The sequence below is a fragment of the Nocardia sp. NPDC052316 genome (genome assembly GCF_044547795.1).
Classification (GTDB): domain Bacteria; phylum Actinomycetota; class Actinomycetes; order Mycobacteriales; family Mycobacteriaceae; genus Nocardia.
Window position 1 is genome coordinate 1 of record NZ_JBIUBB010000011.1, and the last position, 56,923, is coordinate 56,923.

Genomic DNA, 56,923 nt, shown 5'->3' on the forward strand with positions numbered 1-56,923 from the left:
TTGGCACTGACATTCATCGACACACTATTGAGTTCTCAAAGAACACACGCACACACTTCATCCCCGGCGCTAACCGGTTCGTCCGTGAGGCAACTGTTCCAGCCTAAACCGCTTCTCCCGCAGAGTCAAGTCCGCGTGATCGCCTTAGGCGTCTTGCTGATGGCCAGGCGCACCCCGTACTACCTCGTTTCCCGGTCCATCCGCTCAGCGTTTCCGCTGTGCTTCTCGGCTCCGGGTCGGTGTCCGTGTCGCTCTGACTTGGATAAAGTTACGCGGCGGATAACGCAGAGTCAAATCCGCTGTTCACGCCGGCGTTTCCCCAGGTCAGAGCCGCAGACTCGGGCCGAACGACGGCTTGAATCACACGGATGTGACTCAAGCCACCGCGATCTTCATGCACCTGCCCGCAGTACCCCGGCGAGGTTCTTCTTTCCGCGCCGCAGCACCAGCCACCGTCCGTGCAGGTAGTCGCTGTCGGAGGGGGTCCACTCGAGGTCGGAGACGCGCTCGTTGTTCACCGACGCCCCGCCTTCGTTCACCGCACGCCGGGCGGCACCGCGACTCTCACTCAGCCCGGTGGCGACGAGCAGATCGACGATCGTGCTCGGCTCCCCCGCCGACAGCTCGGCCACTGCGGCTTCCCGCAGCGCGGCACCCAAGGTCGGCTCGTCCAATTCGCGCAGCTCGCCGCGGCCGAACAAGGCCTGACTGGCCAGCTGCACCGCGCGGGTGTTCGCCTCACCGTGCACCAGCGTGGTCATCTCCGCCGCCAGCCTGCGCTGCGCTTCCCGCGCATGCGGGCGCTCGGCCGTGGCCACTTCGAGCTCGGCCAGTTCTTCGCGGGAGAGGAAGGTGAACCAGCGCAGGTACCGCACCACGTCGGCGTCGGCGGTGTTCACGAAGTACTGGTACCAGGCGTACGGGCTGGTCATCTCGGGATCGAGCCACAGGCTGCCGCCGCCGGTCGACTTGCCGAACTTCTTGCCGTCGGCCGAGGTCACCAGTGGAACGGTGAGCGCGTGCACCGCCGCGCCGTCGACCCGACGGTTCAGTTCCACGCCGGCGATGATGTTGCCCCACTGATCGGAACCGCCGACCTGCAACGTGCAGTCGTAGTTGCGGCGCAGCTGCAAGTAGTCGTTGGCCTGCAACAGCATGTAGCTGAACTCGGTGTAGGAGATGCCTTCGCCGTCCAGGCGGCGCTTGATGGTGTCGCGCGCCAGCATGACGTTTACCGAGAAGTGCTTACCGATATCGCGCAGGAAGTCGATGGTGGACAGCTGCCCGGTCCACTCCATGTTGTTCGCGAGCACCGCGCCCGTCGGCGAATCGTCCAGGTCGACGAACCGTTCCAGCTGCGAACGGATCCGGGTGGCCCATTCCTGCACGATGTCGGTGGAGTTCATGGTGCGCTCGCCGACGTCGCGCGGGTCGCCGATGAGTCCGGTGGCGCCGCCGGCCAGCACGATCGGCCGGTTGCCCGCGCGCTGGAACCGCTTCAGCGCGAGCAGCGGCACCAGATGTCCGGCGTGCAGGCTGGGCGCGGTGGGATCGAAACCGGCATAGACGGTCAACCGTCCCGCGTCCAGGGCCGCGCGCAGCGCGTCCAGGTCGGTGGATTGCGCGATCAGTCCGCGCCAGGTCAATTCGTCGATGATGTCGCCGCTCACGGTGTCCCATCTTTCCGCACGGGTGGTTGGTGGCTCGAGTGCGCCTCAGTGTGTCGGCGATACCGCCGCTGGTCGAGCGAATTACGAGCCTTCGACCTCGGCCGTCGATCGGAGACGTCAGGACGCCTCGGCCCGCGGCGCGCGCGGACTGCGCCGATAGGTGGAGACCGCGGGCGAGGACGGTAGCCAGAACCGCCACGGCAGGTCCGCGGCGGTACTCACGCCGACCCGGGGACCGCTGGCGATCTCCTCGTCGAGGGCATCGGCGAGTTCCAGTCGAATCGGCGAGGACGGTTCGAACAGCGGGGTTCCGTAGTCGTTCAGGGTGATGCCCAGCGCGCTGCCGAGATTGCCCGGCCCCTTCGCCAGATCGGCATCGGTGCGCGCGGGCAGCCGTCGGGCGCGCGCCTCCTCGAGCCCGGCGACCACCTCACCCGACCTGATCAGCACCGCGCTCGCCGTCCCGTCCGGCCCGCTGGTCACGTTGATGCACATGTGCATGCCGTAGCTCAGGTACACGTACAGCATCCCCGCCGGACCGAACATCACCGTGTTGCGCTTGGTTCGCCCGCGCCCGGAATGCGACGCCGGGTCCGGCCACGGTCCGGCCGGATCACCCCCGTAGGCCTCGACTTCGACGATCCGGACCCCGACCGGACCGGACCAGAGGGTGGCGCCCAGGACACGGCGGGCGGCGGCGGGCGGATCGACGTTCAGCTCATCGGCACACACGCCCACCATTGTCCAAGACGGCTACGACAGGTTTCGGTCAACCACCGCGCCGCCCCGATGATCTACAGGTAGGAGCTGTGCTGCCCGCTCCGCAGGGTGATCAGGTCGTCGGCGATCACCGCGAGATAGCCGACCGCGACCAGCGTCGCCAACTGCGCCCACGACACCCACACGACGCCGATGGGGGTGGTCGCCGCGACGGCAGCGGCCGCGATCAACCGGAGCCACGGCCGCGGCAGCTGCAGGGCCAGTCGGAAGAAGAACTGCCCGAGGAAATACAGGGCGACACCACCGGACAGCGCAGCCGCGGCGGCCAGGCTGACGGATTCGTTGCCGTGCCCGATGCTCATCTGCAGACCTGCCGAGGTCATGGTGACGCCGATGAGCAGCGGATACAACGCGTAACCGTAGGCAAGGACCGCAGGCCGGGAGCGTTGCCGTTCGGGTAGCGCGGCCAGCGCGTGCTCGCCGCGTTCGTCGTCGAAGCCGAAGTACGCCCACCACAGCACGTAGGCCAGGCACAGCGCGAGCGACACCGTGACGATCAGCTGCGGCGTGATCTGCACCCCGGCCAGTCCGGCACCGATCGCGATGATGGACTCGCCGATCGCGATGATCACGACCAGGCCGTGCCGCTCGCAGAAATGGCTCGCGCGGATGACGAAATCGCCGGTATCGGTGAGGTAGGGGCTGCCGACCTGAACCGCGAGCGCCAGTCCCCAGCACACATATTGCGCCCAACCGTGCAGGAATCCACCGGCCAGCACCAGCCCCGCGGCCAGCAGATTGAACGGCCCGATGTGCTTGATGGCCCGCGCGGCGGACGCACCGCCGCTGGAGGCGAACAGCGCGGTGTGCACGGCGGTCACCAGGACGTAGCCGAAGCCGAAGGCGAGCCCGGTGCCGTGGAACGCATCCGGAATGGCCAGTGCGAGGACGAAGAAGGAGAACATCCCGATCAGCAACCAGGTTCGGCGAGCCGAGCTGTTCGGCGCGACCTCGTTGGTGAGCCACACATACCCGCTGTACATCCACCAGATGAGGCCGAACAGCAGCGCCACCTGGCCAAGGGCCTGCCAGCCGGGATGGTGGGTGAAGACGTGCGTCAGCTGGGTGATGGTGAAGACGAAGACGAGATCGAAGAAGAGCTCCAGCGTCGAAGCCCGCAGCTGGCCGCCCTCCGCGGACAGCTCTGCGCTCTGGTTGGTCACCGCAGCAGCCTATGACGAGCACGGGCGACAACAGCCGGCCAAGGCTCCAGGCGCGTCATCCGACGAGATCCGGCCCCAGCGCAAGGCCTTTGAGCTTGCCCGGATTCACCTGCAGTCGCAGGTTCTGGATGCGGCCGTCGACGATGTCGTAGGTGAACGCGGCGACCGGGTGGCCACCGATCCGGGCCATTGCGCCGAGTTCACCGTTGAGGTAGGTGGGCTCGAGCTCGTAACCCGCGACGATCGGCTTGGCGAACACGCCGAGGGTCCAGCGCGCCACATGATCAGGACCGTGCAGCGGTCGCCGAGCCGCGGTCACCACGCCGCCGCCGTCGGACCAGCAGGTGACGTCAGGAGCGAGCAGATCCATCAACGCGTTGAGGTCACCGCCGGAACAGGCCGCCATGAACCGCGCGGTGATGTGATCGCGCTGATCCTTATCGGTGTCGAAGCGCGGGCGGCGGGCCTGCACGTGAGCGCGGGCCCGGTGCGCGATCTGGCGGATGGTCGGTTCGGGACGATCGAGGGTGTCGGCGATCTCGGCGTGGGTGTAGCCGAACACCTCACGCAGCACCAGCACCGCGCGTTCGATCGGGCTCAGGGTTTCGAGCACCACCAGCATCGCGGTGGACACGGTGTCGGCCAATTCGGTCTCCTCGGCGATGTTCGGTGTGGTGAGCAGTGGTTCGGGAAGCCAAGGGCCGACGTAGTTCTCGCGAGTGGCGCGGGCGGAGGTGAGGCGGTTCAACGCCAGATTGGTGACGGTGCGGACCAGGTAGGACTTCGGGTGCCGCACCGTCGTCTGGTCGGTGTCGTGCCATTTGAGCCACGTGTCCTGGAGGATGTCCTCCGCGTCGGTGACGGTGCCCAGCATCCGATACGCGGTGGCGAACAGGAGTCGCCGGTGTTCGAGAAACGGATCTTGCGCGGGCGTCGGGTTCACCATCGGGTCATGCTCCTCAATGATGTTCGGGTTTGCCAACCACCACCCGGCCCTGGGTGAGGGCCTGGCGGCCCGCCCGCAGCTTGACCGGAGGATTCATTCGCCTGCTGAGCCGGAACATCGGAACTGGGCTGGCGCTGACCGACTCCTTGTAGGCGGCGGCGAGTCGTCCGGTCAGATAGAAGCGTCCTGGGGTGTCGTCCGAGCGGGTGAACTGGATGACGCCGTCGCGACGGCCGAGGCTGACGGGCTGGTGAAAGTAGCCGAAGCGGAACGGTTTCGGCTGCTTGCCGCGCAGCTGCCGGGCGATGGCCGCGGCGGTATAGGCGGCCGTCGGCATGCCGCTCTGGCAGGTGCCGTGAATCTGGCCCCAGGGCACACGGATCGCCGCTGCGTCACCGACGGCGTGGATGTTCGGATGCGAGACCGAGCGCAAGGTCTCGTCGACCACGACGAGTCCGCGCGCGTCGGTGTCGATGCCGGCCTGCGCGGCCAGCGGCGAGACGCGGACGCCGGTGGTCCACAGCGTCAGGTCGGCGGGAATCAGTGTGCCGTCGGCCAATTCGACGGCCTCGGGCAGCACCTTGGTGACGGCCTGGCCGATTTCGCGGGTGACGCCGAGTCGGTCCAGTGCGCGGTGCAGGTAGGCGCGGGCCTTGTCGCCCATCATGGTGCCGGGTTCGCCGTTGCTGATCAGGGTGACGCGCAATCCCGGGTGGTCGGCGGCGATTTCGGCTGCGGCCTCGATGCCGGTCAAGCCTGCGCCACACACCGCGACGGCGCCGCCCTGGGCCGCAACACTATTCAGCCGCTCGGCGAAGCGGTGCGCGGCCTTCGGGTCGTTGAGGGTCCAGGCGTGGTCGGCGGCGCCGGGGACGATACTGGTGTCGGTGCTGCTGCCGAGCGCGTAGACCAGTTCGTCGTAGGGCAGTGTCGTGGTGCCGTCGACCATGACCCGTCGGCGAGCGGGATCGATGGAAGTGGCCCAGCCCTGGACGAATTCGACGTCGGTGCCGGTGAGGATGTCGGTGATGCGATGGTCGGGCAGTTCCTGACCGGCGGCGATCTGGTGCATGCGCAGGCGTTCGGTGAAGCGCGCCGACGGGTTGACCAGGGTGATTCGCACCTTCATGGCACGGGTGCGGCGGGCCAGCGTCACGGCGGTCAACAGGCCGGTGTAGCCCGCGCCGAGGATGACGATCCGGTGTTCGGTGTTCATGGGTTGCTCCGATGGTCAGGTCACCCGGGTTGGTGACGACCATGGGACAAACAACCCCGTGCCGACGTGACAGATCACCGTTGTGATCTGAGTCACATGATCAGCTCTTTCCCAGCGCCTCCGTGCGGAGCAACTGGAACAGGCTTGGGTTGTCCGTTGTCGTCGCCACGCTGACGATCTTGCGCACGAACTCGTCGTCGTCGATCAGCCGGAGCATGGCGGCCGCCAAGTCGGCGCGGGCGGTGTAGCGCTTGTCGGCGCGGCCCTCGACCAGCAGATAGTCCGTGACGGCGGGCAGGTGGTACAAGCCGCCCGAGCGCACGATGGTCCAGTCGAGATCGGTTGCGGCGAGCAAGGATTCCATCCGCCGCATGTCGTCGTAGAGCGTTTTGCCCATCACCCGCGCGATGTAGGGCTGTAGCACGCGGTTGAACAGGAAACCGGCGTCGGCGAACGGCTGCGGATCCACGGCGCTCGACGACACCACCGCGATGCGCCGAATGTCGTTGCGGCGCATAGCGGCGACCATATTGGCGACGCCGACCGAGTACGTGTCGATCGGCTCCTTGCCGTACGGAACCCCCAATGTCGAGAGCACCGCGTCGGCACCCGCGGTGGCCAGGTGTACCGAATCCGCTTCCCGCACATCGCCGCCTAGGACCGTCAGCCGGTCGCGGTCGATCGGGAACTCCTCGGGTCGGCGTGTGACCGCGACGACGTCATGGCCCGCGGTGAGCGCTTGATCGACCAGCAGGCGGCCGGTAGGTCCGTTGGCTCCGAAAACAGTGATGCGCATGGTGATCCTTCTCGGGATATCGGGAGCGACGCCTGTTCGTTCGAGCGTCGTATCATATGAGGACCATATCAATTAATATGAGTTTCATACAATACGGAAGAGGTAGCAATGCCGGACGCTCGCCGTCATCGGCGCTCGGCCAACGCGGTCAAGGAGTCACTGCGCGCCCTGAACACTCAGCTGGCGCTGCTCAACCGGCAGTTCGGCGGCAAGGTCGAGCTCAAGGACGTCGATTGGACCTGCCTCGACCTGGTCGATCGGCACGGGCCGCTCAGCGCGAGCGCGCTGGCCAAGCTCGCCGGGCTGCATCCCGCGACGATGACCGGCGTGCTCGACCGTCTGCAGCGCGGCGGCTGGATCACCCGCGAGCGCGATCCGGCGGCGACCGACCGTCGCGCCGTCACCATTCGAGCCACCCGCGAGCGCAACACCGAGCTCTACCGGGTGCTATCGGGAATGAACAGTCGAATGGACGAGCTGTGCACGCACTACACCGAGTCCGAGCTCGAGCTGATCGCGGACTTTCTGCGGCGCACCGCCGCGGCCGGACACGACTCGGCTGCCGAACTGAGCGGCGAGTGACCCTGGTGTGGCGCAGCGGAAGTCAAGGGTCGAAATGGGGACGCTTCCGGATGTGACGGGGTGGGCTCGATTCCTACCGTCAGCAGATGGTTTCGGTTTCCCGGCCGCGCAGGTGGCGGCGGTTGTTCCTGATTCTCGCTGCGCTCGGAGTGTTGCTCGGGCTCGCGATCGGTGGTGGCGTGCGCCAGGTGTACGTGAACGCGGTAGTGAGCACCGTCGGCCGGGTGGAGTTTCGCAACGAGCTCGCGATTCCGCCGTTGGCGCCGTCGACGGTGCGGCCGGACGGCACGCGGGAGTTCGAGCTCGAAATGCGTACGGGATTCACGGAATTCCGGGCCGGGCAGGCGAGCGAGACGTGGGGGTTCAACGGTAGCTACCTCGGGCCGACGCTGCGGGCCCACCGCGGCGAGCAGGTCGCGGTCACCGTTCGCAATCAGCTGCCCGAGGCCTCGACGGTGCACTGGCACGGAATGCATCTGCCCGCGGCGATGGATGGTGGGCCACACCAGATGGTGCAGGCGGGTGCCGCGTGGACGCCCCGATGGACCGTCGATCAACCCGCTGCCACGCTCTGGTATCACCCACATCCACATGGCGCGACCGAGAAGCACGTGCGGCGTGGCCTGGCGGGGATGTTCTTGATCGACGACGAGCTATCCGAAAGCTTGCCGCTGCCAAGCAATTACGGCATCGACGACCTGCCGGTCATCGTGCAGGATGTGAAGTTCCGCCGGGCGGAGCTCGATATGTCGCACGCGATATTCCGTGACGTCGGGTTTCTCGGGGATCAGACGATGGTCAACGGGACGCTGACGCCGTACCGCGAGGTCGGCGACGAACTGATCCGGCTGCGCCTGCTCAACGCGTCCACGGCGCGGACCTACACCTTCGGCTTCGATGACGAGCGCCAGTTCTCGCTCATCGCGACCGATGGCGGACTGCTGGAAAGCCCTGTCGCGCTCGACCGTGTGCAGCTCTCCCCGGGCGAGCGCGCCGAGATCGTGGTGCGGGTGCGGCCCGGGGAGCGAACGATATTGCGCAGCAAGAAACTCGACGCCGGGCTCGGCTTCTGGACCCAGCGGTTCGCCGGCGGTGACGACACTTTCGACATTCTCCAGCTCCGCGCCGCCGAGAGCCTGCGTCCGTCGCCGGAACTGCCTGCGGCCCTTGCCCGCCCGTCGACGCCGGATGGCTCGGACTCGGTTCAGGAACGCCGCTTCGACATCAATATGGCGGGGATCAACGGCAAGCCGATGGCCATGGACCGCATCGACCTGACCGTCACCCGCGGCACCGCCGAGACGTGGATCGTGCACAACAACGATGGCATGCCGCACAACTTCCACGTGCACGATGTGCAGTTCCGCGTGCTCGGGCGAAACGACGGCCCGCCGCCCGCCGAACTCACCGGGCCGAAGGACACCGTCTTCATCCCGCCGAACAGCACCGTCCGGTTGGCAATGCGCTTCGACGGTCCCGCCGATCCGGACACGCCATACATGTATCACTGCCATCTGCTGTGGCACGAGGACCAAGGGATGATGGGCCAATTCGTGGTGGTCGACGCCGGCGGATCAGCGGGGGCGCCGCCGCGGCACGGGCACTGACCGGTCGAACACGCAGGTCTTGCCCTTGCCGCGCGTTCGCGCTAAATTCATCACACAGTGAATTCAACACTCGATGAATTGAGGCGACCATGTCGCAAGCCACCTCATCAACCGCCGTCGAGGTCCGGAACCTGACGGTGCGGCGCGGCGGGCGGGAAGTTCTGCACGACGTTTCGTTGACGATCCCGCGCGGGTCGATTACCGGATTGCTCGGCCCGTCGGGGTGCGGGAAGACGACGCTGATGCGGAGCATCGTCGGCACCCAGATCGTGCAGTCCGGGGAGATCTCGGCGCTGGGCCGACCGGCCGGGGCTGCGGAACTGCGGCGGCGCATCGGCTATGTCACGCAGGCGCCGAGCATCTACTCCGACATCAGCGTGCACGAGAACGTCGCGTACTTCGCCGCGCTCTACGGGCGCGAGCGCAGCGCCGTCGACGAGGCGATCAATGCTGTCGGGCTCACCGAGCACGCGCGTCAACGGGGCGACGAGCTGTCCGGTGGACAGAAGACCCGCGCCTCGCTGGCCTGCGCCCTGGTCGCCCAACCCGAGCTCTTGGTGCTCGACGAGCCGACGGTCGGCTTGGATCCCGTGCTGCGCGTGGATCTTTGGAAGCAGTTCCACGAATTGGCGGCCGGCGGCACCACTTTGGTGGTGTCCAGCCACGTGATGGACGAGGCCGAGCACTGCGACCGGCTGCTGCTGATGCGCGACGGTCATCTCCTCGCCCAGCTGAGCCCCGACGAGCTACGCGCCGAAACCGGTGAGGAGAACCTCGAACGGGCGTTCCTCACGCTGATCACCACGGGGCGCGCGGCATGAGCGCCGCCCCGTCCCGAGACCGCAACGCATCGCCGAACACCAGGCAGGAACCATGACCAGCACACTCGAGCCCGCCACCCGGCGGACGCCGACCCTGCGCACGTATGCCGCGACGACCACGCGCATTCTGCGTCAGCTGCGCAACGACCACCGCACCGTCGCGATGATCCTGGTGGTGCCCGCGCTGCTGATGACGTTGCTGTACTTCATCTATCAGGACACCCCGACCAACCCGCTGAATCCGGTGTCGCTGTTCGATCGCGTCGGCATCAGCATGCTCGGCATCCTGCCGTTCATCGTGATGTTCCTGATCACCGCCATCGCCATGCAGCGCGAACGCACCTCGGGCACGCTGGAGCGGCTGCTCACCACGCCGCTGGCGAAACTCGATCTGCTCGGCGGGTACGGCACCGCCTTCTCGTTGGCCGCGGCGGCGCAGGCTGTGGTCGCCTGCCTGGTGTCGTTCGGGCTGCTGGGGCTCGACTCGGCGGGTAATCCCGGCTGGGTGGTGTTGATCGCGGTGGTCGACGCGGTGTGCGGTGTCGCGCTCGGTCTGCTGGCAAGCGCGTTCGCGCGCACCGAGTTTCAGGCGGTGCAGTTCATGCCGGTGGTGGTGGCGCCGCAGATCTTCCTGTGCGGCTTGCTCGTTCCGCGCGGCGAGCTGCCCGGGTGGTTGGAGGCGATCAGCAATGTGCTGCCATTGAGTTACGCCGTCGATGCGCTGCAACAGGTTTCGGCGCATCCGAACGCCACCGGTGCGATGTGGCGGGACCTGGCCGTCGTCGCCGGGTTCGCGATCGTGGCGCTGTGTCTGGGCGCGGCGACGCTGCGGCGGCGCACCCCGTGACGGCGAGCAACGGAGCACCCGGCGAGGATCGTACCGCCCGCTCCGGACGCAGGCCGGGACAGTCCGGTGCGCGCGAGGCGATTCTGGCGGCGGCGCGGGCGCGGTTCGCGGAGGCGGGCTTCGACAAGACGTCCATCCGCGCCGTCGCCTCGGACGCAGGCGTCGATCCCGCCTTGGTGCACCACTATTTCGGCACCAAACAGGAGTTGTTCGGCGCGGTCGTGCAGTTGCCGGTGAGTCCCGAACTCACCCTGTCGGCGGTCGACGCCGCTCCACTGGATCAGCTCGGCGAAACCATCCTGCGCTCGGTGCTCGCCGTCTGGGACTCCCCCGCCGGCCCCGGCATCGTCGCGATGGTCCGCAGCATCATCGCAGGCGGCGACGTCTCGCTGGCGCGCTCGTTCATCCTGGAGGTCGTCCTGGAACGGGTCCGCCAACGCATCGCCACCCCCCACGACGACGGCCGCCTGCGAGTAGCCCTGGTCGGCTCCCAAATGATCGGCGTCCTGATGGCACGCAAAATCGTCGCCATCGAACCCATGGTCTCCGCCCCCGCCGAAGACCTCATCACCGCCGTAGCCCCCACCCTCCAGCGCTACCTCACCGGCGAAATAACACATGCACCGAACGGGACATGATGGCAAGAAACGCCGAAAGAGTCCGCCGCAGAGGCCATCGGACAGGACGTGGGGTAACGGCGGGTGGGTACGCCGTCAGGTTTTGGTGGGGGTCAGGCTTCTACTGGCTGTTCGATGAAGTCGGCGTGTTCGGCGTCGGTGGCGTCGCGAGCCTCGTCGATGAGCAGCACGGGGATGCCGTTGTCGATGGGGTAGGCGCGGCGTAGGCGCGGGTTGTAGAGGACGGGGCCCTCGGCGGCGCGGACCAGCAGTAGCGGGCCCTTGTCCTGGGGGCAGGCGAGCAGGCTCAGCAGGGTGGCGTCCAAGGTGTGCTCCGGCATGACCGAAAACCTACCCGACGGCGCGGTCTGCCTCGACCTGCGGTCGGCGGCGGAACGAGATGTGGCGGTGGCCGAAGTAACTGGCGATGGCGACCAGACCCATCACCACGACGGCGGCGGGCTTGTCGGGGAAGTGCCAGACCGAGACGGCCAGCTCCAGCAGCGCCATATTCAGCAGCAGCCCACCGGAGTTGACGGCGACGAACCGCAGGAAGTCGCGCAACAGGTGTCCGCGCACCCGGAACACCAGGGTGCGATGCAGCACGAACGCGATGACGATGCTGACGGCGTAGGCGGCCGCCACCGCGACCGACGGCGGCACATTGTCGCCGAGCACCGCGAGCCAGACCACGGTCAACCCGATGCCCAACGCGGTATTGAACCCGCCGACCGCCGCGAACGCCACCTCCTGCCTGCGCACCAGACGCAGCAGCGGCCCAGGCTTGGCCTGCTCGGCGGTACTGAGATCGACGGCGATCGGATCACTGCTCAGCACAGCGCGCCCACTCTGCCCATCGCCGTCGTCCAACGAACGCGCGCCGCGAGTCGCCGTGGACGCGACCCCGTCGGCGCCCGCGGACACCTCACTTCGCTCTTCGTTGAATTCCATCAGGTGCCCACCTCCAGTCGCGCCAGGCACTCTATCGCCCCGCCCCGCCGGCCGATCGACGGGCGCACCCATCGCGCCCAAGATTTCGCTCGCACCGGCCGTTCCGCAGCCGATGTCGACGCACCGCGGCCACCGAATCCCGTCCGAAGCAGCGCATTCGCCGGCGTCAACCATTCGGGCCCGCTAGGCCAGCTTCGGTGCGACGCGTAAACCCCACCAACGTCCGCAGCTGGACCACGCCCCAGCTCCGCATCCGATCTCAGTGCTTCGAATCCATCGGATCCCGCCTCGCCGCAGCACATTGGGCTGAGCTCAGCGAACCAGGCCACCAATACCTGGCACGGCGCGTTGGCCCACGCTCGCGCCCCCGAGGCTGCGCCGCGACAAAGCGCCCTCACCCGGGGTCGACGGATTGCGGCGAACGAACTCGAGCCGGGTTCGATCTGCCGCCATCAGCGACGCAGGCCCGCCCGACACAGTTACTTCGCCGACCTCAAAGCGACGCCAGCTTCGACTGCGACGTCAGTGCTTCACGTCCACCAGATCAGCCGCTGGCGTGGTGGGCTCCCCCGGCTCGGTGTCAGCCGACGCATCACCGCGGCGTCTGTTCCGCAGGAACGCCCACTGCAGCACACCGACCCCGAGCAGTCCGAGCAACGCTGCCGCCGCGCCGATCTGCCAGCCGGGTGGCTGCCAGCTCAGTTCTAAATCACCATTCTTGGTTCCGGCCGGGATATCTACCGCGACAAAGGTTTTCGCGACGAGCCGGGTGGGAATCTCGCGCCCGTTCAGGGTGGCGCGATACCCGGGCCAGCCGAGGCGGGCGAAGACTACTTGGCCGCCGTTGTCGGAGTTCACTCGAACTCGGCTGGTCGCATCCGATTCCGAGACCGAGGTGGCGGTGCTTCCTGTGGTGGCGGCGATCCGCCCGTTGCGGGAGGAGATCAATCCGTCCACCCGTTCCAGCACGGAGATGGTTTGCTCATGGCCGGGGTAATCGACCCACTTCCAGCCATCGGGGGCGGGTTGGTTGCGCGCGTCGGGGTAGAGCCTGCGCTGCAGCACAACCCGGTCGACCTTCATCAAGTCGACGATGGTCCGCCCGGTAGTCGGTTCGACCGCGAACGCCCGGCGGTACGCGTCGGGGCACACGCTGGTGTCCCAGAGCATGCACAGCATCTCGCCGAACCAGAAGTGCCCGTTGGGGGTGTAGCCGCTGACGTAGGTCAGCTCGAGATCCTTGGCGTAGTTGCCGAAGACGAGCGACCCGTAGGCGCCGCTCAGGTTCTTCTCGGCGGGCGGGATGGGCCCGCGGTCGGCGAGTTGCAGTGTGGTGCCGGGGAAGTCGGGGAAGGCGGCCTTCATGTCCGAGCGCTTCTCCGGCAGGTTCCAGCTCATCGGTGTCGGCTGCACCGCCCGCACCTGGAGGTAGGCGATCGGCGACACCGCGACCAGCGTCAGCACGCAGGCCGCGACCATCCCCCTGGTCCGGCCGAGCCACACCACCGCGGCCCCGAGCGCGGCCACCGAAAGTGCCGCGAGCACATGCCAACCCAGCTCGCGGGGCGCCGCGGAGAACGAGCGCACGAACAACAATCCGATCAGCACCCCGGCGGCGATCCCGCGCCGCCGCCAGCCGTCGAAGCTGGCGTAACGACCGAGCAGCACGCACACCAGCACCAGCAGCCCGAGCGCCACCATCGGCAGCACCCGCGCGGGCCAGCGCAGTGGGCCGATGGTCCCCGGCCCTGCGGTCCACATCAGCGCCATGATCGCGAAGAGCGCGATCGCGGTGAATTCCCGCCAGTTCTCCCGCGCCTTACGCCAATCGATGAACGCCAGCGCCGGAATCAGGAACCAGGCGATGTAGACCACCGGCATCGGCTGCACATAACCCCACCAGGAGTTGTAGGCAGGCAACGTGCTCGGCAGGCTCGCGTTGAGCGACTCCGACCACGGCACGGTCAGGAACTGGTCGTTGTTGATCTGCGCGGTGCCCCGCCAGGTCACCTTCGCCGACAGCATGCTCGGCAGATAGGTCGCCAGACCCGCCAGCGCCGCACCGGCGGCCGCCGCGAGCAGCCGCAGCGACGGCGCCCACTTGCGTTGGTAGACAACCTCACCGACGGCCACCGCGCCGATCATCAGACCGGCCTCGACCGCGGGAAATATGTATTGCACCGAGATGGCCAGATACAGGAAGACGAAGGTCGGGATCGGCCCGCTGCGCCCCCGCGCGTAACGGACACCGGAGGCCCACGCGTGCGCCAGCCACGCGGTGCCGACGAACGCGGTGTACCAACTGGCTTCGTCGAAGAACAGCAGCCAGCCGCTGAACGGAATCGAGATGCCCGCCACCGCGGCCCACGGCGCGGATGCTCCGTAGGCCAAGCAGATCCGGTACACCCCGAGCCCGAGGACGATCGCGAAGATCAGCTTGATCACGGTGGCGTAGAGCGCGACGTTGTCCACCGAGGGCGCGATCAGATCGATCAGCAGCTGCGGCGGATTCAGCAGACCCGCCTCTTCGATGGTGTAGTTGCCCGCCATCCAGTGCTCGGGGATCATCGCCGGGAACTCGCCGTCCCGCAGGCGATTTCCGAGCATCACCCACAGCGGGGCGTACTGCGACTCGGTGTCGTCGGTGTAGAAGTGCCTGGCGTTGGCCAGCAGCACGGCGACATATCCGGCCAGCACACCGAGCGCGGTTATGCAGCCCCACTTGTACACGTCCCGCCGGGCGAGGGCGTTGCTTTCCACCACGAGTCCCAGACCCTACCCGGCGGCGGGCTGCTCTTTCGCACGCCGCCGCGACCGCACGTACAGCCACTGCAGCACGCCGGTGCCCACCACCCCGGCGGCCAGTGCGGCGATGCCGATCTTCCAGCCGGGCGGGCGCCAGGTGAGCACCAACTCGGCATTCTGGGTGCCAGCGGGAATATCAACGGCGACAAAGGATTTCGCCACCGTGGTGATCGGAACCTGCTTGCCGTCGATGGTGACGCGATAGCCGGGCCAGCCGAGCCGGGCGAACACCACCCGCCCACCGTTCGGCGAGCTGACCCGCACCCGGCTGGTGGTGTCGGTCTCCGAGATCGACGTCGCGGTCACATTCTTGGCATCGGCGACCCGGCCATTCACGGTGGAGATCGGCCCGTCCACCCGTTCCAGTACCGAGATGTACTTCTCGTGGCCCGGGTAGTCGACCCACTTCCAGCCGTCCGGCGCGGGCTGGTTGCGCGCGTCCGGGAACAGGGCGCGTTGCAGCACCACCCGATCCAGTTTCATCAGATCGGCCAGGGTGCGCCCGGTGCTCGACTCGGGGGCGAACATGCGCCGGAACGCGTCCGGGCAGACGCTGCTGTCCCACCGCATGCACAGCAGCTCACCGAAGTAGAAGTGCCCGGTCGGGGTATAGCCGTTGACGTAGGAGAGCTCGAGCGACTTGGCGTAGTTGCCGAAGACCAGCGAGCCGTACGCGCCGTCGAGGCTGTTGTCCCCTGGTTGCAGCAGTCCGCGTTCGGCGAGTTGCAGCGTGGTGCCGGGGAAGTCCGGGAACGCCGCCTTGGCCTCGGAGCGGTTGGTCGGCAGGTTCCACGTCATCGGGGTCGGCTGTGCGGCCTGCACCTGGAAGAACGCGATCGGGAACATCGCGACGATCACCAGCACACAGGCCGCGGCGATGCCCTTGACGCGGTCCACCCACAGCACCGCGGCGCCGAGCGCGACGATCGCGACGGCCGCCAGCACATGCCAGATCACATCGTGCGGATCGGCGGAGAACGACCGCACCCACAGCAGCAGGACCAGCACCCCCGCCGCGATACCGCGATTCTTCAGGTCCCTGGTCGTGCCGTAGCGCCCGAGCAGCACGCACACCAGCACCAGCAGCCCGATGGCCAGCATCGGCAGCACCCGCACCGGCCAGCGCAGCGGACCGATCGAACCCGGCCCGGCCGCCCACATCAGCATCATCGTCGCGAAGAACGCGACACCGGACAGTTCCCGCCAGCTGTCCTTGGCCCGCCGCCAATCGATGAAGGCGAGCGCCGGGATCAGGAACCAGGCGATGTAGGTGACCGGCATCGGCTGCACATACCCCCACCAGGAGGTGAAGGCGGGCAGCGAGCTCGGCAGGCTGGCATTCAGCGACTCCGACCACGGCACCGTGAGGAACTGGTCGTTGTTGATCTCCATGGTGCCGCGCCAGGTCACCTTCGCCGACAGCATGCTCGGCAGGAAGGTCAGCAGCCCCGCGAGCCCGGCGCAGGCCCCGACCACCGCGAGCCGCGCGACCGGCCACCATTTACGTTGGTAGACAAGCTCACCCACGGCGACCGCGAGCAGCATCAGCGCCGCCTCGACCGCCGGGAAGATGTACTGGGTGGAGATCGTCAAATAGAGAAAGACGAACACCGGAATCGGCCCGCCCTGACCACGCGTGTAGCGCACCGACGACGCCCAAGCGTGCACCAACCACGCCGTGCCGGTGAGCGCGGTCATCCAGCTGGCCTCGTCGAAGAACAGGAAGAACCCGGACAGCGGGAACGCGACACCCGCCACCGCCGACCACGCGGGCCTGCCGCCGTAGGCGAGGCAGATGCGGTAGACGCCCAATGCGGCGATGATCGCGAAGATCAGTTTGACGACGGTGGCGTAGAGCGCCATGTTGTCGACGGACGGCGCGATCAGATCGATCAGCAGCTGCGGCGGGTTGAACAGGCCCGCGTCGTCCATCGTGTTGTTGCCCGACATCCACCGCTCGGGCACCAGCACGGGGAAGGTGCCGTCGCGCAGGGCGTCGCCGAGGCCGACCCACAATCCGGTGTACTGCGACTCGGTGTCGTCGGTGTAGAAGTGCCTGGCGTTGGCGAGCAGCACCGCGAGGTAGCCGAACACCACGCCGACGGCGGTGACCAGTCCCCAGCGGTAGACGTCCCGGCGGGCCGCGCGGTCCCCCTCCGGCGCATCCGGACGTGCGTCCCCGGCCGCCGACGCCTCGGCGACCTCGCTCGAGTCACCCCTCGTGACCTCGGCGGACCCCGGTCGCGTCACCCTCGACACTGCACTATCCGTCACGAGTTCCAAACCCTACACAGCAGTGTGGCGCTTGGCATCCGGCCGCCGACGCGTCGATGATGGGGGGATGCACGGCGGCAGCGGAAGGACCGGAGGCGGCAGCTTGCGTAACCACGCGGGGACCCGCGGACGCCGCGTGCAGTCCGGCCCCGGAATCCGAAACCCGCACCATGCTAGAGTTCTGGGCGGCTCGGGCCCTGCTGTCCAGCGGGGAGTACCGGCACGCACCGTCATCGAAAGTCGATCCAGCTGATGCCGATTCCCTCCACCCGCACGCCCCGCCCCGCCGCGGTCACCTCGAACGGCGGGCCGTCCCGGCCGCATGCCGTGTCCGTGGTTGTGCCGATCTACCGTGGCGAGGACACCATCGGCGGACTCGTCGCCGAACTGCACGAGCTCACCCGTCCCACCGCGACGCCGGGCGGCGCCACCTTCCAGATCGACGAGATCATCCTCGTGCACGACCGCGGCCCGGACCGCTCCGATGTGGTGTTGCAGGAGCTCGAGCGGACCTACCCCGAGGTGCGCACCATCTGGTTGAGCCGCAACTTCGGCCAGGACGCCGCGACGATCGCGGGCATGTCGGCGGCAGGCGGCGACTGGATCGTCACCATGGACGAGGACGGCCAGCACGATCCCCGGTTCATCGGCAACTTCCTCGACGCCGCGCTGACCGAGCGCGCCGAGTTGGTCTACTCCAAGCCGACCAACACCCGCCCGCACGGCTTCCTGCGCAACCTGACCTCGCGCGGGGCGAAGCTGGTGCTCGCGACGCTGTTCGCCTTCCCCGACTCCACCCGTTTCGAGAGCTACCGGCTGATCCGCGGCGCCATCGGCCGCCAGCTCGCCGACGTCGCCTCCAACGGCGTATATCTCGACGTGGCGCTGACCTGGGTGGTTGGTTCGGTCGCACAGGTGCCGGTGGTGCTGCGCGCCGAGGGCCGCGAGGACTCCGGCTACAACTATCGCCGTCTGTTCTCGCTGTTCTGGAAGATGGTGCTGTGCAGTGGGACTCGCGGCCTGCGCCTGGTCAGCCTGCTCGGTGTGACGCTGGCGCTCGGCGGCGGCGTGCTGGCGGGCGTCATCGTCTACGAGGCGCTCACCACCGACAATTGGGCGCCCGAAGGCTGGGCGTCGATGATCGTGGTGCTGCTGCTGGTGGCCGGGGCTATCTTGTTCTCACTCGGCCTGATCGCCGAATACCTCGGGGTGGCGTTGCATATCCTCGTGGGTAAGCCGCTCTATCTGACCGTCGATTCACCGACGCCGCGCCCGGTGGCAGCGGCCGGCCCGGGGCACGATCGGGAACTGACCACCACGACCAAGGGGAACGACCGGGTTGAGCACTGACCGCATCATCTTCAGCCGTCCGTTCCGCTCGCCGCGCGAACTGGCCAACCTCGGCGCCGTGCTCGGCTCCGACCACAGCCACGGCGACGGACCGTTCACCGCGGCGGCCACCGCGAAGCTGAAGATGATCACCGGGGCGCCGCACGCGCTGCTGACCACCTCGTGCACCTCCGCCCTGGAGATGGCGGGGCTGCTGCTGGAACTGGGCCCCGACGACGAGGTGATCGTCCCGAGCTTCGCCTTCACCTCCACCGCGACAGCCATGGCGTTGCGCGGGGCCACCTGCGTCTTCGCCGACATCGACCTGGACACCGGCAATCTGGCTCCGGAGTCGGTCGCGGCCGCCGTCACGCCGCGGACCAAAGCCGTGGTGGTCATCCACTACGGCGGCGTCGCCGCCGACATGGAACAGCTACTGGCGCTGGCCAATACGCACGGCTTCGCCATCGTGGAGGACAACGCGCACGGCCTCGGCGGCCGGTGGCGCGGGCGCCCGCTCGGCACCCTCGGCAGCCTCGGCACGCTCAGCTTCCACGACACCAAGAACGTGCACTGCGGCGAGGGCGGCGCGCTGCTGCTCACCGACGAGATCCTGATGGCGCGCGCGGAGATCATCCGGGAGAAGGGCACCGACCGGGCCCGCTTCCTGCGCGGCGCGGTGGACAAGTACTCCTGGCAGGACATCGGCTCCAGCTACCTGCCCAGCGAGTTGAACGCGGCGGTGCTCGACGCGCAACTCGACGAGTTCGACACGATCCAGGCCGGACGGCACCGGGTGTGGGACGCCTACGCCGCCGGACTGCCGGAGTGGGCCGCCCGCAACGACATTCGGCTGATGACCGTGCCTGCCGACCGCGAGCACACCGCGCACCTGTACTACCTGCGCACGCCCACCGAGGAACGCCGCGACGACCTGATCGCCCACCTGCGGGCGCGCAATATCGTGGCGCCGTTCCACTATGTGCCGCTGGACTCCAGCCCGGCGGGGTTGAAGCTGGGCCGCACCCCGCATCCGTGCGTGCGCAGCGCCGAGTTCTCGGGAACCGTTGTGCGCCTGCCGTTGTGGCCGGACCTCACCGACGAGCAGGTCGCCCGCGTCGTCGAGGCGGTCACCGACTTCACCGTCTGAGTTCGCCACTGGGCTCAGGCGTCGAGCACGTACAGCTTCTCCCGGCCGCCCGCGATCAACGACTGGCGCACCACCCGAGACTCGTACCCGCGGAACAGTTCATCCAACGTCTCCTCGGTGAACCGGTGCGCCTGCGCGCCGTCTCCCGCATTGGTGAACCGCTGGCCGATCGCGGCGAGCACCCGGTTGTCGCTGCTGGCGATATTGCGCACCGGCTCGGCGATGATCACCTGTTTGCGCGCCGCCGTCAGCATCCGATCGAGCACCGGCGCGGGCTCGGGCAGGAAGTGGTACAGGCTGGCCTGCATCACCAGGTAGTCGGCCTCGGGCAGCGGGGTGTCGGAGTTCAGGTTCCAGACCAGTCCGCGCCCGCCTGCCTCGGTGAGCTGGGCGACGAACTTGTCGTTGCGGTCCAGCCCCGTGTAGTCGACGGACTTGTCGCGCAGATAGCGGGTGTACAAAGTCGCCGGCCCGCAGCACAAATCGACCACACTGGCGCCGTCGGGCACGAGCGCCTCGATCGCGCGGTACCGCGCCGTGTAGTGCCGGCCGTACAGCGCGCGGATAAGCAGCTCGTACACGGTGGCGTTGCGGTAGATAAGGCTCGTACGCACCAAGGACCCCTGAAAATCGGACAGCAACGTCAGCGCTGGATGCTACGGCGCGGGCGCACGGCGCGCGCGACCGGGTCGAGCCGCCGCACCCGGCGAATGCGGCGGCTCGGCAACTGGATTCACCGTCTCAGCTGTCGCCGAGGATGGTGGGCGCGTCGTCCTCGGTGAGAATTTCGTAGGCGTCGGAGGCCCGGTTGTACCACCAGGTATCCGGGCCCGGCTGCGGCCGACCCGCGGCCTGCACCGCCCGGGTGGACGGGCGGTAGGAGGAACTGCGCGGGATCTCCTCCACCACATAGACCAGATCGGGTCGCTGAGCCGGGTCGAGGGCGCGCAGCGCCTCGGTCACATCCTTGGGCTCCAACCGGAAACCCTTGCGCACGCTGACCGCGGCGACCGCAATGCAGTGCTTACCCACCCCGCCGGCTCCGCCGGCTGCCGTCCCCAGGTGCTCACCGACCTCCAGACCGTAGGCGACCTCCATGTCGACCGCCGTGATGTCGTTGAGGACATCTACGATCGGCTGCCCGAACACGGGTCCGTGCGCTGTGCGAATCACGGTGTCCTTGCGGTCGATCAGCCAGTAGTCGCCGTCGCTGTCGCGGCGGAACAGGTTCTCCGTCGGCATCCACGAGTCACCCGGCGCGAACACCCCGCGCAACCCGCCCGCCGAGATGTCCACCCCGTCGGAGGCCTTGCCGAGCAACAGTCCGACCTCGTTGTCCGCGCAGCGCCGCGCGTAACCCGAGTCGTCGACCAGGATCCGCTCGGTGATCGGGTCGTAGGCGACCAGCTCCACCCTGGCGGTCCCCGGCACCGGCCTGCCCTTGCAGCCGCGCTTCACGCCCTTCACATTGGCCAGCACCACGTCGCCCTCGATGGAGGCGTAGAACTCCAGCACCCTGGCCGGATCGAACTGCTCGGTGGTGCGCCGCCACAGCCCCGCTGGCATGCCGGAGCCGATGAACAGCCGGATGGGATGCCGATGCCCGATCGGGAAGACCTCGGCGTCGAGGATGTCGCGCAGCATCGTCCAGGTGTAGGTGACCACGGTGACCCCGTAGCGGTGCACCTCCTCGGCGAACTGCGCGGGGTCGAGCGAACGCGCCAGCGCGATCCGGCTGCCGCCCGCGATCGCGCCGCCGAGACTCACCAGCAGGCCGGACGAATGATGCAGCGGCGCAAGGCAATACACCGTGTCCCTGCGGTCGAGGTCGGCGGTGGTCGCGGTGCCGAAGGCGGACAGCGCCCAGCGGTGGTTGGTGATGTATTTGGTCTCCAGCCGGTCACCGGTGCCGGTCACGAGCACGAACGCCAGCTCGCGCGCCAAGCCGGGATCGGGCCGGTACCAGGCAGGCAGTTTCACCTGGGCCGGATCGATCTGCTCGAGGTCGATCACCTGCTCGCTCAACGGAATATCGAGCCGACGGGTATCGCCGCCGCCGAGCACCAGCACCCGCGCGCCGATGGTCGAGGCGTGCCGCAGGTTCTCCGGATCGGTGACCACCGTGTCCACCCCGGTGAGCTCGAGCGCGCGGGCGAGCTCACTGCCCGGCGCGAGCAGCACCGCCACCGCGCCGAGCCGGGACAGCGCGGCGACCGTGGCCAGCGCACTGGGCCGGGTCTCCATGATCACGCCGACCCGCATCGCGGGCCGGATGCCGACCGAGATGAGCCCGCGCACCACGTTGTCGATGCGAACGTTCACCGCGGCGTTGGTGTGTACCCGATCCTCGAACAGGAACAGGTCTTTCAGCGGTGCGCGCCTGCCCTGTTCGGCGATCAACCGGCCGAGCGAAATACGGGTGTGCGGCTGGATCATGCCGAGCCGGGTCAGTCGCGGCAGCGCCCGCGCGGCCTCACCGGCCAGCTCGACCGACCCGCGAACGGCGTTGCTGGCGATACCTTCCAGCGCCTTGCCCACGCCCGCACCAGCCTCGGCCAGGGTCGCCGCGGTGTGCACCACCCGGGTGGCGGCCGAGCGCGGCCGGTTGCTGTCGACGTGCTCGACCATCGGATGGATCTCCGGCGGCAACGGCTTGTCGCGTTCGAGCCAGTCGACCCACTGGCGCACCAGCGGCCAGGTGTGGTTGGTCGCCGTGCTGCCGGCTACCAGGCCGAAATGCCCGGCGACCAGGGTCGCCTCGTACACCTCCGCGTTCGGCGCGGCCCGCACGATGCCGCGCACCGCGGCGGGCTGGCCGATGTCGTCGACCTCGCCGACGAACGCGAGGATCGGGCACTTCAGCTCGGCGAGGGAGACCGGCTGATCGCGAATCACGAAGCCGCCCAGCATCAATCGGTTGTGCGCGACGAACTGCTTGAGCAGATCCGCGGCGGCCGGACCCGCGTAGCCGACCCAGCCGTCGCTGTTGAGGAACCGGCGCTGCCGCTCCTTGGGCAGCAACGCCTCCCGGTCGTGCAGCTGCCGCAGGAAGTCGACCCTGGCCTTGGCGGTCTTCATCGGGTCGAGCAGCTGAAAGCCGATGCGCACCATGGAGTCGGTGATCGGCAGCCGGGTGACGACGTGATCGGCCAGGAAGTCGGCGACCTCGGACACCATCCCGTAGGGCAGGCCGAACGGCATGCCCGCGACCACGTCGACCGGACTGCCGAACGTCACGATGCTCGCCACGCCCTTGCCGTACCGGTAGGCGGCGACCTGGTAGGCGAACATGCCGCCCTGTGAGTAACCCATCAGGTGTACGGCGCTGCCGGTCGCCTCGGTCACCGCGTCGATCGCGCTGCTGACCGCGAGGACATGGTCGGCGAGGTCGCGCTCCCAGCCGCCCTCTTCGCTGGCGGGTGAGCCGAAATCGACCACCCAGCAATCGATTCCGCCACGCTGCAGGATGCCGACGGCACCGTCCTCGACGTTCACGTCCCAGATGTCGGCGTTCACCATGAGCGGCGGCACGAGCAGCGCGACCGGACGGCCGGGCGTCGGGTCGTCGGGGAAGTAGTGCCGCAGCCGATACATCCGCCTTCGCTCGACCACCTCGAACGGGGACGACTCGACGTCATGGGTCAACCCGCCGAAACGGATGACCTCCAGGCCGTTCTGCGCGGTCGCCATCAACCGCTGCGCCGATCCGACCAAATCCTTCGCACTGAACTTCAAGATCGCTCCTGGCCCTACCCTAGAACGTTGACCCTCATCATTCGCGTACCCGACCGAAGGGATAGCCCGCCGGCCCCCGACAAAGTACGCCGATGTTTGGAAGAGAGCTTCCCACACCGCGTGTCCATTATGTGTCCGCTGTGACACGATCCATGCACGTTGGCCGGGGTCAGCGCCCGATTCCGCACAGATTTTCGACACCGGGCACGGGTCCGGGTCGAACTCGAATTAGTGGCGGAATGGCCGAGTCCGCGGAATTTCGGTCACCGTCGAGCGGCGCCGCCGCGCAAAATAGCCAACCGGCGGCGAGCTGTCCGCCGTTCCGCGATTCCGGGCCGAAAGTTATGCCCCGGCTATTCGATCGGCGGCATGTCGTAACCATCCGCTCCGGCATCTCGTCGTTTCGCTGCATACGCCACCCACCGGTCCTACCATCGGTGTCAGCTCCGAACGTGCTGTCGCGTAGACCATTTCGCTGAGTTCCGCGGGTGTCTCGCCCGCGCCGTTTCATGCAGAAGAAACAGACGCCGAATAACCATCGACCTTCGCCGAGGTCCGGTCGGTCTCGCCTGCCGACCACACCACCGCTGCGCGTATCGCCGAAAAACAGACAATGCCGCTTTGAGAGAGGGTGTAGCCGACATGACCATTCTCGAGCACGTGACCGACCTCACCGCGCTCCCCGTCCCCCACCGGGTGCTACGCCCGAAAGCCGAGCTGGCGCGGGGTGCCGAGCGGCCGTTGCGGACCGTGGACCAGGAGGGTAGCCGCAGCTACCCGCTGATCACCGCCGATAAGGTGGATAGGTGACCGAGACACTGGAGCACCCGATCACCGACCGCGAGGCCCTGCCCGTCGAACTCGTCGACGAGGCCGGACATGCGATCGGCACGTGCCCGGTGTCGCAGGCCCATCAGGCGCCCGGGCAGCTACACCGCGCGTTCTCGGTGCTGCTGTTCGACGACACAGGACGCGTGCTGTTGCAGCAGCGTGCCGCGGTGAAGACCCGCTTCCCGTCGCAGTGGGCCAACACCTGCTGCGGCCATCCCGCCCCGGGCGAACCCGTCACGGCGGCCGCCGCGGTCCGGCTCGCCGAGGAGATGGGCCTGGCCACAGCCCTGGCCGAGGTGGGCGTCTACCGGTATCGCGCCGAGGACGCGACGACCGGGCGCGTCGAGTTCGAATGGGACCACGTGCTGGTCGGGCTGCTCAGTGCCGGTTCGCCGCACCCGGATCCGGCCGAGGTCGCCGACTACGCCTGGATCCGACCGGAGGCACTGCGCGACGCGATGGCCGACGATCCGGACGCTTACACGCCGTGGCTGGCCGGTGTGCTCGAGGTCGCCGAGCGGGCGCTCACAGAACGGTAGTCGCGCTGAGCCGACCGCCACCGGTGCGCACACCGGGTCCGAGGCAGTCGCCGATCATCGCCGGGGTCATCATCTCGTAGTCGGCGGTGATCAGGACGCGACCGCCCTGCCCGAGACCGTCGACGACGTCCAGCGTTCCGATCGTCGGTTGCCGCATGGTCACCGGCCACGGTCCCGCCAGCCTGCTCGTCGCGCCGTTCGACCAGAGGACATCGACGGTGATCGGGCCGTCGGCCGGGCGCAGGCAGTCGGAGGATGCGAGGTGGGTGCCGGTGAACGTGCCGCCGGTGATGCCCTCCGGACCGCCCGTGCAGTCGCGGAGCACGCCGACGGAGGTGAAGGTGAGCACGTGCGGGGTCATATCGATCGCGCCGTCCACCGCTGTCCACCGGAAGTCACCGTTTTCGCACCGACCGGATGGTGGTAGCGCGGACGCGGCCGGGATGTCGAAAGGGACGAGCAATGCGGCGGACAGCGCCGCTGCGCTGGCGACTTTCCCGAGCATCGACACTCCGGCACCTTTCTCGCGGGCGGGTTTCCGAACAACCGGTGCGCGGGCGTCGGAAGGTGGACGTGCAGGAACAGCGGGAGCAGGATCCCATCCCGTCCTTGCGGTTTTGTGCCGACACGCTCGGCCCGGAAGATAGCGCCATGAAGGGACATATTCAGATGCGCATATCTAAGTAAGGCAATGTAATCGAATACTGAGAGAAATCAAAGGAACGGCACAGGCTATGACCAGGTCGGCCCTGCATCGTGGGACACGTCAGAGTTTTCTGCGAAGTGAGGTGCGCGATGGTCGAAATCGAGGTCAAGGGTACGACCGTGACGATCCAGGTGATCGGCGGACATCAGGTACTCGCCCTGCGCGAGCACATCACCTTCGATCTAGCGAACATCACCGCCGTCACCAAGGCCGAGGTCGATCGGCGCCCACCGTGGGTGCGTGCGCCCGGCACCTTCTTCCCCGGCGTGATCGCCGCGGGCACGTTCCGCGGCAAGGGCCGTAAAGAGTTCTGGGACACCCGATTCGACGGTCGCGCACTCCGTATCGAGCTGTCCGGCGCCGACTTCACCAGGGTCGTCGTCGATGTCGACGACCCCGAGGCCGTGCTACGGACGCTGCACACCGCCGTCGCCGCGTGAGTTCTCGCTCATAGCCCGAACGAACGCAGCGGCCCCGAATACGGCTTGGGCGGCGGCGCCGCGAACTCTCCCCTACCCGACTTGCGCAGCCCGAGCGTGATCAGTGACTGCACGGTCAGCGTCGCCGCCGCCACCCCATCGATCACCGGCACCCCGAGCTCGGCGCGGATATGCGCGCACAGGTCCGACATGCCCGCGCAGCCGAGCACGATCGCGTCGGAACCGTCGGCGTCCACCGCCGTGCGGCACGCCTCGGTGACGATTTTGCGGGCGTCCGGGTCGGTGGCCAGTGCGAGCACCGGAAGTTCACACGCGTGGATGCCGCGGCAGAACCGTTGCCGCCCATACCGTTCCACCAGATCGGCCGCGCGGCCGACGGTCCGGCGCAACGTCGTGACGACGCTGAACCCACGTCCCAGGTGACTCGCCGCCTGCATGGCCGCCTCGGCGATGCCGATCACCGGGCCGACGGCCAGTTCCCGCGCGGCGTCCAGGCCCGGATCGCCGAAGCAGGCGATCACATAGCCGTCGACGCCCGCTTCCTCGCCGCGCCCGATGGCGGCGAGCAGGCCTGGGACGCTGAGGGCTTCGTCGTAGTGGCTCTCGATCGACGCGGGCCCCATCTCGGCGGTCACCGCATCGAGGAAGGTGCCGGGACCGGCGACGGCCCGGCCGCACTCCTCGATCGTGGCGGTCATCGCCCGCGTCGTGTTCGGGTTGATCAACCGGATCCGCATCAGGCAGGCGCTCCGCGCACGGCCAACGGCGTTCGGGTGGCGAGGACGTGATACACCGCGAAGCCGAGGCCGCAGCCGATGAACCAGCTGTACTGCGCCGCCGTGTACATGCCGGGAATGTCCTTGGCCAGCACCGGGATCACCGCGACCAGTGCACCGATCGCCGTCGCGAGCACGGCTGCGGGGTTGTATCCGTTGCGGTACCAATAGCTTCCGGACTTCGACATGGTGAACAGGTCCTCGACCACCACGTGCTGTTTACGCACCAGGTAATAGTCGGCGATGAGCACGCCGAACAGCGGGCCGATGAACGCGCCGAGCACCTCGAGGGTGTAGTGGATCACCTCGGGGTTGTTGTACAGATTCCACGGGGTGATCAGCACCGAGCCGACCGCGGCGATCATGCCGCCCGCACGCCAGCTGATCCGTTGCGGGTCCACGTGCGAGAAGTCGAAGGCCGGGGAGATGAAGTTCGCCACGATGTTGATGCCGATGGTGGCGACGGTGAAGGTCAACGCGCCGAGCACGATGGCGAAGGTGCTGTCGATGCGCGCCACCGTCGCCACCGGATCGGTGATCAGTTCGCCGTAGACCGGGACCGTCAGCGAGGCGGTGATCACCACCAGCAGCGAGAAGAGCAGGAAGTTGACCGGAAGACCGAGCAGGTTGCCCCGGCGTACGGCGGCGAAAGTCTTTCCGTAGCGGGAGAAGTCGCCGAAGTTCAGCATCGGGCCGGAGAAGTAGGACACCACCAGCGCGATGGCGCCGAGCATTACCGGTAGTGCGTCCCAGCCGGTGTACTTCACCTCGCCGAGGTTCAGATCGATGGCGCCCCAACCGGCTTTCGCGATCAGGTAGCCGCACAGCAGGAACATCACCACGTAGACCGCGGGTCCGCAGAAGTCGATGAACTTGCGAATCGCTTCCATGCCGCGCCAGAACACGCACGCCTGCACCACCCACAGCGTCAGGTAACTGCCCCAGCCGAGCAGCGACAGTCCAAGGAAGCCGTGGTCGTCAGCCACCGCGTACGGTGCCAGTCCCGGAAACAGTTTCACCAGAACGACATCCAGCGCCGCGGAGGCGAGGAAGGTCTGAATCCCGTACCAGGCCACCGCGATCAGCCCTCGGATGATGGCGGGGATGTTCGCACCGAGCACGCCGAAGGCGCTGCGGCACATGACCGGATACGGCACGCCGGTCACCTGACTCGGCTTCGCCACCAGATTGCAGAAGTAGTAGACGATGGTGATGCCGATCAGCAAGGCCGCCAACACCTGCCAGCTGGCCAGGCCCAGCGCGAACAGGCTGCCCGCGGTGACATAGCCGCCGACGCTGTGCACGTCCGACATCCAGAAGGCGAAGATGTTGTACGAGCCCCAGTTCTGCGTGCGCAGCGGCGCGAGATCGGCGTTGGTGAGGCGTGGGTCGTAGGCCGCTTCAGCGGTGTGCGCCGGCGGCGCAATGCTCGGTGCCGCAATTGTTTCGGTCATGGTTCTGCCCGTCCGGGAGGTGGAACTGTGCTCGAAACGACGGTATGGATGCGGCATTGCCCGACCGTTGCGCTGTTATTTCCCGGCTATTGCGCGGCGGATATATCTTCCGGCGCGAGCAACCCGGTGTCCGTCGACAATGTCGCGATGACGGTCTCCAGCCTGCGGTGATGGCGTTCGGCGGCGCTCAGCAGGCGGTCCACGTCGCGCGCGAGAAACGCGTCCATCATCAGGGCGTGGTCGGTGTGCAGCCGCACCCGCTCGCCGCGACCGATGTGCACCATGGACTGCACCGGCTCGGTGACGTTCCACGCCGATTCCAGCATGTGCAGCAGCCGGAACAGCCGCGACGGCCTGGTCAGCGCGGCGTGGAAATCGCGGGAACGGCGGTGGTAGGCGACCGGATCGTCGTCCCGGATCGCCTGCTCGAGCAGCGCGTTCACCGCGCTCAGTGCCGCGCGATCCGCGGCGCTCGCGTTGATCGCGGCCGCGGCCAACGCGGCGTGCTCCAGGGTCTCTCGGACGATGTACATCTCGCGCAGCTCGGCGGCGGTCAGCTGGGCCACCACGTAACCGCCGTGCGGTTCATGGGTGACCAGCCCCTCCCCGATCAGCGTCTTCAACGCCTCACGGACCGGGATGTGACTCACCTCGAACAGCACGGCCACCTCGCGCAGCGGGATGACGGTGCACGGCGGCACCGCGCCGTCCAGAATCACCCGGCGCAGTTCGCCGAGGATCACTTGCGGTCGGCCGGGTGTGTCGACGACCAACCTCGCGAGCAGCGCCGAACGTCGTCTCGGGGGCATGCGAACACGCTAGGCCAGGCGTGTTGCGATCGAGGTCGGCTGTGTGACGCTCAGGAAACGTTCACCGAACCGACCGGTCGCGGGTGCGGGGTGTGCGCGCGGCCGCGGCGGCTCGTGCGATTCTGGAATGCGGGTACGTACTACAGAGAGTTTCCGATGACGGTTTCGGCAGCACAGTTCGTAGATCGCCGGTTCGCGACCCTGGTCGCCGAGTTCGACCGGCTGTTCCGGCGACCCCTCGACGGCGGCGGGGCGCTCGCGGTCTACCTGCACGGCGAGCCGGTGGTAGACGTCTGGGCCGGCTACGCACGGCCGGAGGTGCCGTGGGCGCACGACACCGTGGCCATGGCGTACTCGACCGGCAAAGGTGTGGCCAGTACGGTGCTGCATCGGCTCGTCGAGCGTGGTGAGCTGGCCTATGACGAGCCGGTCGCGAAGTACTGGCCCGACTTCGGCGCCGCGGGCAAGGAGCACATCACGGTGCGCGAATTGCTCAGCCACCGAGCGGGTTTGCACCGGTTACGCGGACTGCTGCCCGGTCCGTTCGAGCGGTTCTTCGATGACGCGGCGGTGACGGCGGCGCTGGCCGCGGCGGCGCCGGACCCGCGCCACCGCGTCACCAGCGGCTACCACGGAATCACCTTCGGGCACTTGGTCGCCGAGCTGGTGCGCCAGGTCACCGGCACCGAGTTCACCGAGGTGCTGCGCACCGAGATCGCCGAACCGCTTGCCGCCGAGGAACTCTGGTTCGGCGTGCCGCAGGCGCAGCGCGACCGGGTCGCGACGAACTTTCCCCGGCTGACGGTCGCGGGCATGAGCTGGGAGAACAGCTCCCGACTGCTCGGCAGGACCAGGTTCTCGGCCGCGATGGACACCACTCCCCAGGGTTTCGCCGACCTGGTCGCCGATCCGCGCCTGCACGATTCGGTGATGCCCGGCGTCAACGGCGTCTTCTCAGCCCGCGCACTGGCCCGGCTCTACGGTGCCCTCGCCAACGGTGGCGAGCTCGACGGATTCCAGCTGCTCCGGCCCGAGACCATCGCGGAGGTCGGCCGCCGGCAGATCTTCACTCCCGATTACGTTCTCGCCCTGCGCATTCCGTGGGCTCTCGGCTACCACGGCGTGCCGATGCGCCCGTCCAAGGCGGACCCGATCTCCGCCTTCGGCCATTTCGGCCTCGGCGGCTCCGGCGCCTTCGCCGACCCGGCCACCGGCATGTCGCTGGGATTCGTGACCAACCGACTCGGCGGGCGCCTCACGCCCCTGGGCGACGCCCGGTTGGCTCGCCTCGGCGCACTCGCGCACAACCTCGCCAAAGCGGCCTGACGGCGGGTCCGGGCGCCCGCGGTGTGGCGCCGGCCGGAATCGTCGGACGTATTGCGGGCGGGATGGCAGCATGGGCGCCATGGAGTTGGTCGGTATGGAGCGAATCACGGCGGCCGCGGAACTACTGGCGCCGGTGATTCGGAAAACGCCCATCGTCGCTTCCCGGGTGCTGTCCGAGCGTGCGGGCACGGAAGTGTGGCTGAAGTGCGAGAACCTGCAGCGCACCGGGTCGTTCAAGCCGCGCGGCGCCTATAACCGGATTGCCAATCTGCCCGCCGAGGACCGGGCGCGCGGGGTGGTCGCCGCGAGTGCGGGCAATCACGCGCAGGGCGTGGCCTGGGCCGCCAGCTCGCTGGACATCACCTCGACGGTTTTCATGCCGGTGGGCGCCTCGCTGCCGAAGCTGGCCGCCACCAAGGCCTACGGTGCCGAGGTGCGGCAGGTGGGCGAGACCATCGAAGACGCGTTGGACGCGGCCGTCGAGTTCGCCGACCGTACCGGTGCGACGCTGATCCATCCGTTCGACCACCCGGACGTCGTAGCGGGGCAGGCGACGGTGGCGCTGGAGATCCTCGAGCAGATCCCCGACGTCGGCACCGTGCTGGTGCCGACCGGCGGCGGCGGATTGATCGCGGGCGTCGCGGTGGCGCTGCACCAGCTGGCTCCGCAGGTGCGGGTGATCGGGGTGCAGGCGAAAGAGGCGGCCGCCTGGCCGGGTTCGCTGGCGGCGGGCAAGCCGGTGCGGGTGGGGCGGATGTCGACGATGGCCGACGGTATCGCCGTCGGGCAGCCTGGTCAGGTGCCGTTCGTCCATGTGGCCGCGCATGTCCCGGCCATGGTGACCGTCGATGAGGATTCGCTGTCCAAGGCGCTGCTGCTCTGCCTGGAACGGGCCAAACTGATCGTCGAGCCCGCGGGTGCCGCTGCGGTCGCGGCGCTGATGAGTTGTGCCGCAGCGGATCTCGAACTGAAGGGGCCGGTGTGCGCGATCCTGTCCGGTGGCAACATCGATCCGCTGCTGCTGACCCGGTTGATCGGCCACGGCTTGAGCGCCGCGGGCCGCTACCTCGCCGTCCGCGTGACGATCGTGGATCGGCCAGGCGGATTGAGCGCGCTGCTCGCGGTGGTCGGCAAGACCGGCGCCAGCGTCGTCGACGTGTGGCACGCCCGCACCGGAACCTGGCTGGCGCTCGACGAGGTCGAGGTCTCCCTCACCCTGGAAACCCGCGGCCCCAACCATCGCGAAGATGTTCTCAACGCCCTCACCAACGCCGGCTACTCGGTCCGCGCGGCGGACTAGTTCCCGGCACGGTGACCGGCGAGGTTCCCGCCGTCGGATGTGCCGACCGGGCGCTCGATCGCACCCGGCCGGCCCCGCATCACAGCGTCAGCACTTGCGCTTGTAGAAGTACTTCGAGTTGGCGTCCATGTCGGCCTGGGTGATCGCGATCATGTCGGTCTCGATCTTCCGGGTCACCGGTTTGCCGTCGATCGCCGCGGCGGCCTGCTCGACACCTTTGGCGCCGATACCCGCCGGATCCTGGGCGATAAGCGCCTGCACGGTACCAGCTTTCAGGTCTTCGACCTGCTTGGGGCTGGCGTCGAAGCCGACCAGTTTCACCTGGCCGAGCTTGTTCGCGTTACGCAGGCCGGTCGCCGCGCCCTCGGCCGAGCTGAGGTTGGTGGCGAAGATGCCTGCGAGATCGGGGTGCGCAGCCAGCGTCGCGGTGACGATCGACGCCGCCTGGGCCGCTTCGTTGTTGTTGTATTGCACGCCGAGCGAGGTGATGCCGGGGAAGCTCTTGATCGCGTCCTCGAAGCCCTGCGCCCGCGCGTCGGTGGTGGACGTGCCCGCCTTGGTGTTGATCACCAGCACCGGGCCCTTGTCCCCCACCAGCTTGGCCAGGGTCTGCGCGGCGAGCGCGCCGCCCTTCTTGTTGTCCGACGAGATCGACGACAGCGCAATGGAAGTGTCGTCCAAGGCGGTATCCACCTCGACAATCTTGATGCCCGAATCCTTGGCCTGCTTGATCGGATTGGCCATCGCGGTGGCGTGGGTCGGCGCGATCAGGATGCCGCCGGGCTTGTTCGCCACCACACCGGTCAGCACCGGCGTCTGCGATCCGGCGTCGAACTTGGTCGGCGCCTGGGTGTCCAGCTCGTAGCCGAGCTTGGTGGCTTGTTCCTGTGCGCCGCACTGCATCGAGATGTAGAACGGCTCGTCCGCGACGCCAGGAATCAGCACCAGCTTCTTGCTGTCGGTGCCACCCGAATCGCCCACCTGCCCGCTACAGGACACCAGCAACGCGCCGACCGACACCATCGCGCCGATCGCCACCGCCGTCCGCTTGGCCACCCTCATTCGGCTACCTCCGCCATCTTGTTTGTCACTACCGACTCCTATTTCCGATCGCGGGCCCGGCGGCGCAGCTGGTCGAACCAGACCGCGGCGACGAGCACCACGCTCACCGCGATCGGCTGCCAGAACACCGGCACCTGCGCGATGACGAACCCCTTCTTCAACACCGACGGAATGAACACGCCGATCACGGTGCCGACGATCGAGCCGACGCCACCGAAAAGGCTGGTGCCGCCGATCACTACACCCGCGATGGCATCCAGGTTGTCGGTGGTGTGCCCGCCGATGGTGGTGGTGCCGAAGTAGGCCAGGTTCATGAAGCCCGCCAGCCCCGCGAGCACGCCGGTGAGCAGATACACCAGCACCAGATGCCTGGTGACCGCGATGCCGGAGCGCCGGGCGGCCTCCTCGTTGGAGCCGATGGCGTAGGTGTAACGGCCGAAGCGGGTGGTGTGCAGCACCCAGGCGGCGACCACGGTGACCACGGTCGCGACCAGCACCAGGTTGGGGATGCCGCCGAAGGTGGTTCCGAAACCCAGTGTGTTACGCAGCTTTTCGGGCACCGTCCGCGTGTCGACACCGCCGGTGATCAACTGCGCGGCGCCGAGGGCGGCCCCGAACGAACCGAGCGTGACGATCAGCGGCGGAATCTTGGTCTTGGCCACCAGTAATCCGTTGATCAGTCCCCAAACACCGCCGCCGACAACAGAGAGCAGGAAGCCGATGCCGATGATGCCCCAGCCCGCGCCGGTCGCATCCTGGTCCGGGCTCAGCGCCTCCATCGATTTGGCGCCGATCACGCCGGCGAAGATCAGCACCATGCCGACGGACAGGTCGATGCCGGAGGTGATGATCACGAACGTCATGCCCACCGAAAGCACCAGCAGCACCGATGTTTCGATCAGCAGGGTCTGAAAGGTGAAGCGGGTGGGGAACGCATCGGGCCGCAAGACGCTGAAAACGATGCACAGCGCGACGAGCACCACGCCGATCCAGACCGTGCTCGCGCCGAGAAGGCGTTGCAGCACAGTGCGTTCGGGCAACTCGGGGCCGCCGTTGCCCTCGACGGTCTTGACCTCGGTCATGCCGACACCTCGCTGACGCTCTGCTCCGGCAATGCTGGCATGCTCATGCCGCGCCCTCCTGTGACAGCGCGCCGGTCATGGCGCCGACCAACTGTTCGAGGGTGGCCTCGGCCGCGGTGAACCGCGCCACCCGCCTGCCGAGCCGGAGCACCTCGATGCGGTCGGCGACGGCCAGCACCTCCGGCATGTTGTGGCTGATCAGCACCACCGCGATGCCCTCGTCGCGAACCCGGCGGATCACGTCGAGCACCCGCTCGCGCTGCACCACACCGAGCGCCGCGGTCGGCTCGTCCATGAACACCACCTTGCTCGCCCACATCACCGCCCTGGCCACCGCGACGCTCTGCCGCTGCCCGCCCGACAGCGAGCCGATCGGCACGTCCGCGCTCTGCAGGGTGACGCCGAGGCGTCGAAAGTGTTCGACCGCTTGGGCTCTCATCGCGGTGCGATCCAGCATGCCGAGCTTGCCAGCCAAGCCCTTGCGCACCAGCTCGCGGCCGAGAAACAGGTTCGCGGCTGGGTCGAGGTCGGGAGCCACCGCGAGGTCCTGATACACGGTCTCCACGCCGAGTTTGCGTGCGGCCGTTGGCGTATTCAGCACCACCTGCTTACCGTCCAGCAGAATCCGCCCGGAATCCGGCTGTTCGGCGCCGGAAAGGCATTTCACCAGAGTCGATTTACCTGCGCCGTTGTCGCCGATCAAGGCGACGACTTCCCCTGCGCTCACCTGAAAGTTCGCGCCGCGCAACGCCTCCACCCCGCCGTAGCGCTTCACCAGTCCATCGGCCCGCAGCGCGACGGCGGATTCGCCGGCCGGTTCGGGCTGTTTCGCGGCATCGCCCGAGGTCATCGGCCACATCCGTGCGCGCACAGCTGAGCAAACGTCCAATCCATCGCCCGATGCTACGTTCGGGCTGAGGTCTCATGGGACGTATTCGGCAAAATACGGGAGCCGCAACGGAATCCGGTTATTTGGGGTGAGAAAACAATGCACTGAATGTCCTCGGCGGGGCTCAGCGGGGTAGTGGATCGGCAACACCCAGTTTCAGCACTGAAAGTCGCGGAGTTTCGCGGGAACCATTAGGCGGCGTCGCACGTCGAAGGAAATGCACAACCATCCCGTCGCCGAGTAGTAAGGAGTTGCAGAGTGGAACGTAGCAGCCTGCGATCGAGCCGGGACTCCACATGAGTCCACCCACCGCAGCGCGACACCTGCTGTTGGACGACCAGCAGACCGAATACGCGCCACCTAGTTATCCTGGGGATATGAGCAGCATGGACGCCGATGTGACCCTCGCGGAGTTCGAGGTGCTGGAGCGCGCATCGTCCGAGGAAGTCGACGTCGAGCTGATCAATGGAAGGATTTACGTGGTTCCGGTTCCGGATGGCGAGCATGCCGAGTTCGCCAGCATCATCGGCGATCAAATCCGGGATCACTGCCCACAGTGGCGGCTGCTGCCCGAGGTCGGCGTACGGATCCCCGCGTATCGCGAAAGCCGTGCCAGGGTGGACGGTGCGGTCGCACCGCGTGGATATTTTCGGGATCAGCCATCATGGTCCGACCCGGCGGGGGTGCTGCTGATCCTGGAGATCACTTCCGGCCGCGAACGCGACGCAGAGGTCGATCGCATAGAGAAACGCGATGCCTATGCGCAGGCCCACATCCCCGCTTACCTGCTGATCGATCGCCATCGCGCCGAAACGACGGTCCACTGGGAGCCGATGAACGGGGAATACCGGCAGATCGCCACCGCTAAGTTCGGTGTCTCGCTCCGACTGCCGAAGCCCTTCGAATTCGACCTCGATACCAGCGAGTTCGTCTGATTTCTGCCGTGCTCGGGTGTGCCGATGCGTGTTCGTTCGGCGGCACACCCGCTCACTCAGTGCGCGCCGCCGAGCTCCAGCGCGAGCACGCCGAGGATCACCAAGCCGATGCCACCCACCTGGATCAGGGTGAGCCGCTCGTCCAGGAAAAGGACGCCGATGATGGCGATGGCCGCTACGCCGACGGCGGACCAGATGCCGTAGGCGACGCCGATCTGCATGCCGCGCTTGAGTGCTTGGGCGAGGAACCAGAAGGCGCTGGCGTAGCCGACGACCACGATGATCGAGGGAATGACCTTGCTGAATCCGTCGGAGAGTTTCAGCGAAACAGTTGCGGTCACCTCGGACGCAATGGCAATGGCGAGCAGGAGCAAGGTCATGGCGGCAGCGTAACGAGTGCCGGACAATGACTCGCAACGCGCCGTGGGTGGTGCGGCGGCCGGGGGGAACTCGGCGCGGGTGCGACGCGGCGGCGTCCGGCGACGAGGATGTAAGGATCGGGATGGATGTGGTGATGCTCGTCGGCGCGGCGGGGGCGTCGGTGGTTGTCGCGTTGATCGTGTTGCTGGTGGTCGGGGTCCAGCGGTCGATGCGAGCCGAGCGGGCGCGCAAGACTCTGCTGTGGGAATGGTCGCGGGCGCAGGGGTGGTCGTACACCGAGCGCGCCCGCGCGGAGTGGACGTCGCGGCTACCCGGCCGAAATCCGCGCGGCCTCGGCGTGGTGATGACCGGGCACCTCGGCGGCCGGTGGGTGACCGTGGCGGACTACAAGCACGAGACGTCGTCCTCGGACGGCAGTTCCACGACGCACCATTACATCGTCGTTGTCGTGCGCTTGGATCGGCCGCACCTGCCGGTCAGCGTGCTGTCCCGGGGTTCGCTCTCGCAACTGGGCCGCAGCCTGTTCGGCGATAAACCGACCGCCACCGGCAATCCGACGTTCGACTACCGGTACCGCGTCGTCGCGCCCGACCCGCACTACGCCCGCAGGCTGATCGGCCCTCAGCTGATCACCGCGCACCTCTACAACGCGGTCCCGCACTGGAGCCTCGCCGGCCAGGACCTGCTCACCTATCACAAGGGTCAACTACGGCACCCGAAAACCATCCCGGCCCTGGCCGCTCCCCTACTCCACGTCGCGGAACTACTCCCCCCGTGAGTGGCACCACACTCGGCGTTGCCACCACGTGCCACTCGCCGAGGCTCAGCCCAACCAGCTGCGGAGCTGGGTTGTGGTGCCGGCGATTTCCTCGAGTTGCCTGGCGACCTGAGTGCCCGCGGTGCCGCCGCGGGCATTGCGGGAGGCGATGGACCCCTCGACGGTGAGGACCTCGCGGACGTTCGGCGTGAGGGCCGGGTCGATGGCGGCGAATTCCTCGTCGGTGAGTTCGGCCAGGCCGACACCGCGGGACTCGGCCACCCGGACACAGGCGCCGGCCGCCTCGTGCGCCACGCGGAACGGAACACCCTGCCGGACCAGCCATTCGGCGATGTCGGTGGCGAGCGTGAAACCGGCGGGGGCGAGTTCGGCCATCCGGTCGGTGTGGAACCTGAGCGTGGCGACCAGGCCCGCGATGGCAGGCAGCAGCAGTTCCAGTTGCGCGACCGAGTCGAACAGGGGTTCCTTGTCCTCCTGCAGGTCACGGTTGTAGGCCAGCGGCTGCGCCTTCAGGGTGGCCAGCAGCCCGGTGAGGTTACCGATGAGCCTGCCCGCCTTGCCTCGGGTGAGTTCGGAGACGTCCGGGTTCTTCTTCTGCGGCATGATCGAGGAGCCGGTGGACCAGGCGTCGGCCAGGGTGATGTAGCCGAACTCCGGTGTGCTCCAGAGGATTACCTCCTCGGCCAGCCGGCTCAGGTCGACGCCGATCATGGCGAGCACGAACGCGGCCTCGGCGGCGAAGTCCCGTGCGGAGGTCGCGTCGATCGAGTTGGCCGCGGAACCGTCGAAATCGAGTTCGGCGGCGATCGCCTCGGGATCGAGCCCGAGCGACGAACCGGCCAGCGCGCCGGAACCGTACGGCGACACCGCAGCCCGCTTGTCGAAGTCACGCAGCCGATCGATGTCGCGCAGCAGCGGATGCGCGTGCGCGAGCAGGTGATGGGCGAGCAGCACGGGTTGCGCGGCCTGCAGATGCGTCTTGCCCGGCATCACCGCGTCGGGATGCGCGCCCGCCTGCGCCACCAGCGCGTCGACCACGTCGAGCACACCGGACGCGACCCGGCGCACACCGTCGCGCAACCACATCCGGAACAGCGTGGCCACCTGGTCGTTGCGTGACCGCCCGGCGCGCAGCCGACCGCCGAGCTCGGCGCCGACCCGCTCGATCAGCCCACGCTCCAGCGCGCCGTGCACGTCCTCATCGGACTCGGCGGGGCCGAACGCGCCCGAAGCCACGTCGGCGGCGAGCTGATCCAACCCGGTGAGCATGCCGGCGAGATCGCTCTCCGAGAGCAGCCCAGCCTTGTGCAGCACCCGCGCATGCGCCTTCGAAGCACGAATGTCGTACGGCGCCAGGACCCAATCGAACTGCGTCGACTTGCTCAGGGCCGCCATGGCCTCGGCCGGTCCGGACGCGAAACGCCCGCCCCAGAGGGCACCGGTGTTCGTGCTGCCGCTCTGCGTCATGGTGTGCTGTCTCCTCGGGTTGCGGTGGTCAGTAGGTGGTATCGGTGCCGTGCCGTCCGTGCAGTGCTCTGCCATACGCCGCGCCTACCGCGGTGGCACGCCCTCGCTGCGGGATACCACCGACGTGATCTCGCACTGCGCAGGTGGCCACCGGTGCGACGCCGTACCGCCAGTGCTCCGACGCGACCCCACAGTGCAAGCTGCCCACCGGTACGACGCCGCAGTGCGCGGTGCCGGATGGCAGCGCCTCGCACTGTGCCATGCGACTGAGCGCCCGTCTCAGCCTGGTGCAATCCGGCACCGCGCCAAGCCGCGCGGGCTTGGCCGTACCCGTACGTCACCCGGCTGCCGGCGGGCCGAACAACTTTGCTCTGCCCGCACGACGTCAGCGCACGCGCTTACTTCTGGTTCAGATCCCGCCGCGCCGCGACCTTGGAGGACAGCCCGTGGATCTGCACGAAACCCTTGGCCAGCGACTGGTCGAAGGTGTCGCCCTCGTCGTAGGTGGCGAGGTTGAAGTCGTAGAGGGACTGCTCGGAGCGGCGACCGTTGACGACCGCGTTGCCGCCGTGCAGCACCATCCGGATGTCGCCGGAGACGTGCTCCTGGGTTTCGCCGACGAACGCGTCCAGCGCGCGCTTGAGCGGGGAGAACCACAGGCCGTCGTAGACCAGCTCGCCCCAGCGCTGCTCGACCTGCCGCTTGTACCGGCCGAGCTCACGCTCGACGGTGACGGCCTCGAGCTCCTGGTGCGCGGTGATCAGTGCGATGGCGCCGGGCGCCTCGTAGATTTCGCGGCTCTTGATGCCGACGAGCCGGTCCTCGACCATGTCGAGGCGGCCGACGCCCTGCCGTCCGGCGCGGTGGTTCAGCTCGACGATGGCTTCCAGCACGCTCACCTGGCGGCCGTCGATGGCGACCGGAACACCCTTCTCGAAGGTGATGATGAGCTCGTCGGGGGCCTCGAAGTTGACCGTCGCGTCGGCGGTGTAGTCGTAGACGTCCTTGGTCGGCGCGTTCCAGAGGTCCTCCAGGAAGCCGGTCTCCACCGCGCGACCCCACACGTTCTGGTCGATGGAGAACGGGGACTTCTTGGTGACGTTGATCGGCAGCGCGTTCTCCTCGGCGAAGGCGATGGCCTTCTCCCTGGTCCACGCGTAGTCCCGGACCGGGGCGATGACGTTCAGGTCCGGCGCGAGCGCGCCGATGCCGACCTCGAAACGCACCTGGTCGTTGCCCTTGCCGGTGCAGCCGTGCGCGACGGTGCTCGCACCGTGGAACTTGGCCGCCTCGACGAGGTGCTTGACGATGAGCGGCCTGCTGATCGCGGAGACCAGCGGGTAGCGGCCCATGTACATGGCGTTGGCCTGGATGGTCGGCAGGCAGTAGTCGTTGGCGAACTCGTCGCGCGCGTCCACCACGATGGCCTCGACCGCGCCGCAGTCCAGCGCTCGCTGGCGCACCACGTTCATGTCCTCGCCGCCCTGGCCGAGGTCGATGGCCACGGCCACCACCTCGGAACCGGTCTCCTTGGCGATCCAGCTGATCGCCACGGAGGTGTCCAGCCCACCTGAGTAGGCGAGTACGACGCGTTCGGACATGGTCTGTGTGCTCCTCGGTTTCGATGCTTGTGTTCGAAATACGGACCGGCTTCCCGCCACAGCGGCCCGCACGTCCTACAAATGATTATGCACGATGATGCAAGCCCATTCACAACGGGGGTCCGGGAACCGCTCCCGCAGCCCCGGATCGTTCGCGAAAGCCACTGCCCATCAAGCGAATTACGTCCTTGGCGTGCCGTTCCGCGGTGTGCGACCCTGGAAACGGAATCGTCGGGCGGGTAGAAGGACGGACGTCATGAACGCACTGCTCCACCTCGTCGCGGGAGAGTTCAGCACCCTCGGCCACGGTGTCCTGGACGTCGGCCGCGCGGTCGTCGACCTCATTCAAGACATCATCGACGTGGCGACACCGGACCATCGCACACCGCGTGGTGGCGGCGGGCAATACCCGTTCTCCTGACCGGCGTCAGGCGATCTCCTCGATCTTCGCGGCCAGTTCGGCGCCGGTCAGCGGCTCGCGGGCGATGACGGCGATGGTGTCGTCGCCTGCGATGGTGCCGACGATATAGGGCAGCGCGGCGCGGTCGAGCGCGCTGGCCAGGTAGTGCGCGGCACCGGGCGGGGTGCGCAGGACCGCGATATTGCCGCTGTGATCGGTGGAGACCAGCAGGTCGCCGAGGAGCTTCGCGAGACGATCGGTGCCGCCGATGACGCCACGGATGGGGTTGCCGTCCTCGGGAACCACGTAGACGCCCGCGCCACCGTCGGCGGCGCGCAGCTTCACCGCGCCGAGTTCGTCCAGGTCACGCGAGAGGGTGGCCTGCGTAGTCTCGATGCCCTCGGCGGCCAGCAGCGCCGCCAGTTCGGTCTGGCTGCGCACCGCGTGTGCGGTCAGCAGTTCGACAATGCGCGACTGCCGCCCGGCGCGAGTGCGGGCGATCTCCGGGCCTGTCTTGCCGGGTTCTGGGTGCGCGACGCTCACGACCACACCTCGCCGACGCGCGCTGCCGCCGTACCCATGGACGCGTGGCGCGTTGTTCGCGCGCTCACCTCGTAAACGCATGCAACCGCAAGCCCCGCAGGCGTTGCGCGCATCGTTCGCTCACTCACGACGGCACATCGCGGACCTGCATCTCTCATGCCGCACCATCGCTTCGCTTGCCCAGTAACCACACCAGCAGCGCCTTCTGCGCGTGCAGCCGGTTCTCCGCCTCGTCCCACACCACACTGTGCGGACCGTCGAGCACCTCGTCGGTGACCTCCTCGCCGCGGTGCGCGGGTAGGCAGTGCAGCACAACGGCGTCCGGCTGGGCGCGCGCGAGCAGCTCGCCGTTCACCTGGAACGGGCGGAACGGGCCGACGCGGTCCAGACCGTCGTTCTCCTGACCCATCGAGGTCCAGGTGTCGGTGACCAACGCGTCCGCGCCGTCGGCCGCGGCGATCGGGTCGGCGGTCAGGGTGATCGTGGCGCCGGTGTCGGCGGCCCGCTTGCGGGCGGCCTCCAGGATCCACGGCAGCGGCTCGAAACCGGTTGGCGCGGCGATGGTGACGTTGAGACCCGCGGTGACGCCGCCGAGCAGCAGCGAGTGCGCCATGTTGTTGGCGCCGTCGCCGAAGTAGGTGAGGTTGCGCCCCACCAGGTTTCCCTTGCGCTCGGCGAGGGTCTGCAGGTCGGCGAGCACCTGGCAGGGGTGGAACTCGTTGGACAGCGCGTTCACCACCGGAACCGTTGCGGTGGCCGACATCTCGTCGAGCCGAACCTGCTCGAAGGTGCGCCACACGATCGCGTCGACGTAGCGGGAGAGCACCCGGCCGGTGTCGCCGAGGGTCTCCTCGCGGCCCAGCTGGGTGTCGCGCCCGTCCACCACCACCGCGTGCCCGCCGAGCTGAGCGATGCCCACCTCGAAGGAGAACCGGGTGCGGGTGGAGTTCTTCTCGAAGATCACGCCGACCCCGCGCGGCCCCTCCAGCGGACGCTGGGAGAACGGCGCCTGCTTGAGTTCGGCGGCCAGGGTGAGGATTTCGGCCTGCTCGGCCGGGCTCACGTCGTCGTCGCGGAGGAAATGCCGTACCTGCTGTGCTGAAGTCATTGCGCCGCAGCCTCCTTCGCATCTTGGGTGGCCGAGTCCAGGATCTCCGGCAGATCGGCGACGAAATTGTCGGCCTGGGTCTCGGTGAGAATCAGCGGCGGAGCGAGCCGAATAACGTTGGGCTTGGCCGGATTCACCAGATATCCGGCGGCCCGTGCCCGCGCCTCGACGTGGGCAGAGACGTCGTCGGTGAGCACGATGCCGAGCAGCAGCCCGGCCCCGCGCACGTGGTCGATCAGCGGATGCTCCAGCAGTTCGATGCCGTCGGCGAGCCGCTTACCGACCGACTCCACATGGGCGAGCAGGTCCTGTTCGTCGATGGTGCGCAGCACGGCGAGCGCGGCCGCCGCGCACACCGGGTTGCCGCCGAAGGTCGTGCCGTGCAGGCCGGGGGTGAGCAGTTCGGCGGCCGCGCCGGTGGCCAGCACCGCGCCGATCGGCAGCCCGCCGCCGAGCCCCTTGGCGAGGGTGATCACGTCGGGCACGATGCCCGCGGCGTGGTGGGCGTAGAACTTTCCGGTCCGGCCGATGCCGGTCTGCACCTCGTCGAGGATGAGCAGCGCGCCGTGGCGCGCGGTGATCTCGCGGGCCTTGACCAGGTAGTCGGCCGGCGGCACGACGACGCCGCTCTCCCCCATCATCGGCTCCAGGAACACCGCGGCGGTGTCCTGATCGACCACGGCTGCCAGCGCGGCGGCGTCACCGTAGGGCACATGCACGACGCCTGCGGGCAGCGGCTCGAACGGCGTCCGCTTCGCGGCCTGCCCGGTCAGCGCGAGCGCACCCATGGTCCGGCCGTGGAAGGCCTCTTCGCAGGCAATGATCTTGCGACGCCCGGTCAGCCGCGCGATCTTGAACGCGGCCTCGTTGGCCTCGGTGCCCGAGTTGCAGAAGAAGGCCCGCCCGCTGTGGCCCGCTTCGGAGGAACCGTCCCCGAAGTGCGCGAGCAGGCGCTCGGCCAGTTCGATCACCGGTTCGTTGGCGTAGATGTTCGAGACATGGCCGAGCGTGCCGAGTTGCTCGGTGACCGCGGCCAGGATCGCCGGATGGGCGTGCCCGAGGCTGTTCACCGCGATGCCGCCGAGAAAATCGACGTAGCGGTTGCCGTCCGCGTCGTAGACCACCGCGCCCGCCCCGCGCACCAGTGCGATCTTCGGCGTGCCGTAGTTGTTCATCATCGCGGCGGACCACCGCGCCTGGAGTTCTTGGTCTGTACTCATTATCTCGTTCCGTCCGGCGAGCCCGCCCCGTTCGAGGACGAGTCGGGGGTCACCATCGTTCCGATTCCTTCTCCGGTGAACAGTTCCAGCAGTACGGCGTGCGGCACGCGTCCGTCGATCACGTGCGCGGTCGGCACCCCGCCCTGCACGGCGCGCAGGCAGGCCTCCATCTTCGGCACCATGCCCGCATCCAGACGGGGCAGCAACTCCGCGAGCGCCGCCGTATCGATGCGGGTGATCAGCGAGGACCGGTCCGGCCAGTCGGTGTAGAGGCCTTCGACGTCGGTCAGCACCACCAGTTTCTCGGCGCCGATGCCCTCGGCGAGCGCGGCGGCGGCGGTGTCTGCGTTGATGTTGTGCACCACCCCGTCCACGTCCGGCGCGATGGTGGACACCACCGGGATGCGGCCCGCGTCGATCAGGTCGAGCACCGCCTCCGGATTGACCGACGTGACGTCGCCGACCAGCCCGATGTCGGTGGGCTCGCCGTCGACCTCGACGGTGCGGCGGGTCGCGGTGAACAGCCCGGCGTCCTCACCGGAGATGCCGACCGCATATGGACCGTGCGCGTTGATCAACCCGACAAGCTCGCGTCCGACCTGCCCGAACAACACCATGCGCACCACGTCCATCACCTCCGGCGTGGTCACCCGGAAGCCGCCCCGGAACTCGCCCTCCAGGCCGAGCTTCTTCAGCATGGCGCTGATCTGCGGGCCGCCGCCGTGCACCACCACCGGGTGCACGCCGACGGTGCGCAGGAACGCCATGTCGGCGGCGAACGCTCGCTCGAGTTCCGGGTCGACCATGGCGTTGCCGCCGAACTTCACCACCACGATCTTGTCCCGGAACTTCTGCAGCCAGGGCAGCGCGTCGGCCAGGATGTGCGCCTTGTCCAGCGCCGAAAGCTCGTGGCGGAGTTGGCTTGTCATGAGCTGTACGCCGAATTCTCTTCGACGTAGCCGTGCGAGAGGTCGGTGGTGCGGATGGTGGCCGCCGCGGTGCCGACATTCAGCTCGATCAGCACCTCGATGTCGCCACCGGACAGGTCGACGTCGCGGGCGCCCGGTGCGCCGACGCCGTCGACGCAGACCGGATTTCCGTTGAACGACACCGAGATCCGGTTCGGGTCGAGGGTGACCGGCGCCATGCCGACCGCGGCGAGCACCCGCCCCCAGTTCGGGTCGGAGCCGAAAAGCGCCGTCTTGACCAGGCTGTCGCGGGCCACGGTGCGCGCGGCGGCCACCGCCTCGTCCTCACTAGCCGCGCTCGCGACGGTGACCAGCACCCGCTTGGTGACACCCTCCGCGTCGGCCATCAGCTGGGCGGCCAGGTCGTCGCAGACCGCGAGCACGGCGGCGTCGAGGTCCTCCTGGCTGGGCGTGACCTCGCTGGCGCCGTTGGCGAGCAGCAGCACGGTGTCGTTGGTCGAGCAGGAGCCGTCGACGTCGAGCCGGTCGAAGGTGCGTTTGGTGGCGTTGCGCAGCGCCTGATCCAGCTGTTCGGGGGTGGCGGCGGCGTCGGTGGTCAGCACCACCAGCATGGTGGCCAGCGAGGGGGCGAGCATGCCCGCGCCCTTGGCCATGCCGCCGACGTTCCACTTGTCGCGATGGTGGAACGCGGCCTCCTTGGGCACGGTGTCGGTGGTCATGATCGCGTGCGCCGCGTCGAGTCCACCGGAGAGCCCGCCGCCCATCTCGTGCACGATCTCGGTGATCGCGGGGACGAGCTTGTCCATCGGCAGCCGGTCGCCGATCAAACCCGTCGAACAGACGGCGATCTCACCGGCGCCGGTCTCGGAGCCCCAATTGCTCAGTGCCGCAGCCAGTTCCTCGGCGGTCTTGTGCGTGTCCTGGAAGCCGCCAGGACCGGTGCAGGCGTTCGCGCCGCCGGAGTTCAGGATCACCGCGCGCAGTCGGCCGCCCGACAGCACCTGCTGCGACCACAGCACCGGGGCGGCCTTCACCTTGTTCCGGGTGAAGACGCCCGCCGCCGCGTACTCCGGACCCTCGTTGAAAACCAGTGCCAGGTCCGGCTTTCCGCTGGCCTTGATGCCTGCCGCGATACCGGCGGCACGGAAGCCGAGCGGGCCGGTCACGCCCTGGTTGCGCACCAGCTTGCCGTTGGCGGTCTGCGTCGCAGCGGATGTCGTCACGGTGCCACTCCTACGGTGGAAAGTCCTGCGGTCTCGTCGAATCCGACGGCCAGGTTCATCGATTGCACCGCGGCGCCCGCGGTGCCCTTGGTCAAGTTGTCGATCGCGCCGATCACCACGAGCAAGCCCGCGTCGGCATCCACCGCCACCTGCAGGGTGACGGCGTTGGAGCCCAGTACCGCGCCGGTCTGCGGCAGTACGCCTTCGGGCAGCAGGTGCACGAATGGTTCGTCGGCATAGGCTTTTTCGTAGACCGCGCGGGCCTGGGCGGCATCCACCGAGGTCGGTGCCGTGCAGGTCGCCAGGATGCCGCGCGGCATCGGGGCCAGCACCGGCGTGAACGACACGGCGACGTCGATGCCGCCCGCCGCCTTCAGGTTCTGGGCGATCTCCGGGGTGTGCCGGTGCGCGCCCGCGATGCTGTACGCCCGCACCGAACCCATCACCTCGGAGCCGAGCAGACCGACGTCGAGCTTGCGTCCGGCGCCCGAGGTACCGCTCACCGCAACGACATTCACGTTCGGGGCGACGATCCCGGCGGCGACCGCCGGTGCCATCGCCAGACTCGCCACGGTCGGGTAGCAACCCGGCACCGCGATCCGGCTCGCGCCGCGCAGCTTGTCCCGGCCGCCCGGTAGCTCGGGCAGCCCGTACGGCCAGCTGCCGGCGTGCGCGCTTCCGTAATACTTCTCCCACGCCTGCGCGTCGGTCAGGCGGAAGTCGGCGCCGCAGTCGATGATCACCGTCGACGCGGGCAGCTGCTCGGCGATCGCCGCGGACTGCCCGTGTGGCAGGCCGAGGAACACCACATCGTGACCCGCCAACTCCTCGACGGTGGTCGGTGCGAGCACCCGGTCCGCCAACGGCAGCAGGTGCGGCTGCAGCGCCCCGAGCGCGGTTCCGGCGTTGGACCCCGCCGTCAACGCGCCGATCACCAGGCGGCCCGCGCGGTACGCGGGATGCCCCAGCAGCAGTCGCAACACTTCCCCGCCCGCGTAACCACTCGCCCCGGCCACCGCGACCCGCAACGCGGGCCCGTCCGGCGCCGGCGCGTGCACCGAATCAACCATGTGATGATTATGCACGACTATGCAAGCTCATTCACCAGCTGGTCCCGCCTTGGTCGGATCACGCTGGAAAATTCGGGGGTTCGCAGGCTTGATACCCGGCTCGGTGGGGTGCAAACGCTGGTCGGCGCTGCGGGTCCTGTCGAGGTCGAGCGGTGGTTGTGCAGCCGGTTCCGACGCCAGCGCCCGTCAGGTGTGCCGCGAACAGCATCCGGGGCGGTCTCGATTCGCAGGCATACCGCGCGGATTAAGTGGTAGTTCCCACGCGAAGGGCGCAATGCGGGACACCGCCGCGCCACCGGAAGTTATCGAGAAGAGGAGGACCATCATGCCGTTCACCAACCGCCGCATCGGCTCCGACCTACGCCGATTGTCCGTCGGCGCGGCCCTGACCGTCGCGCTGATCGGCGGTGGCAGTGCGCTGGCCACCGCGGAACCCGTGAGTGAGCAGGAAGCCCTCGACGCGGCGCGGCAGGCATTGATGGGGGCGACCGTGGAGTCCGTCGAGCTGGACACCGCGGACGGCACCCCCAAATGGGAGGTCGACGTCAAAACCCGCGACGGCAACGGATACGAGGTGACGGTCGACGCGCGCACCGGGACGGTGATCTCGATCGACCGAGACAACGACTGACCCCGCGCCCGAGCACAGGTCCCGGCCCTCGCTCGCTCCGGGCCGGGCAGTGTCTTCGTAATACCTTGCCGGACAAGCCCGGGCCTGGCGCCCCCTCCGCACCAGGCCCGGTAGTACTCATGATCCGGTAGCTCGGCGCTCGGCTACTTGGACAAACCTGCTACGGATCAGGGCAATGCGGTGACCCGCCTCGATTGCAGGCCATGCCCGCGCGACTCAGGAATTCATAGCGAACGCGTCGTCGTTCCCGATGGCTATTAACTGCCATGCCAAGCCTTGACCCCGACGACGGATAAGCCGTCGACCTGTACCGGCGACCGCTCGAATTCATTCAAGACTCCCGGGGCAGCAGTGCCCGTCGGGACCATTTCGAGTAACAGGTGCGACTTTTCTGCGATGTGTTCCAGACAACACTATTTCAGGAGGTTCGCAATGGTATCCACGAAACGGCTTGTCGCCGGTGCCGTCGTTGCCACCGCAGCCGCAGCCACTGTGCTGGCCGGCGGTGGTGTCGCCCAGGCCGACGTACCGGTATGGCAGGCCAACTGTCACGTTTACAACATCTTCAACACCGGCGGAATGGCCAATTGCGAGCTGCCGACCTGGCACCAGGTAAAACTCACCTGCGTCGCCTGGCCCATCCCCTTCACCTACTGGAAATACGGCCCGGTGCAATACGGCCAGAACCAGTCGTGGGCCAGCTGCGACTCACTGAATGCCCTGGTAGGCATCGAGGTCATCCAAGCGTAGGTCCCGATCGCCGATTCCAGAGTCGGCCTTCTATGAACCGGTGAGGATCGAGGCTTCGGGTGCGGCGGAAACCGCGTCGGTGACGGCGGACTGGGCGGTGGCCGCGTCGGCGGCTGGTGCTTGGGCGGGGTAATAGTCGGCGGTTCTGGTGCCGGTGAAAAAGTCGGTGGTCCAACCGACGGCCAGGGTTTGCAAAGTCGAGATGTTCACGGATTTCGGGTTGCCGCACAACAGGTTGCCCATCATGTCGCCGCTGTCGCCTTCGGCGTCGGTGTGCACGCCTGTACCGATGCGGACACCGAGGTAGCCACGGTGCAGCAGGCGTTGAGCGGCCGCGGTGCCGACTCCGAAGAGGTTGCATTGCGAGGGTTTCGCCGCAATGTCGAGAATCGGTAGGTCGGTGTGGTCGAGATCGGTGAGGGCTTGATCGGTGTTGTCGCCGAGGAATGATTTCACGGGGTCGAGCAGGACGAGTCCGTGCAAGTCGGCGAAGGCGGCGGGGTGGTCGGCGTGCAGTCGGTGGGCGACATACTCGACGGCCTCGGCGCCGGCGGAGTGTCCGACGAACACGGTCTGCCGCGGCAGTCGCAGCTCCGGACGGTGCGCCGCCGACGTGGCCGCGGCGAAGCTGCGGGCCAGCGGACCGGCGGGGTCGGCGGCGAACAGTCCGGCGATGTTGTCGAGAAAGCCGGTGTTGTCGCCGAGATTCTGCAGAGTGCATCCTGCCGGATCGAGGAACGGCAGGGCGGGGGCGAAGACGACATAGCCCGCAGCGGCGAAATGCTCGGCGAGGCTGGCCACGTTCGCGTTGCTTCGCGCGAAACCGTGTTGCAGCCAGACCAGACCGTTGGCAGGCCCCTCGGGCAGGTACCAGTCGACGTTGCGGTGCCGGACGGCATCCCCGCAGCCGATGTCGATGGTTTCGGGCATCCGATCGGGCTCGGCATGCGCGATGGGTGTCGCGGCGGACGCCACGGCGCAGGCGGCGGCGAACATGGCAGTGAGCACAAGGCTCCGTAGGTTCATCTTCACTCCTGTGCGGAAACACGCCGCTCCGGGGCGGGAGCCGGAATTAACTGGTCACATGACCAATTGAGACCCGCTCGCCGAGAGCTGTCAAACGGTGGGCCACAGATCACACCGCGGACGCCGTGATTGCGGCTTTTGCCTGATCACGCGGCACTTCGACCGTCGAAGACGGGGTTCGCTCGATGCTCGGAACACCAAAGAAGACCCGGCCCCAACAGGTTCCGGACCTTCCGGGTAAACGACGATCAGTCCGCGTTGGCGGTCGGAGATGCCGCACGCATCGAAGTCCTCGGGAGCTGCGGAAATTCGGCCTACGCGGCACAGTGGAAATATGGACGTATTGCGTGACTACGCACTGCTCGCCCTTCGGGTCGATCGGCTGGTGACACAACACCCCACGGGAAGTTGGATTCTCGACTATCGGGGGCCCGCACGGTGGCTGGACGAGGTGGCGAACGAGCCCTTGGCGAATCCGGCGGACCTGGCCCGGGCCGCGCAGGACATGCAAGCGGCCGTTGCCGACAACGATCCCGCTCTGGCAGAGCAGGTACAGGCGCTGCACACCATCGCCCGACGACTGACCGGGGAGCAGTTGCCGTTTGCCGAACAGGTGCGCGGCATGCTGGGCATCGACGCCGAATGGATTCCCGATGAGGTCTTCGACGAGGCCTACCAACTGCTGGACGAGGCCCTACCCGAGACGAAAGGCACGCTCGCACAACGGTTGCACGCCTGGCGCGCCGCACACAGCCTGCCGCCCGGCCGACCAGAACGACTGTCCGAACTGGTTCACCAGGCACTGACGGAGACCCGACGGCGCACCGCGCCGCTACTGCCACTACCCGAGAACATCGATGTGACAGTGGAATTCGCGCCCGGACCATTTCGTGGACTGCATCGAGGCGGAACCACCGGCAGCGTGTTCGTCGATCCGAGCCTGCCCTTCAACCTCGCCGATCTGTTCTATGTCGTCGCCCACGAGGCGGTTCCGGGCCATATCTGCGAATTCATGTTGAAAGAAAAGCATCAGGGCCACCGTCCCGACATCCAGGTGCGATTCATGCCGTCACCGGCGTACGTGATATCCGAAGGTATCGGACTGCACGCCCCGCAGCTACTCTTCCCCGGCGACGAAGCCCAGCACTGGCTGCTCGACAATATCGAAGAGCTCCAAGCAGATTCGAGCAACTACGCGACAATCCAGCACGCACGCAACATCTTGTGGGGCGCGTATTGCAACGCCTCGCTACTACTCGCCGAAGCGACACCGTGGCCGAAAGTCCGCGACTACCTCGCCGACACCGCACTGGTAACCGACGACGAACTGACGTTCTTACTAGGCTTTCTCAGCACCCCCTTCACCGAGCCATACATCTTCACCTACTACCACGGCTGGCGCCTAGTCCAACCGCACCTGAATAATCCAGCCTTCCTACGGCGAGCGCTCACCGAACAACTCGCTGTCTCGTCACTGCGGGTCGTTTAAATCGTCAAACCTCACGAGCGAACCCTGCGGCGTACCCCGATCTACCCACAGAACGACCTCGCCGATCGGTGCTCCGCGGCGGTCGGTGACCGCACCACTGGCGACGATGCCGGTCTGTGCCCGTTCGATCCGTACACGAATCGCCACTCCTCGGTGCGCACGCTGATCATGCCGCGACCGGCGATTCGTGACAGTCGGGCGGCAGCGGGCTCCCCTGGACAATCCGGACTATCGGCGACGAAGATGGCCCCATGTTCCGACGCGCCGGTGTCGACCCAGCGGTCCAACGAATCCGACAGCTGGCGATCTCGCTCGAGGTGCCGCGGCCGTGGAATCTGGCGACCTTCGTCGAGCACGTGGCCGAACGCGTGGGCAAACCGATTCTGATTGTTCCGCAAGAGGATCTGACCACGGGTGGGTTTCCGTGCGGACTCGTCGTCGAACGCGCCGACGATATCGTCATCGCCTACGACGCGGCCAGCACCGGCTATCACACCGAGCACATCGTGATGCACGAGATCGCCCATCTTCTGCTCGACCACGCCGGATTCGTTTCGCCGGGGGCGCAGCACCGGACGCTCGCGGCACTGTTCCCCGACTTGGACATCGATAGTGTGCTACGCGTGCTGGCCCGCAGTAATTACGACGATGTCGACGAGAACCAGGCCGAAATGTTCGCCTCCATGCTCATGTCCGACGTCGATCTGGGCGTCCAGCGGCCACGTTCGGTGCTCGGCCGCTTGGTCTTTCAGCGCTGAGCCGCGCGCGCAATGCTGATCTCGACTCTCCCGACAGCGGTAACGCTGCCCACCGTGCTAGCCGCTTGCCTGTTGCTCGCCGGCCGCCTCGTCGGCTTGCTCAGCACCGAACTCGACCGGCACGTCACCATCGCCTTCGGCTGTGTCGTCGCCACCGCGACCACCCGGGAACCGACACTGCGGCGTCTGCTCACCGAGCTCTCCGGTGGATGGCTCTCCGAAGAGCTGATCCTCGAGCTCGGGGCGGTCGGGTTCAATATCGGCTACGCGGCCGGGCTGCTGATCGGGGCGGCGCTGCTGTATCGCTTTCGCTCGCCGCGCGTCAGCTACGGGCTTGCCGCCGTATTCAGTATCGCGGCAGTGTGTTTCAGCACACTCGGCGGCGGCACCGGCACGATCTTCGAGCGCACCGGATGGGCACAGTTCGGATATTGGCTGTGCACGGCGCCGATCGGTGTGGCGATGGCGGTTCTGGTCATCCAGGCGGCCGGGGCCGAGCTGCGCAATCGAGTCGGTCGCAGTGAAGCGGCGATGTACGTGGCCACGCTCCTGGCGGGCGTGGCGGTGCTCGGACGCATCGGCGCCACCCTGGCCGCGTCCGCCTTCCGGATCACCGGTCAGCACAACGCCTTCACCGCCATCCAGGCCGAAATCGATCGCAACGGAGTATTTTTCGATCTGGTGCTGTGCATGGGTTTGACGGTGATCGCCATCGTCAACCGGATGGGCGTCGACGATCTGACCCGCCACCGAAAAGCGCTGCGCCCCCTCTGGTCCGAGCTGACCGCCGCGTGCCCGGAGATCGTGCACCGCAGCCCGGTACCGGATGGCGCCCAGCCCAACCGATATCTCCTGCACCGCACCGTCATCGAGATCCGCGACAGCATCCTCGATTTGGGCCGCTACGCGTCGCCGCACCCGCCCGATATCGCGGCGGCGATTTCGCGCGCCGCCCCGGCCGGGCCGGCCTACGAAGCACTCGATCGCGCCGTTCTGCTCGTTCGTGCCCGAGATGCCAAGGCGCACGGCAACGCCGCGTCGGGCAGCCGCCACTTCGCGCTTCCGGCCGCCGACAGCCTGCTCGGCGAGGTCACCGAGCTGACCGCCATCGGTGCGCAATGGCCGTTCGCCAAGGCCATCGCGGCGCGGGCCGGACAGCGCACCAGACGGTAACTCGACCGCGTCGTCGTCGGCCGGAACGAGCTGAGCCGCCCGGAAGGCGAGATCGTCGCCAGGTACCGTTGCGCGGTGAATCCAGCTGATGCGCGATGCCTCAAAGACGGCGATCTCGAGACCCGCGTGGAAAATCTGCGGCGGCTGCTCGACCGGGCTGCTGACGGCGACGCATCCGCCAAGGAGGCGCTGCGCGCGCTCGTGCGCGACTATCGCGACTACCACCGGTCGCTGTACAGCCGGGCGTTGAACCTGGCGGCGGTCTTCGGCGATGAAACCCTGGAGGCGCCGCTGCTGGCGTCGCTCGCCGACACTCGGTACAACTGCCAGGCTTGGGCGGCGATGGGTTGCGCGGCGCTCGGGTTCCGTGCGGCGGTTCCCGGCCTGGTCGCGATGCTCGATCATCCGCAGGAGATGGCGCGCGAACAAGCGGTGATCGCGTTGGGCACACTCGGCGACGCATCCGTCGTCCCGGCGCTCACTCCCGTGCTGCGGGACTCGGTCGCCGGAATGCGCGAACGCGCCGCCGAGGCCCTCGGCCTGATCGGCGGCGAGGCGGCCCTCGCCGCACTATGGGACGAATTCGAGAACCGCCGGTACTACCGCATCGGCTATATCGCCAGCGCACTGGCGAAATTCGCCCCGGAAATCATCCCGAGGCTGTGCGAGGCGGCCGACAGCGACGACCCGGATCAGCGCTACTGGGCCGCGGTCGCCCTCGGTTCGACCGGCGACGATCGCGCCGTGCCGACGCTGGAGCGATTGATGGCCCACGATCGGGGCGCAACGGTCTTCGACGGCATGGTGAGCGTCGCCGCGAAGAAGGGTCTGCGCACGCTACGCCGGATCCAAGCGGCGATCGCAGCCCGCGAATCCTGAGTCCCCCAGTGCCGCAACAAGAATGACGCGGATTCACGGTCAGTCGGCGTGCAGGACGAAGAACAGGAAGCACAGAAACCTAGTACCGGTGCTCTCGTCGAATACGTCGGGGCACAGCTCTCGAGCGGCGGGCAGGGCCGGCGGTTCGCTGATCACACTGATGCGGAATCCGGCCGCAGTGAAGGCCTCGATCATCGCGTGCAACGGCCGGTCCCAGAAGCTCAGCCGGGCGGTCTGCCCGCCCATGGTCCACTCTTCGATCCGGTTGCGGGTCTGGAAATAGTTGGTCTCCTCCCCCGCCAAGCGTTGGCCGAGGAAGTTGGCGAACGGATGCTCGACCGAGGCGATGAGTCGGCCACCAGGGGCAAGCACACGGCGCATCTCGCCCAGTGTCGGTCCCCAGTCCCGCAGGTAGTGCAGCACCAGGGATGCGACGATGTCGTCGAACGCGTCGTCGGGAAACAGCAGCGGGTCGGCCAAATCGGCGACCCGCAGGTCCGCATCGGCGCCGAGCCGCTGCCGGGCCTGCTCCAGCATCCCGGTGCTCGCGTCGATTCCGGTCACCACGGCACCGCGATCACGCAGCGCCGCGAACAGCGGACCCGAGCCGCACCCGGCGTCGAGTATCCGCCGACCGGTCACGTCCCCGGCGAGCTCCAGCAACGCGGGTCGGTTGTAATACGCGTGCAGGAGGCCGGTTTCGTTCTCCCCGGTGTAGCCCTCGGCGAAGCTGTCGTAGGCACTCGCCCGAGCAGGGTCCGCGGGAAGTGCACGGCCTTCTGGCACCGGAGTCATGCGGCCCATCCTGACACGCCGGCCTTTCGCGCGTGCCGATTTGCGTTGCCGCATATCGCGCACCGATGGACGTGCGTTCGCCGGCGGCTATACCCTCATCGCCGTGGCGACCGCGCTCGGTTCGAAAGCCGTTCTGCGATGGGTGACAGCCTACTGAACCGGTCAAAGTCATGTCGCTCCGTTATTCCCGTGCGCCAACGCAATACACCGCCGCGATGACCGAATGGGGCACCGCACGTTTCGGTGAACGCGCTACACGGCATCTGAGGCGACAGTCTTCATGATGGTGATCATGACCGCAGAGCCGCTTACCGTGCCGTTCGCCGAGCTGCGCAAGGCGTTCGACCTGGCGATAGCCCACATCGAGGCCGTATCGAGTGCACAGACTGTAACCCTCGATCGGGACTACTTCTGGTCCATTCCGGCCGGGGAGCTCTACGACGTACAACACGCCGTCCGATCTGGCGATCGGCCAACTCTCGGAATCGTGGCAGCACCTGCGCGGCCTACTCGCAGACGAGGACCGAGTAGGCGGCTATACCTTCGTGTGGCTTGCTGATGTCTCGAGGGCCATCGGGCAAACCGTTCCCTGAACGTCCCCTATTGCCGCTGGGCGCGGATTCTGAGGCGTCCACGCGACACTCCCGGAAGATCAACTGACAGAGATCATCTCGGTCTTCGAAACGTCCCGTATTGCCGAACAGCGTGTGCGTCCAGCATCAACATACGAATGGAGCGAGCAGGATCAGCAGTCCGACGCGGGCCGGTAGCCATACGGGGCTGGGCGATGGATGCGGTTGCATACCGTCCCAAGGACCTCGTTATCGAAAGCGTCGCCGGAGCGGGTGCACCGAAAAGCGCGCTTCGGCACAGCGCGTCCCGCGCGCCGAGTTCGGGCAGTACCAGGCGCTGCCCGCAGCCTCACTCGGTGGCGGTCGGGGCGATGCCGAAGGGATTGTCGATGATGTAGCGGTAGCGGCCGTCGGCGCCGCGGCGCACGATATCGGTGGAGGTACCCTCGATGTGCACGGGCTTGCCATCGGAGGCGGTGCCGTCGAGGTACCAGTCGTAGATGAGCACCGCGGTGTCGTCGGCGGCGTAGATGTGGCGCACCTGCCGCTGCGCCATGGGCACGCCGAGGGCGAGGAATTCCTGCATCGCCGTGCGGATCCCTTTGCCACGCACCGGTTTACCCGGTGCGGGTATGAAGACCGCGTCGTCCTCGTACAGTTCCATGCACGCCTCGAGGTCACCGCTGTTGTAGCGGTCGAGGAACACCTGCGGGAAATCCTCGGCCCGCGTCGGAAGCGGCGGGACACTCACCGTCGTCTGTTCACCCATAGCGGATTCTCCTTTTCGGACCGCGGACAACATCGGCTGGTCGAGCAGAAACCGAGCAAGCATGTAGTTGAAATTTCATTCAATTTACAGGTTAGCCGTCTGGGTGCTGGGAAGTTGTGTGACGATGCTCTCGTCACGTGAAACTGCCTGGCTGTATTAGTGGTGGCTGTTCCAACGCCCGGCCTGGTTTAGCCAGTGCTGGCAGACAGAAGGGAGGCCCGTCCGATGCGCATGTTCCACTCGATACCGAGAATTGTCGTTGCCGCCGGAGCGACCGCGGCAATAGTGATCGGCCTGGCGAGCACATCGCACGCCGCTGAAGGCACGTTCTTCTACACCAGAGCGGACACCGGTCGAGAGACCTTCCTCGGCAGTACGCCGACTGGCCCGTGCATAGCCATCTCCGGCGGAGCACGCCAGGCGACCAACGATACCGATACCGACGCCCGCCTCTACACGAACTCCAGCTGCACCTCGTCCGCGAGGTTCCTCGGCTCCCGACAATCGGACCAGTATTCCGCCCCCTATCCCACCTACGTCAAGTTCGGATAGCTTCAAACACCTGTGGTTGGTGTCCGGCTACCGGACACCAACCACGTAGGACCTACGCCGTGCCCTTCCCCAAGCTCCGAATACACTCTCATCAGCGCGGGACGTTCTAGGTCGTGATCGTGCACGCTGACTTTCAGTCGGTAAGAATGAGCGCTCATGCCGCGACCCGCGCGGTTCGAAGCGGCCACCTGACGCTCCGGAAGATCAACTGGCTGAGATCATCTCGGCCAACCGAACGTCCACAACTGCCGACGAGGGAACGAAGCGACACGGCGCAATCCGCACGTCGCCGAGTAGTCGTCGGCGGCATGAACTAACCGATAGCGTTGCTGCGGGATAGCTCGGCTTCGTGTTCGGAAGGCGCTCGCCACGGGAATAGGAGTCCGCTGATGGTTCTGTTCGGTCCCCCTGTTGGTCCTGTACGCGAGCGTAGTGAGGGTGCGGGGCCTTATCCGCAGTTGGTGCTGCGTGGTGTCACCGTGATCGATGGGACCGGTGCTCCGGCATACGGTCCTGCTGATGTGATAATCGAGAATTCGCGGATCGCGGGTATCACGCTCGGTACGTATACGCCGGAGCCCGATGTGAACGTCACGATCGCCGCCGATGCGCACGTTATGGACTTGACCGGGTATCACGTGATGCCGGGCGTGGTCGACACGCACGCACATTTCGGCACTCTGTCTCAGGCGCCGGATCAGAGTTATGTCAACAAGCTGTGGCTCGGGCACGGGGTGACCACGGTGCGTGAGGTCGGCTGCATGGGCAACGGACTCGAGCTGGTCTCCAGTGAGGCGCAGCGTAGTGCGCAGGATCGGATCACCGCGCCCCGCATAGTGCCGTACGTGCGTTTCGGGCAGGGTGGCGAGGGCGTTATCAACGGCAAGCAGGCCGCCGCCTGGGTGAGTTGGGTCGCGGGGCAGGGGGCCAAGGGTGTGAAGTTCTTCGGCGCTGCTCCCGAGCAATTCAAGGCCGCGCTGGCCGAGTGCAACAGGCTGGGTCTGGGCAGCGCGTGTCACCATTCCCCTCAGTACATGCCTCGGGTGAACGCTCTGATCTCCGCGCGGTGGGGTCTGCGTAGCGTCGAGCATCACTACGGTCTGGCCGAGGCGATGCTTACTGGCTCGACAGTGCAGAGGTATGAGCCCGATTACAACTATATGGACGAGCCGGATCGCTTTCTCAATGCAGGCGCGGTCTGGCTGCAGTCGGTCGAGCCCGGTAGTCAGGTATGGGAGAACGTCTTAAACGAGTTCCTGTCGTTGGGTACGACTCTCTCGCCGACCTTCAATATCTACATTGCCGCGCGGGATGCGGCGCGGGCGCGGACCTATGAGTGGCACGAGGATTACACCGCGCCGCAGCTCTGGG

The 56,923-nt window shown here is 67.5% G+C and carries 53 protein-coding genes (1 of these 53 cut by a window edge); 22 read left to right on the plus strand and 31 right to left on the minus strand.

What is annotated here, in order from left to right:
• Positions 1–392 precede the first annotated feature (392 nt).
• From tyrS to ACIHA7_RS38145, 6 genes are all read right to left on the minus strand, one after another.
• Complete coding sequence (tyrS, locus tag ACIHA7_RS38120) at positions 393–1,670, minus strand: tyrosine--tRNA ligase (RefSeq protein WP_397296704.1); 1,278 nt, start codon at positions 1,668–1,670, stop codon at positions 393–395.
• 117 nt (positions 1,671–1,787) lie between these two features.
• Positions 1,788–2,411: a DNA-3-methyladenine glycosylase gene (locus ACIHA7_RS38125; RefSeq protein ID WP_397296707.1), complete on the minus strand. Its 624-nt coding sequence runs from the start codon at positions 2,409–2,411 to the stop codon at positions 1,788–1,790.
• 53 nt (positions 2,412–2,464) lie between these two features.
• Complete coding sequence (locus tag ACIHA7_RS38130) at positions 2,465–3,613, minus strand: low temperature requirement protein A (protein WP_397296710.1); 1,149 nt, start codon at positions 3,611–3,613, stop codon at positions 2,465–2,467.
• A 55-nt stretch (positions 3,614–3,668) separates the two neighbouring features.
• The gene (locus tag ACIHA7_RS38135) at positions 3,669–4,559 is read right to left on the minus strand and encodes an RNA polymerase sigma-70 factor (protein ID WP_397296713.1); all 891 of its coding nucleotides are present in this window, start codon (positions 4,557–4,559) and stop codon (positions 3,669–3,671) included.
• A 13-nt stretch (positions 4,560–4,572) separates the two neighbouring features.
• Positions 4,573–5,775, minus strand: a complete 1,203-nt coding sequence (locus ACIHA7_RS38140; protein ID WP_397296716.1) for an NAD(P)/FAD-dependent oxidoreductase — start codon at positions 5,773–5,775, stop codon at positions 4,573–4,575.
• A 100-nt stretch (positions 5,776–5,875) separates the two neighbouring features.
• Positions 5,876–6,571, minus strand: a complete 696-nt coding sequence (locus ACIHA7_RS38145; protein WP_397296718.1) for an NAD(P)-dependent oxidoreductase — start codon at positions 6,569–6,571, stop codon at positions 5,876–5,878.
• A 108-nt stretch (positions 6,572–6,679) separates the two neighbouring features.
• On the opposite strand from ACIHA7_RS38145, the gene ACIHA7_RS38150 reads away from it, so the two are divergent.
• The 5 genes from ACIHA7_RS38150 to ACIHA7_RS38170 all read left to right on the plus strand — a co-directional run bounded on the left by ACIHA7_RS38150 (position 6,680) and on the right by ACIHA7_RS38170 (position 11,066).
• Positions 6,680–7,153 (plus strand): MarR family winged helix-turn-helix transcriptional regulator, encoded by a 474-nt coding sequence (locus ACIHA7_RS38150; protein ID WP_397296721.1) that lies wholly within the window; start codon positions 6,680–6,682, stop codon positions 7,151–7,153.
• 86 nt (positions 7,154–7,239) lie between these two features.
• Positions 7,240–8,760, plus strand: a complete 1,521-nt coding sequence (locus ACIHA7_RS38155) for a multicopper oxidase family protein (RefSeq protein WP_397296724.1) — start codon at positions 7,240–7,242, stop codon at positions 8,758–8,760.
• A gap of 89 nt (positions 8,761–8,849) precedes the next feature.
• Positions 8,850–9,581, plus strand: coding sequence for an ABC transporter ATP-binding protein (locus tag ACIHA7_RS38160; RefSeq protein WP_397296726.1), 732 nt, complete (start codon positions 8,850–8,852; stop codon positions 9,579–9,581).
• Positions 9,582–9,633: 52 nt separating this feature from the next.
• Positions 9,634–10,428, plus strand: coding sequence for an ABC transporter permease (locus ACIHA7_RS38165; RefSeq protein WP_397296728.1), 795 nt, complete (start codon positions 9,634–9,636; stop codon positions 10,426–10,428).
• Positions 10,425–11,066, plus strand: coding sequence for a TetR family transcriptional regulator (locus ACIHA7_RS38170; RefSeq protein ID WP_397296731.1), 642 nt, complete (start codon positions 10,425–10,427; stop codon positions 11,064–11,066). Before ACIHA7_RS38165 ends, ACIHA7_RS38170 begins: the two co-directional genes overlap by 4 nt.
• A gap of 92 nt (positions 11,067–11,158) precedes the next feature.
• Here the strand turns inward: ACIHA7_RS38170 and ACIHA7_RS38175 are convergent, their stop codons facing one another.
• The 4 genes from ACIHA7_RS38175 to ACIHA7_RS38190 all read right to left on the minus strand — a co-directional run bounded on the left by ACIHA7_RS38175 (position 11,159) and on the right by ACIHA7_RS38190 (position 16,898).
• Complete coding sequence (locus ACIHA7_RS38175; protein WP_397296734.1) at positions 11,159–11,386, minus strand: Trm112 family protein; 228 nt, start codon at positions 11,384–11,386, stop codon at positions 11,159–11,161.
• A gap of 10 nt (positions 11,387–11,396) precedes the next feature.
• The gene (locus ACIHA7_RS38180) at positions 11,397–11,996 is read right to left on the minus strand and encodes a GtrA family protein (RefSeq protein WP_397296737.1); all 600 of its coding nucleotides are present in this window, start codon (positions 11,994–11,996) and stop codon (positions 11,397–11,399) included.
• Positions 11,997–12,518: 522 nt separating this feature from the next.
• Positions 12,519–14,756 (minus strand): hypothetical protein, encoded by a 2,238-nt coding sequence (locus ACIHA7_RS38185; protein WP_397296740.1) that lies wholly within the window; start codon positions 14,754–14,756, stop codon positions 12,519–12,521.
• A 15-nt stretch (positions 14,757–14,771) separates the two neighbouring features.
• Complete coding sequence (locus ACIHA7_RS38190) at positions 14,772–16,898, minus strand: hypothetical protein (protein WP_397296907.1); 2,127 nt, start codon at positions 16,896–16,898, stop codon at positions 14,772–14,774.
• Positions 16,899–17,327: 429 nt separating this feature from the next.
• Between ACIHA7_RS38190 and ACIHA7_RS38195 the strand changes: the two genes are divergently transcribed.
• Entirely contained in the window at positions 17,328–18,425 is a 1,098-nt protein-coding gene (locus tag ACIHA7_RS38195; protein WP_397296742.1) for a glycosyltransferase, read from the plus strand.
• Entirely contained in the window at positions 18,415–19,554 is a 1,140-nt protein-coding gene (gene rffA / locus ACIHA7_RS38200; protein ID WP_397296745.1) for a dTDP-4-amino-4,6-dideoxygalactose transaminase, read from the plus strand. The genes ACIHA7_RS38195 and rffA overlap by 11 nt, the downstream gene beginning before the upstream one ends.
• A gap of 14 nt (positions 19,555–19,568) precedes the next feature.
• Here rffA and ACIHA7_RS38205 read toward each other — a convergent pair whose 3' ends face one another.
• Together ACIHA7_RS38205 and ACIHA7_RS38210 are read right to left on the minus strand one after the other, a co-directional pair.
• Entirely contained in the window at positions 19,569–20,168 is a 600-nt protein-coding gene (locus tag ACIHA7_RS38205; RefSeq protein ID WP_397296748.1) for a class I SAM-dependent methyltransferase, read from the minus strand.
• A 127-nt stretch (positions 20,169–20,295) separates the two neighbouring features.
• A complete protein-coding gene (locus tag ACIHA7_RS38210; RefSeq protein ID WP_397296751.1) occupies positions 20,296–23,289 on the minus strand; it encodes an acyl-CoA synthetase in 2,994 nt (997 codons plus the stop codon).
• A 642-nt stretch (positions 23,290–23,931) separates the two neighbouring features.
• On the opposite strand from ACIHA7_RS38210, the gene ACIHA7_RS38215 reads away from it, so the two are divergent.
• Positions 23,932–24,099, plus strand: coding sequence for a hypothetical protein (locus ACIHA7_RS38215; RefSeq protein ID WP_397296754.1), 168 nt, complete (start codon positions 23,932–23,934; stop codon positions 24,097–24,099).
• A complete protein-coding gene (gene idi / locus ACIHA7_RS38220) occupies positions 24,096–24,659 on the plus strand; it encodes an isopentenyl-diphosphate Delta-isomerase (RefSeq protein WP_397296756.1) in 564 nt (187 codons plus the stop codon). The genes ACIHA7_RS38215 and idi overlap by 4 nt, the downstream gene beginning before the upstream one ends.
• On the opposite strand, the gene ACIHA7_RS38225 is transcribed toward idi, so the two are convergent.
• Positions 24,646–25,170, minus strand: coding sequence for a hypothetical protein (locus ACIHA7_RS38225; protein ID WP_397296758.1), 525 nt, complete (start codon positions 25,168–25,170; stop codon positions 24,646–24,648). The genes idi and ACIHA7_RS38225 overlap by 14 nt on opposite strands.
• A 284-nt stretch (positions 25,171–25,454) precedes the next feature.
• On the opposite strand from ACIHA7_RS38225, the gene ACIHA7_RS38230 reads away from it, so the two are divergent.
• The gene (locus tag ACIHA7_RS38230; protein WP_397296761.1) at positions 25,455–25,805 is read left to right on the plus strand and encodes a hypothetical protein; all 351 of its coding nucleotides are present in this window, start codon (positions 25,455–25,457) and stop codon (positions 25,803–25,805) included.
• An 8-nt stretch (positions 25,806–25,813) separates the two neighbouring features.
• Here the strand turns inward: ACIHA7_RS38230 and ACIHA7_RS38235 are convergent, their stop codons facing one another.
• From ACIHA7_RS38235 to ACIHA7_RS38245, 3 genes are all read right to left on the minus strand, one after another.
• Positions 25,814–26,542: an aspartate/glutamate racemase family protein gene (locus tag ACIHA7_RS38235; RefSeq protein WP_397296763.1), complete on the minus strand. Its 729-nt coding sequence runs from the start codon at positions 26,540–26,542 to the stop codon at positions 25,814–25,816.
• Positions 26,542–28,035 (minus strand): NCS1 family nucleobase:cation symporter-1, encoded by a 1,494-nt coding sequence (locus ACIHA7_RS38240; RefSeq protein ID WP_397296766.1) that lies wholly within the window; start codon positions 28,033–28,035, stop codon positions 26,542–26,544. Before ACIHA7_RS38240 ends, ACIHA7_RS38235 begins: the two co-directional genes overlap by 1 nt.
• 86 nt (positions 28,036–28,121) lie before the next feature.
• Positions 28,122–28,844, minus strand: a complete 723-nt coding sequence (locus tag ACIHA7_RS38245) for a GntR family transcriptional regulator (protein ID WP_397296768.1) — start codon at positions 28,842–28,844, stop codon at positions 28,122–28,124.
• Between the two features lie 156 nt (positions 28,845–29,000).
• On the opposite strand from ACIHA7_RS38245, the gene ACIHA7_RS38250 reads away from it, so the two are divergent.
• Together ACIHA7_RS38250 and ilvA are read left to right on the plus strand one after the other, a co-directional pair.
• Positions 29,001–30,170, plus strand: coding sequence for a serine hydrolase domain-containing protein (locus ACIHA7_RS38250; protein WP_397296771.1), 1,170 nt, complete (start codon positions 29,001–29,003; stop codon positions 30,168–30,170).
• A 70-nt stretch (positions 30,171–30,240) separates the two neighbouring features.
• Entirely contained in the window at positions 30,241–31,470 is a 1,230-nt protein-coding gene (ilvA, locus tag ACIHA7_RS38255; protein WP_397296773.1) for a threonine ammonia-lyase, read from the plus strand.
• Positions 31,471–31,557: 87 nt separating this feature from the next.
• Here the strand turns inward: ilvA and ACIHA7_RS38260 are convergent, their stop codons facing one another.
• Genes ACIHA7_RS38260 through ACIHA7_RS38270 form a run of 3 tightly spaced genes read right to left on the minus strand, consistent with a single transcriptional unit; the run spans position 31,558 to position 34,464 of the window.
• Positions 31,558–32,532, minus strand: coding sequence for an ABC transporter substrate-binding protein (locus tag ACIHA7_RS38260; RefSeq protein WP_397296776.1), 975 nt, complete (start codon positions 32,530–32,532; stop codon positions 31,558–31,560).
• A gap of 38 nt (positions 32,533–32,570) precedes the next feature.
• Positions 32,571–33,614: an ABC transporter permease gene (locus ACIHA7_RS38265; protein WP_397296779.1), complete on the minus strand. Its 1,044-nt coding sequence runs from the start codon at positions 33,612–33,614 to the stop codon at positions 32,571–32,573.
• Between the two features lie 43 nt (positions 33,615–33,657).
• Positions 33,658–34,464: an ATP-binding cassette domain-containing protein gene (locus ACIHA7_RS38270; protein ID WP_397296782.1), complete on the minus strand. Its 807-nt coding sequence runs from the start codon at positions 34,462–34,464 to the stop codon at positions 33,658–33,660.
• Between the two features lie 416 nt (positions 34,465–34,880).
• Between ACIHA7_RS38270 and ACIHA7_RS38275 the strand changes: the two genes are divergently transcribed.
• The gene (locus ACIHA7_RS38275; RefSeq protein WP_397296784.1) at positions 34,881–35,438 is read left to right on the plus strand and encodes a Uma2 family endonuclease; all 558 of its coding nucleotides are present in this window, start codon (positions 34,881–34,883) and stop codon (positions 35,436–35,438) included.
• Between the two features lie 56 nt (positions 35,439–35,494).
• Here ACIHA7_RS38275 and ACIHA7_RS38280 read toward each other — a convergent pair whose 3' ends face one another.
• Positions 35,495–35,818 (minus strand): DMT family transporter, encoded by a 324-nt coding sequence (locus ACIHA7_RS38280; protein WP_397296786.1) that lies wholly within the window; start codon positions 35,816–35,818, stop codon positions 35,495–35,497.
• Positions 35,819–35,844: 26 nt separating this feature from the next.
• Here ACIHA7_RS38280 and ACIHA7_RS38285 point away from each other — a divergent pair, with 26 nt between their 5' ends.
• Positions 35,845–36,597 (plus strand): hypothetical protein, encoded by a 753-nt coding sequence (locus tag ACIHA7_RS38285; protein ID WP_397296789.1) that lies wholly within the window; start codon positions 35,845–35,847, stop codon positions 36,595–36,597.
• A 45-nt stretch (positions 36,598–36,642) separates the two neighbouring features.
• Here ACIHA7_RS38285 and argH read toward each other — a convergent pair whose 3' ends face one another.
• Positions 36,643–38,064 (minus strand): argininosuccinate lyase, encoded by a 1,422-nt coding sequence (gene argH, locus ACIHA7_RS38290; protein WP_397296792.1) that lies wholly within the window; start codon positions 38,062–38,064, stop codon positions 36,643–36,645.
• 398 nt (positions 38,065–38,462) lie between these two features.
• The gene (locus ACIHA7_RS38295) at positions 38,463–39,665 is read right to left on the minus strand and encodes an argininosuccinate synthase (RefSeq protein ID WP_135236099.1); all 1,203 of its coding nucleotides are present in this window, start codon (positions 39,663–39,665) and stop codon (positions 38,463–38,465) included.
• Between the two features lie 256 nt (positions 39,666–39,921).
• On the opposite strand from ACIHA7_RS38295, the gene ACIHA7_RS38300 reads away from it, so the two are divergent.
• Positions 39,922–40,086 carry a hypothetical protein gene (locus ACIHA7_RS38300; protein ID WP_194835409.1) on the plus strand — a complete coding sequence of 55 codons (165 nt, stop codon included), beginning with the start codon at positions 39,922–39,924 and terminating at the stop codon, positions 40,084–40,086.
• Positions 40,087–40,092: 6 nt separating this feature from the next.
• On the opposite strand, the gene ACIHA7_RS38305 is transcribed toward ACIHA7_RS38300, so the two are convergent.
• The 6 genes from ACIHA7_RS38305 to argC form a co-directional block, all read right to left on the minus strand.
• Positions 40,093–40,608: an arginine repressor gene (locus tag ACIHA7_RS38305; protein WP_397296796.1), complete on the minus strand. Its 516-nt coding sequence runs from the start codon at positions 40,606–40,608 to the stop codon at positions 40,093–40,095.
• Positions 40,609–40,762: 154 nt separating this feature from the next.
• Entirely contained in the window at positions 40,763–41,716 is a 954-nt protein-coding gene (gene argF, locus ACIHA7_RS38310) for an ornithine carbamoyltransferase (RefSeq protein ID WP_397296798.1), read from the minus strand.
• Positions 41,713–42,936, minus strand: a complete 1,224-nt coding sequence (locus ACIHA7_RS38315) for an acetylornithine transaminase (protein WP_397296801.1) — start codon at positions 42,934–42,936, stop codon at positions 41,713–41,715. The genes argF and ACIHA7_RS38315 overlap by 4 nt, the downstream gene beginning before the upstream one ends.
• On the minus strand, positions 42,936–43,865 hold the full coding sequence (argB, locus tag ACIHA7_RS38320; RefSeq protein ID WP_397296803.1) for an acetylglutamate kinase: 930 nt from the start codon (positions 43,863–43,865) through the stop codon (positions 42,936–42,938). The genes ACIHA7_RS38315 and argB overlap by 1 nt, the downstream gene beginning before the upstream one ends.
• Positions 43,862–45,088 (minus strand): bifunctional glutamate N-acetyltransferase/amino-acid acetyltransferase ArgJ, encoded by a 1,227-nt coding sequence (gene argJ / locus ACIHA7_RS38325; protein ID WP_397296805.1) that lies wholly within the window; start codon positions 45,086–45,088, stop codon positions 43,862–43,864. Before argJ ends, argB begins: the two co-directional genes overlap by 4 nt.
• A complete protein-coding gene (argC, locus tag ACIHA7_RS38330; RefSeq protein WP_397296808.1) occupies positions 45,085–46,158 on the minus strand; it encodes an N-acetyl-gamma-glutamyl-phosphate reductase in 1,074 nt (357 codons plus the stop codon). Before argC ends, argJ begins: the two co-directional genes overlap by 4 nt.
• 325 nt (positions 46,159–46,483) lie before the next feature.
• Between argC and ACIHA7_RS38335 the strand changes: the two genes are divergently transcribed.
• Positions 46,484–46,789 carry a PepSY domain-containing protein gene (locus ACIHA7_RS38335; RefSeq protein ID WP_397296810.1) on the plus strand — a complete coding sequence of 102 codons (306 nt, stop codon included), beginning with the start codon at positions 46,484–46,486 and terminating at the stop codon, positions 46,787–46,789.
• A 432-nt stretch (positions 46,790–47,221) separates the two neighbouring features.
• Positions 47,222–47,539 carry a hypothetical protein gene (locus ACIHA7_RS38340; protein ID WP_397296813.1) on the plus strand — a complete coding sequence of 106 codons (318 nt, stop codon included), beginning with the start codon at positions 47,222–47,224 and terminating at the stop codon, positions 47,537–47,539.
• Positions 47,540–47,569: 30 nt separating this feature from the next.
• Here ACIHA7_RS38340 and ACIHA7_RS38345 read toward each other — a convergent pair whose 3' ends face one another.
• Positions 47,570–48,565: a hypothetical protein gene (locus ACIHA7_RS38345; RefSeq protein ID WP_397296816.1), complete on the minus strand. Its 996-nt coding sequence runs from the start codon at positions 48,563–48,565 to the stop codon at positions 47,570–47,572.
• Positions 48,566–48,899: 334 nt separating this feature from the next.
• Here ACIHA7_RS38345 and ACIHA7_RS38350 point away from each other — a divergent pair, with 334 nt between their 5' ends.
• The 4 genes from ACIHA7_RS38350 (at position 48,900) to ACIHA7_RS38365 (ending at position 52,864) form a co-directional block, all read left to right on the plus strand.
• Positions 48,900–50,054: a hypothetical protein gene (locus ACIHA7_RS38350; RefSeq protein WP_397296819.1), complete on the plus strand. Its 1,155-nt coding sequence runs from the start codon at positions 48,900–48,902 to the stop codon at positions 50,052–50,054.
• A 251-nt stretch (positions 50,055–50,305) separates the two neighbouring features.
• On the plus strand, positions 50,306–50,812 hold the full coding sequence (locus ACIHA7_RS38355) for a CUE domain-containing protein (RefSeq protein WP_397296821.1): 507 nt from the start codon (positions 50,306–50,308) through the stop codon (positions 50,810–50,812).
• A 12-nt stretch (positions 50,813–50,824) separates the two neighbouring features.
• The gene (locus tag ACIHA7_RS38360; RefSeq protein WP_397296823.1) at positions 50,825–51,985 is read left to right on the plus strand and encodes a DUF6545 domain-containing protein; all 1,161 of its coding nucleotides are present in this window, start codon (positions 50,825–50,827) and stop codon (positions 51,983–51,985) included.
• Positions 51,986–52,060: 75 nt separating this feature from the next.
• Positions 52,061–52,864, plus strand: a complete 804-nt coding sequence (locus ACIHA7_RS38365; protein ID WP_397296826.1) for a HEAT repeat domain-containing protein — start codon at positions 52,061–52,063, stop codon at positions 52,862–52,864.
• A gap of 39 nt (positions 52,865–52,903) precedes the next feature.
• Here the strand turns inward: ACIHA7_RS38365 and ACIHA7_RS38370 are convergent, their stop codons facing one another.
• Together ACIHA7_RS38370 and ACIHA7_RS38375 are read right to left on the minus strand one after the other, a co-directional pair.
• Positions 52,904–53,659, minus strand: coding sequence for a class I SAM-dependent methyltransferase (locus ACIHA7_RS38370; protein WP_397296828.1), 756 nt, complete (start codon positions 53,657–53,659; stop codon positions 52,904–52,906).
• Positions 53,660–54,580: 921 nt separating this feature from the next.
• Complete coding sequence (locus ACIHA7_RS38375) at positions 54,581–55,000, minus strand: YybH family protein (RefSeq protein ID WP_397296831.1); 420 nt, start codon at positions 54,998–55,000, stop codon at positions 54,581–54,583.
• A gap of 1,073 nt (positions 55,001–56,073) precedes the next feature.
• On the opposite strand from ACIHA7_RS38375, the gene ACIHA7_RS38380 reads away from it, so the two are divergent.
• Positions 56,074–56,923, plus strand: partial view of an amidohydrolase family protein gene (locus ACIHA7_RS38380; RefSeq protein ID WP_397296834.1) — the 5' portion only. Its footprint extends 554 nt past the window's final position; 850 of the gene's 1,404 nt are visible here — the first part of the coding sequence; it begins with the start codon at positions 56,074–56,076; the stop codon falls past the right edge of the window.

Bases quoted from the DNA above. Each gene is read 5' to 3' on its own strand.
- ACIHA7_RS38125 (WP_397296707.1), bottom strand. From the start codon at position 2,411: ATGGTGGGCGTGTGTGCCGATGAGCTGAACGTCGATCCGCCCGCCGCC.
- ACIHA7_RS38135 (WP_397296713.1), bottom strand. From the start codon at position 4,559: ATGGTGAACCCGACGCCCGCGCAAGATCCGTTTCTCGAACACCGGCGA.
- ACIHA7_RS38140 (WP_397296716.1), bottom strand. From the start codon at position 5,775: ATGAACACCGAACACCGGATCGTCATCCTCGGCGCGGGCTACACCGGC.
- ACIHA7_RS38145 (WP_397296718.1), bottom strand. From the start codon at position 6,571: ATGCGCATCACTGTTTTCGGAGCCAACGGACCTACCGGCCGCCTGCTG.
- ACIHA7_RS38150 (WP_397296721.1), top strand. From the start codon at position 6,680: ATGCCGGACGCTCGCCGTCATCGGCGCTCGGCCAACGCGGTCAAGGAG.
- ACIHA7_RS38155 (WP_397296724.1), top strand. From the start codon at position 7,240: ATGGTTTCGGTTTCCCGGCCGCGCAGGTGGCGGCGGTTGTTCCTGATT.
- ACIHA7_RS38160 (WP_397296726.1), top strand. From the start codon at position 8,850: ATGTCGCAAGCCACCTCATCAACCGCCGTCGAGGTCCGGAACCTGACG.
- ACIHA7_RS38165 (WP_397296728.1), top strand. From the start codon at position 9,634: ATGACCAGCACACTCGAGCCCGCCACCCGGCGGACGCCGACCCTGCGC.
- ACIHA7_RS38175 (WP_397296734.1), bottom strand. From the start codon at position 11,386: ATGCCGGAGCACACCTTGGACGCCACCCTGCTGAGCCTGCTCGCCTGC.
- ACIHA7_RS38180 (WP_397296737.1), bottom strand. From the start codon at position 11,996: ATGGAATTCAACGAAGAGCGAAGTGAGGTGTCCGCGGGCGCCGACGGG.
- ACIHA7_RS38195 (WP_397296742.1), top strand. From the start codon at position 17,328: ATGCCGATTCCCTCCACCCGCACGCCCCGCCCCGCCGCGGTCACCTCG.
- ACIHA7_RS38215 (WP_397296754.1), top strand. From the start codon at position 23,932: ATGACCATTCTCGAGCACGTGACCGACCTCACCGCGCTCCCCGTCCCC.
- ACIHA7_RS38230 (WP_397296761.1), top strand. From the start codon at position 25,455: ATGGTCGAAATCGAGGTCAAGGGTACGACCGTGACGATCCAGGTGATC.
- ACIHA7_RS38235 (WP_397296763.1), bottom strand. From the start codon at position 26,542: ATGCGGATCCGGTTGATCAACCCGAACACGACGCGGGCGATGACCGCC.
- ACIHA7_RS38240 (WP_397296766.1), bottom strand. From the start codon at position 28,035: ATGACCGAAACAATTGCGGCACCGAGCATTGCGCCGCCGGCGCACACC.
- ACIHA7_RS38245 (WP_397296768.1), bottom strand. From the start codon at position 28,844: ATGCCCCCGAGACGACGTTCGGCGCTGCTCGCGAGGTTGGTCGTCGAC.
- ACIHA7_RS38250 (WP_397296771.1), top strand. From the start codon at position 29,001: ATGACGGTTTCGGCAGCACAGTTCGTAGATCGCCGGTTCGCGACCCTG.
- ilvA (WP_397296773.1), top strand. From the start codon at position 30,241: ATGGGCGCCATGGAGTTGGTCGGTATGGAGCGAATCACGGCGGCCGCG.
- ACIHA7_RS38260 (WP_397296776.1), bottom strand. From the start codon at position 32,532: ATGAGGGTGGCCAAGCGGACGGCGGTGGCGATCGGCGCGATGGTGTCG.
- ACIHA7_RS38265 (WP_397296779.1), bottom strand. From the start codon at position 33,614: ATGACCGAGGTCAAGACCGTCGAGGGCAACGGCGGCCCCGAGTTGCCC.
- ACIHA7_RS38270 (WP_397296782.1), bottom strand. From the start codon at position 34,464: ATGACCTCGGGCGATGCCGCGAAACAGCCCGAACCGGCCGGCGAATCC.
- ACIHA7_RS38275 (WP_397296784.1), top strand. From the start codon at position 34,881: ATGAGCAGCATGGACGCCGATGTGACCCTCGCGGAGTTCGAGGTGCTG.
- ACIHA7_RS38280 (WP_397296786.1), bottom strand. From the start codon at position 35,818: ATGACCTTGCTCCTGCTCGCCATTGCCATTGCGTCCGAGGTGACCGCA.
- ACIHA7_RS38285 (WP_397296789.1), top strand. From the start codon at position 35,845: ATGACTCGCAACGCGCCGTGGGTGGTGCGGCGGCCGGGGGGAACTCGG.
- argH (WP_397296792.1), bottom strand. From the start codon at position 38,064: ATGACGCAGAGCGGCAGCACGAACACCGGTGCCCTCTGGGGCGGGCGT.
- ACIHA7_RS38295 (WP_135236099.1), bottom strand. From the start codon at position 39,665: ATGTCCGAACGCGTCGTACTCGCCTACTCAGGTGGGCTGGACACCTCC.
- ACIHA7_RS38300 (WP_194835409.1), top strand. From the start codon at position 39,922: ATGAACGCACTGCTCCACCTCGTCGCGGGAGAGTTCAGCACCCTCGGC.
- argF (WP_397296798.1), bottom strand. From the start codon at position 41,716: ATGACTTCAGCACAGCAGGTACGGCATTTCCTCCGCGACGACGACGTG.
- ACIHA7_RS38315 (WP_397296801.1), bottom strand. From the start codon at position 42,936: ATGAGTACAGACCAAGAACTCCAGGCGCGGTGGTCCGCCGCGATGATG.
- argB (WP_397296803.1), bottom strand. From the start codon at position 43,865: ATGACAAGCCAACTCCGCCACGAGCTTTCGGCGCTGGACAAGGCGCAC.
- argC (WP_397296808.1), bottom strand. From the start codon at position 46,158: ATGGTTGATTCGGTGCACGCGCCGGCGCCGGACGGGCCCGCGTTGCGG.
- ACIHA7_RS38335 (WP_397296810.1), top strand. From the start codon at position 46,484: ATGCCGTTCACCAACCGCCGCATCGGCTCCGACCTACGCCGATTGTCC.
- ACIHA7_RS38340 (WP_397296813.1), top strand. From the start codon at position 47,222: ATGGTATCCACGAAACGGCTTGTCGCCGGTGCCGTCGTTGCCACCGCA.
- ACIHA7_RS38345 (WP_397296816.1), bottom strand. From the start codon at position 48,565: ATGAACCTACGGAGCCTTGTGCTCACTGCCATGTTCGCCGCCGCCTGC.
- ACIHA7_RS38350 (WP_397296819.1), top strand. From the start codon at position 48,900: ATGGACGTATTGCGTGACTACGCACTGCTCGCCCTTCGGGTCGATCGG.
- ACIHA7_RS38355 (WP_397296821.1), top strand. From the start codon at position 50,306: ATGTTCCGACGCGCCGGTGTCGACCCAGCGGTCCAACGAATCCGACAG.
- ACIHA7_RS38360 (WP_397296823.1), top strand. From the start codon at position 50,825: ATGCTGATCTCGACTCTCCCGACAGCGGTAACGCTGCCCACCGTGCTA.
- ACIHA7_RS38370 (WP_397296828.1), bottom strand. From the start codon at position 53,659: ATGACTCCGGTGCCAGAAGGCCGTGCACTTCCCGCGGACCCTGCTCGG.
- ACIHA7_RS38375 (WP_397296831.1), bottom strand. From the start codon at position 55,000: ATGGGTGAACAGACGACGGTGAGTGTCCCGCCGCTTCCGACGCGGGCC.